Source organism: Paenibacillus sp. WC2504 (assembly GCF_052682475.1).
Window position 1 is genome coordinate 1,151,489 of record NZ_JBQZFH010000001.1, and the last position, 54,727, is coordinate 1,206,215.

General features: G+C 48.0%; 64 protein-coding genes and 1 other annotated feature (2 of these 65 cut by a window edge). Of the genes, 40 read left to right on the forward strand and 24 right to left on the reverse strand.

Annotated features, from left to right (window positions below):
• Window positions 1–427, reverse strand: the 5' portion of a protein-coding gene (locus ACUN27_RS05180) for an ImmA/IrrE family metallo-endopeptidase (RefSeq protein WP_315953891.1). It extends 119 nt beyond the left edge of the window; the window shows 427 of its 546 coding nt (coding positions 1–427); its start codon is at window positions 425–427; its stop codon lies off the left edge, out of view.
• 182 nt (window positions 428–609) lie between these two features.
• Window positions 610–1,014: a helix-turn-helix domain-containing protein gene (locus ACUN27_RS05185; RefSeq protein WP_315953892.1), complete on the reverse strand. Its 405-nt coding sequence runs from the start codon at window positions 1,012–1,014 to the stop codon at window positions 610–612.
• Window positions 1,015–1,167: 153 nt separating this feature from the next.
• Here ACUN27_RS05185 and ACUN27_RS05190 point away from each other — a divergent pair, with 153 nt between their 5' ends.
• The 18 genes from ACUN27_RS05190 to ACUN27_RS05275 all read left to right on the forward strand — a co-directional run bounded on the left by ACUN27_RS05190 (window position 1,168) and on the right by ACUN27_RS05275 (window position 15,813).
• Complete coding sequence (locus ACUN27_RS05190) at window positions 1,168–1,587, forward strand: ArpU family phage packaging/lysis transcriptional regulator (RefSeq protein ID WP_315953893.1); 420 nt, start codon at window positions 1,168–1,170, stop codon at window positions 1,585–1,587.
• Window positions 1,588–1,815: 228 nt separating this feature from the next.
• Entirely contained in the window at window positions 1,816–2,634 is an 819-nt protein-coding gene (locus tag ACUN27_RS05195; RefSeq protein WP_315953894.1) for a minor capsid protein, read from the forward strand.
• A 17-nt stretch (window positions 2,635–2,651) separates the two neighbouring features.
• Window positions 2,652–2,864: a hypothetical protein gene (locus ACUN27_RS05200; RefSeq protein WP_315953895.1), complete on the forward strand. Its 213-nt coding sequence runs from the start codon at window positions 2,652–2,654 to the stop codon at window positions 2,862–2,864.
• Complete coding sequence (locus tag ACUN27_RS05205; RefSeq protein ID WP_315953896.1) at window positions 2,864–4,327, forward strand: phage tail sheath subtilisin-like domain-containing protein; 1,464 nt, start codon at window positions 2,864–2,866, stop codon at window positions 4,325–4,327. The genes ACUN27_RS05200 and ACUN27_RS05205 overlap by 1 nt, the downstream gene beginning before the upstream one ends.
• A 12-nt stretch (window positions 4,328–4,339) precedes the next feature.
• Window positions 4,340–4,750 (forward strand): phage tail tube protein, encoded by a 411-nt coding sequence (locus tag ACUN27_RS05210; RefSeq protein WP_127455468.1) that lies wholly within the window; start codon window positions 4,340–4,342, stop codon window positions 4,748–4,750.
• A gap of 27 nt (window positions 4,751–4,777) precedes the next feature.
• Window positions 4,778–5,170, forward strand: a complete 393-nt coding sequence (locus ACUN27_RS05215; protein WP_161407761.1) for a phage tail assembly chaperone — start codon at window positions 4,778–4,780, stop codon at window positions 5,168–5,170.
• A 41-nt stretch (window positions 5,171–5,211) separates the two neighbouring features.
• A complete protein-coding gene (locus ACUN27_RS05220) occupies window positions 5,212–5,346 on the forward strand; it encodes a hypothetical protein (RefSeq protein WP_445558511.1) in 135 nt (44 codons plus the stop codon).
• A gap of 4 nt (window positions 5,347–5,350) precedes the next feature.
• Window positions 5,351–6,760, forward strand: coding sequence for a hypothetical protein (locus ACUN27_RS05225; RefSeq protein ID WP_445558512.1), 1,410 nt, complete (start codon window positions 5,351–5,353; stop codon window positions 6,758–6,760).
• Window positions 6,750–7,400 (forward strand): LysM peptidoglycan-binding domain-containing protein, encoded by a 651-nt coding sequence (locus ACUN27_RS05230; RefSeq protein WP_445558513.1) that lies wholly within the window; start codon window positions 6,750–6,752, stop codon window positions 7,398–7,400. The genes ACUN27_RS05225 and ACUN27_RS05230 overlap by 11 nt, the downstream gene beginning before the upstream one ends.
• The gene (locus tag ACUN27_RS05235) at window positions 7,397–8,413 is read left to right on the forward strand and encodes an XkdQ/YqbQ family protein (RefSeq protein ID WP_445558514.1); all 1,017 of its coding nucleotides are present in this window, start codon (window positions 7,397–7,399) and stop codon (window positions 8,411–8,413) included. Before ACUN27_RS05230 ends, ACUN27_RS05235 begins: the two co-directional genes overlap by 4 nt.
• Window positions 8,400–8,789 carry a hypothetical protein gene (locus ACUN27_RS05240; protein ID WP_445558515.1) on the forward strand — a complete coding sequence of 130 codons (390 nt, stop codon included), beginning with the start codon at window positions 8,400–8,402 and terminating at the stop codon, window positions 8,787–8,789. Before ACUN27_RS05235 ends, ACUN27_RS05240 begins: the two co-directional genes overlap by 14 nt.
• On the forward strand, window positions 8,790–9,254 hold the full coding sequence (locus tag ACUN27_RS05245) for a DUF2634 domain-containing protein (RefSeq protein WP_445558516.1): 465 nt from the start codon (window positions 8,790–8,792) through the stop codon (window positions 9,252–9,254). It begins immediately after the preceding gene.
• A 1-nt stretch (window position 9,255) separates the two neighbouring features.
• Window positions 9,256–10,365 (forward strand): baseplate J/gp47 family protein, encoded by a 1,110-nt coding sequence (locus ACUN27_RS05250; RefSeq protein WP_445558517.1) that lies wholly within the window; start codon window positions 9,256–9,258, stop codon window positions 10,363–10,365.
• The gene (locus tag ACUN27_RS05255; RefSeq protein ID WP_445558518.1) at window positions 10,362–10,931 is read left to right on the forward strand and encodes a putative phage tail protein; all 570 of its coding nucleotides are present in this window, start codon (window positions 10,362–10,364) and stop codon (window positions 10,929–10,931) included. The genes ACUN27_RS05250 and ACUN27_RS05255 overlap by 4 nt, the downstream gene beginning before the upstream one ends.
• A gap of 15 nt (window positions 10,932–10,946) precedes the next feature.
• Entirely contained in the window at window positions 10,947–14,234 is a 3,288-nt protein-coding gene (locus ACUN27_RS05260) for a right-handed parallel beta-helix repeat-containing protein (RefSeq protein ID WP_315953904.1), read from the forward strand.
• 9 nt (window positions 14,235–14,243) lie between these two features.
• Window positions 14,244–14,780, forward strand: a complete 537-nt coding sequence (locus ACUN27_RS05265; protein WP_315953905.1) for an XkdW family protein — start codon at window positions 14,244–14,246, stop codon at window positions 14,778–14,780.
• A gap of 56 nt (window positions 14,781–14,836) precedes the next feature.
• Entirely contained in the window at window positions 14,837–15,235 is a 399-nt protein-coding gene (locus tag ACUN27_RS05270) for a phage holin family protein (RefSeq protein WP_127455478.1), read from the forward strand.
• Window positions 15,232–15,813, forward strand: a complete 582-nt coding sequence (locus ACUN27_RS05275; protein ID WP_315953906.1) for a glycoside hydrolase family 73 protein — start codon at window positions 15,232–15,234, stop codon at window positions 15,811–15,813. Before ACUN27_RS05270 ends, ACUN27_RS05275 begins: the two co-directional genes overlap by 4 nt.
• A gap of 239 nt (window positions 15,814–16,052) precedes the next feature.
• Here ACUN27_RS05275 and ACUN27_RS05280 read toward each other — a convergent pair whose 3' ends face one another.
• Window positions 16,053–17,336, reverse strand: a complete 1,284-nt coding sequence (locus tag ACUN27_RS05280) for an NAD(P)-binding domain-containing protein (protein ID WP_315953907.1) — start codon at window positions 17,334–17,336, stop codon at window positions 16,053–16,055.
• Between the two features lie 126 nt (window positions 17,337–17,462).
• Between ACUN27_RS05280 and ACUN27_RS05285 the strand changes: the two genes are divergently transcribed.
• From ACUN27_RS05285 to ACUN27_RS05315, 7 genes are all read left to right on the forward strand, one after another.
• Window positions 17,463–18,818 carry a glucose-6-phosphate isomerase gene (locus ACUN27_RS05285; protein WP_127455481.1) on the forward strand — a complete coding sequence of 452 codons (1,356 nt, stop codon included), beginning with the start codon at window positions 17,463–17,465 and terminating at the stop codon, window positions 18,816–18,818.
• A 168-nt stretch (window positions 18,819–18,986) separates the two neighbouring features.
• Window positions 18,987–19,628 (forward strand): YigZ family protein, encoded by a 642-nt coding sequence (locus ACUN27_RS05290; protein WP_315953908.1) that lies wholly within the window; start codon window positions 18,987–18,989, stop codon window positions 19,626–19,628.
• Window positions 19,629–19,681: 53 nt separating this feature from the next.
• Complete coding sequence (locus tag ACUN27_RS05295) at window positions 19,682–20,338, forward strand: TetR/AcrR family transcriptional regulator (protein WP_315953909.1); 657 nt, start codon at window positions 19,682–19,684, stop codon at window positions 20,336–20,338.
• Window positions 20,339–20,463: 125 nt separating this feature from the next.
• Entirely contained in the window at window positions 20,464–20,688 is a 225-nt protein-coding gene (locus ACUN27_RS05300; RefSeq protein ID WP_157317980.1) for a DUF1128 domain-containing protein, read from the forward strand.
• 175 nt (window positions 20,689–20,863) lie between these two features.
• Window positions 20,864–21,187, forward strand: coding sequence for a hypothetical protein (locus ACUN27_RS05305; RefSeq protein WP_315953910.1), 324 nt, complete (start codon window positions 20,864–20,866; stop codon window positions 21,185–21,187).
• 181 nt (window positions 21,188–21,368) lie between these two features.
• Entirely contained in the window at window positions 21,369–21,611 is a 243-nt protein-coding gene (locus ACUN27_RS05310; protein ID WP_157317981.1) for a spore germination protein, read from the forward strand.
• Window positions 21,612–21,629: 18 nt separating this feature from the next.
• Window positions 21,630–21,899, forward strand: a complete 270-nt coding sequence (locus tag ACUN27_RS05315) for a hypothetical protein (protein WP_315953911.1) — start codon at window positions 21,630–21,632, stop codon at window positions 21,897–21,899.
• Window positions 21,900–21,919: 20 nt separating this feature from the next.
• Here ACUN27_RS05315 and ACUN27_RS05320 read toward each other — a convergent pair whose 3' ends face one another.
• The 9 genes from ACUN27_RS05320 to ACUN27_RS05360 form a co-directional block, all read right to left on the reverse strand.
• Complete coding sequence (locus ACUN27_RS05320; protein WP_127455554.1) at window positions 21,920–22,255, reverse strand: hypothetical protein; 336 nt, start codon at window positions 22,253–22,255, stop codon at window positions 21,920–21,922.
• 23 nt (window positions 22,256–22,278) lie between these two features.
• Entirely contained in the window at window positions 22,279–22,815 is a 537-nt protein-coding gene (locus tag ACUN27_RS05325; protein ID WP_326059292.1) for a hypothetical protein, read from the reverse strand.
• Window positions 22,816–22,824: 9 nt separating this feature from the next.
• Window positions 22,825–23,043, reverse strand: coding sequence for a hypothetical protein (locus ACUN27_RS05330; protein ID WP_315953913.1), 219 nt, complete (start codon window positions 23,041–23,043; stop codon window positions 22,825–22,827).
• A 166-nt stretch (window positions 23,044–23,209) separates the two neighbouring features.
• Window positions 23,210–23,653 (reverse strand): Hsp20/alpha crystallin family protein, encoded by a 444-nt coding sequence (locus tag ACUN27_RS05335; protein WP_127455490.1) that lies wholly within the window; start codon window positions 23,651–23,653, stop codon window positions 23,210–23,212.
• A gap of 103 nt (window positions 23,654–23,756) precedes the next feature.
• Window positions 23,757–24,047 carry a small, acid-soluble spore protein, alpha/beta type gene (locus ACUN27_RS05340; protein WP_445558519.1) on the reverse strand — a complete coding sequence of 97 codons (291 nt, stop codon included), beginning with the start codon at window positions 24,045–24,047 and terminating at the stop codon, window positions 23,757–23,759.
• A gap of 20 nt (window positions 24,048–24,067) precedes the next feature.
• Window positions 24,068–24,520, reverse strand: coding sequence for a GtrA family protein (locus ACUN27_RS05345; RefSeq protein ID WP_315953915.1), 453 nt, complete (start codon window positions 24,518–24,520; stop codon window positions 24,068–24,070).
• Between the two features lies 1 nt (window position 24,521).
• Complete coding sequence (locus tag ACUN27_RS05350; RefSeq protein WP_315953916.1) at window positions 24,522–25,538, reverse strand: glycosyltransferase family 2 protein; 1,017 nt, start codon at window positions 25,536–25,538, stop codon at window positions 24,522–24,524.
• A 129-nt stretch (window positions 25,539–25,667) separates the two neighbouring features.
• Complete coding sequence (locus ACUN27_RS05355) at window positions 25,668–25,769, reverse strand: YjcZ family sporulation protein (RefSeq protein ID WP_127455494.1); 102 nt, start codon at window positions 25,767–25,769, stop codon at window positions 25,668–25,670.
• A gap of 122 nt (window positions 25,770–25,891) precedes the next feature.
• On the reverse strand, window positions 25,892–26,497 hold the full coding sequence (locus tag ACUN27_RS05360) for a DUF2087 domain-containing protein (RefSeq protein WP_315953917.1): 606 nt from the start codon (window positions 26,495–26,497) through the stop codon (window positions 25,892–25,894).
• A 186-nt stretch (window positions 26,498–26,683) separates the two neighbouring features.
• On the opposite strand from ACUN27_RS05360, the gene ACUN27_RS05365 reads away from it, so the two are divergent.
• Both ACUN27_RS05365 and ACUN27_RS05370 read left to right on the forward strand, forming a co-directional pair.
• The gene (locus ACUN27_RS05365; RefSeq protein ID WP_445558520.1) at window positions 26,684–27,322 is read left to right on the forward strand and encodes a futalosine hydrolase; all 639 of its coding nucleotides are present in this window, start codon (window positions 26,684–26,686) and stop codon (window positions 27,320–27,322) included.
• Window position 27,323: 1 nt separating this feature from the next.
• Window positions 27,324–28,163, forward strand: a complete 840-nt coding sequence (locus ACUN27_RS05370; RefSeq protein WP_445558521.1) for a 1,4-dihydroxy-6-naphthoate synthase — start codon at window positions 27,324–27,326, stop codon at window positions 28,161–28,163.
• A 289-nt stretch (window positions 28,164–28,452) separates the two neighbouring features.
• On the opposite strand, the gene ACUN27_RS05375 is transcribed toward ACUN27_RS05370, so the two are convergent.
• Together ACUN27_RS05375 and ACUN27_RS05380 are read right to left on the reverse strand one after the other, a co-directional pair.
• Entirely contained in the window at window positions 28,453–29,409 is a 957-nt protein-coding gene (locus ACUN27_RS05375; RefSeq protein WP_445558522.1) for a D-2-hydroxyacid dehydrogenase, read from the reverse strand.
• 19 nt (window positions 29,410–29,428) lie between these two features.
• The gene (locus tag ACUN27_RS05380) at window positions 29,429–30,439 is read right to left on the reverse strand and encodes an RluA family pseudouridine synthase (protein ID WP_445558523.1); all 1,011 of its coding nucleotides are present in this window, start codon (window positions 30,437–30,439) and stop codon (window positions 29,429–29,431) included.
• Between the two features lie 225 nt (window positions 30,440–30,664).
• Here ACUN27_RS05380 and ACUN27_RS05385 point away from each other — a divergent pair, with 225 nt between their 5' ends.
• Both ACUN27_RS05385 and ACUN27_RS05390 read left to right on the forward strand, forming a co-directional pair.
• The gene (locus ACUN27_RS05385; RefSeq protein WP_445558524.1) at window positions 30,665–31,636 is read left to right on the forward strand and encodes a hypothetical protein; all 972 of its coding nucleotides are present in this window, start codon (window positions 30,665–30,667) and stop codon (window positions 31,634–31,636) included.
• Window positions 31,637–31,750: 114 nt separating this feature from the next.
• The gene (locus ACUN27_RS05390) at window positions 31,751–33,277 is read left to right on the forward strand and encodes an alpha/beta fold hydrolase (RefSeq protein WP_445558525.1); all 1,527 of its coding nucleotides are present in this window, start codon (window positions 31,751–31,753) and stop codon (window positions 33,275–33,277) included.
• A 29-nt stretch (window positions 33,278–33,306) separates the two neighbouring features.
• Here the strand turns inward: ACUN27_RS05390 and ACUN27_RS05395 are convergent, their stop codons facing one another.
• Window positions 33,307–34,344, reverse strand: coding sequence for a LacI family DNA-binding transcriptional regulator (locus ACUN27_RS05395; RefSeq protein ID WP_445558526.1), 1,038 nt, complete (start codon window positions 34,342–34,344; stop codon window positions 33,307–33,309).
• 139 nt (window positions 34,345–34,483) lie between these two features.
• Here ACUN27_RS05395 and ACUN27_RS05400 point away from each other — a divergent pair, with 139 nt between their 5' ends.
• From ACUN27_RS05400 to ACUN27_RS05420, 5 genes are all read left to right on the forward strand, one after another.
• Window positions 34,484–35,827: an FAD-dependent oxidoreductase gene (locus ACUN27_RS05400; protein WP_326059304.1), complete on the forward strand. Its 1,344-nt coding sequence runs from the start codon at window positions 34,484–34,486 to the stop codon at window positions 35,825–35,827.
• Window positions 35,828–36,157: 330 nt separating this feature from the next.
• Complete coding sequence (locus tag ACUN27_RS05405) at window positions 36,158–36,382, forward strand: hypothetical protein (protein WP_127455504.1); 225 nt, start codon at window positions 36,158–36,160, stop codon at window positions 36,380–36,382.
• A gap of 102 nt (window positions 36,383–36,484) precedes the next feature.
• The gene (locus ACUN27_RS05410) at window positions 36,485–38,248 is read left to right on the forward strand and encodes a B12-binding domain-containing radical SAM protein (RefSeq protein ID WP_315953926.1); all 1,764 of its coding nucleotides are present in this window, start codon (window positions 36,485–36,487) and stop codon (window positions 38,246–38,248) included.
• Between the two features lie 141 nt (window positions 38,249–38,389).
• Window positions 38,390–38,812: a pyridoxamine 5'-phosphate oxidase family protein gene (locus tag ACUN27_RS05415; protein ID WP_315953927.1), complete on the forward strand. Its 423-nt coding sequence runs from the start codon at window positions 38,390–38,392 to the stop codon at window positions 38,810–38,812.
• Between the two features lie 96 nt (window positions 38,813–38,908).
• Window positions 38,909–40,408 (forward strand): IMP dehydrogenase, encoded by a 1,500-nt coding sequence (locus tag ACUN27_RS05420; RefSeq protein ID WP_315953928.1) that lies wholly within the window; start codon window positions 38,909–38,911, stop codon window positions 40,406–40,408.
• Between the two features lie 98 nt (window positions 40,409–40,506).
• On the opposite strand, the gene ACUN27_RS05425 is transcribed toward ACUN27_RS05420, so the two are convergent.
• The 4 genes from ACUN27_RS05425 to ACUN27_RS05440 form a co-directional block, all read right to left on the reverse strand.
• On the reverse strand, window positions 40,507–41,472 hold the full coding sequence (locus ACUN27_RS05425) for a type I phosphomannose isomerase catalytic subunit (RefSeq protein WP_315953929.1): 966 nt from the start codon (window positions 41,470–41,472) through the stop codon (window positions 40,507–40,509).
• A gap of 81 nt (window positions 41,473–41,553) precedes the next feature.
• Window positions 41,554–42,132 (reverse strand): class I SAM-dependent methyltransferase, encoded by a 579-nt coding sequence (locus ACUN27_RS05430; protein WP_445558527.1) that lies wholly within the window; start codon window positions 42,130–42,132, stop codon window positions 41,554–41,556.
• Between the two features lie 40 nt (window positions 42,133–42,172).
• Window positions 42,173–42,820, reverse strand: a complete 648-nt coding sequence (locus tag ACUN27_RS05435; protein ID WP_445558528.1) for a c-type cytochrome — start codon at window positions 42,818–42,820, stop codon at window positions 42,173–42,175.
• Window positions 42,821–42,902: 82 nt separating this feature from the next.
• Window positions 42,903–43,865: a TIGR01212 family radical SAM protein gene (locus ACUN27_RS05440; RefSeq protein WP_315953932.1), complete on the reverse strand. Its 963-nt coding sequence runs from the start codon at window positions 43,863–43,865 to the stop codon at window positions 42,903–42,905.
• Window positions 43,866–44,017: 152 nt separating this feature from the next.
• Between ACUN27_RS05440 and ACUN27_RS05445 the strand changes: the two genes are divergently transcribed.
• Window positions 44,018–44,623, forward strand: a complete 606-nt coding sequence (locus ACUN27_RS05445) for a WGxxGxxG-CTERM domain-containing protein (RefSeq protein ID WP_315953933.1) — start codon at window positions 44,018–44,020, stop codon at window positions 44,621–44,623.
• Between the two features lie 494 nt (window positions 44,624–45,117).
• The gene (gene trmB, locus ACUN27_RS05450) at window positions 45,118–45,849 is read left to right on the forward strand and encodes a tRNA (guanosine(46)-N7)-methyltransferase TrmB (protein ID WP_326059314.1); all 732 of its coding nucleotides are present in this window, start codon (window positions 45,118–45,120) and stop codon (window positions 45,847–45,849) included.
• Between the two features lie 95 nt (window positions 45,850–45,944).
• On the opposite strand, the gene ACUN27_RS05455 is transcribed toward trmB, so the two are convergent.
• Together ACUN27_RS05455 and ACUN27_RS05460 are read right to left on the reverse strand one after the other, a co-directional pair.
• Window positions 45,945–47,072 (reverse strand): MGDG synthase family glycosyltransferase, encoded by a 1,128-nt coding sequence (locus tag ACUN27_RS05455; RefSeq protein WP_315953935.1) that lies wholly within the window; start codon window positions 47,070–47,072, stop codon window positions 45,945–45,947.
• A 5-nt stretch (window positions 47,073–47,077) separates the two neighbouring features.
• Window positions 47,078–47,605, reverse strand: coding sequence for a phosphatase PAP2 family protein (locus ACUN27_RS05460; RefSeq protein WP_315953936.1), 528 nt, complete (start codon window positions 47,603–47,605; stop codon window positions 47,078–47,080).
• Window positions 47,606–48,415: 810 nt separating this feature from the next.
• On the opposite strand from ACUN27_RS05460, the gene ACUN27_RS05465 reads away from it, so the two are divergent.
• From ACUN27_RS05465 to rplT, 4 genes are all read left to right on the forward strand, one after another.
• Entirely contained in the window at window positions 48,416–49,651 is a 1,236-nt protein-coding gene (locus ACUN27_RS05465; protein WP_127455516.1) for a glycosyltransferase family 2 protein, read from the forward strand.
• A 30-nt stretch (window positions 49,652–49,681) separates the two neighbouring features.
• Window positions 49,682–49,827, forward strand: a sequence feature (ribosomal protein L20 leader region).
• 50 nt (window positions 49,828–49,877) lie between these two features.
• Complete coding sequence (gene infC, locus ACUN27_RS05470; protein ID WP_127455517.1) at window positions 49,878–50,378, forward strand: translation initiation factor IF-3; 501 nt, start codon at window positions 49,878–49,880, stop codon at window positions 50,376–50,378.
• 32 nt (window positions 50,379–50,410) lie between these two features.
• Entirely contained in the window at window positions 50,411–50,614 is a 204-nt protein-coding gene (gene rpmI / locus ACUN27_RS05475; RefSeq protein ID WP_145658092.1) for a 50S ribosomal protein L35, read from the forward strand.
• A 48-nt stretch (window positions 50,615–50,662) separates the two neighbouring features.
• Window positions 50,663–51,022: a 50S ribosomal protein L20 gene (rplT, locus tag ACUN27_RS05480; RefSeq protein ID WP_127455519.1), complete on the forward strand. Its 360-nt coding sequence runs from the start codon at window positions 50,663–50,665 to the stop codon at window positions 51,020–51,022.
• A 55-nt stretch (window positions 51,023–51,077) separates the two neighbouring features.
• Here rplT and ACUN27_RS05485 read toward each other — a convergent pair whose 3' ends face one another.
• The 3 genes in view from ACUN27_RS05485 to ACUN27_RS05495 are tightly spaced (at most 31 nt apart) and all read right to left on the reverse strand, a layout consistent with a single transcriptional unit that may run on beyond the window.
• Window positions 51,078–52,199: a GerAB/ArcD/ProY family transporter gene (locus tag ACUN27_RS05485; protein WP_445558529.1), complete on the reverse strand. Its 1,122-nt coding sequence runs from the start codon at window positions 52,197–52,199 to the stop codon at window positions 51,078–51,080.
• 31 nt (window positions 52,200–52,230) lie between these two features.
• On the reverse strand, window positions 52,231–53,454 hold the full coding sequence (locus ACUN27_RS05490) for a Ger(x)C family spore germination protein (RefSeq protein ID WP_315953938.1): 1,224 nt from the start codon (window positions 53,452–53,454) through the stop codon (window positions 52,231–52,233).
• Window positions 53,455–53,478: 24 nt separating this feature from the next.
• Window positions 53,479–54,727, reverse strand: partial view of a spore germination protein gene (locus tag ACUN27_RS05495; protein ID WP_315953939.1) — the 3' portion only. Its footprint extends 272 nt past the window's final position; only the last 1,249 of its 1,521 coding nucleotides appear in the window; the start codon falls outside the window, past its right edge; its stop codon occupies window positions 53,479–53,481.

Genomic DNA, 54,727 nt, shown 5'->3' on the forward strand with positions numbered 1-54,727 from the left:
TCTGATTTTGGGTATATTGTTGAAACTCGTAGTCCAGGGATCCCTGCAGGACACGCCTCTCAATTTGATCGATCCTAGCTTTGGCAAGTCGGTAAGTGACCTGGAATTCTTCAGAAAGATAGGCGATCAATTCATTTTTGTTCTCAGGCAGAGCGAGGTTTCTCAGCATGGAGAGGGGAAGCGCCGCGTAGAGTTGGAAAGCGGATGCGTCCTGTTCCTGCCAATTTACATAACGATCAGGCATTGCCATCTGGTTGCCGGAGTGCCGAAGAACATGGCAGAGTTCGTGCAAGAAATCTTCCCACTGCTCCTTGGGGGAGAGACGACGGTCAACATTAATGCTGAATTGCCCGTTACTTTCGATCGCCATACTGTTCATATCCATGGTATACACCCAAATGCGTAGCTTAGCAGCCAAATGCGTCATGCAAAGCTGAGAAGGTATTGTGATTTCATGCTGCTCATATAAAGCTTCGACCCATTGTTCCAGAGGGGTTGTTTGATAGTGAGTAAACAGGGAAAACACCTCGTTATGATTGAAATGAGAATATATGTTCGATTTATAGGGATAAAGAAAAGCCCAAGGGGCTTAACTTCCTATCATATGTACTATTGCTCGCTATCCGGCGTACGGTTAATCTGCTGCTCTTTGATGAAATGCCAGAACCGAAGCATTTCGTCCCGTCGTTCCTTAGGCGCACTTTGGAAGTCCTTGAAAAATAGGCTGACCTCAGGATCATCGATATCGCTAACCCCAGGTCCGGAAGGGGCATCCAGTGACTCTTCATCCGTCGGCGCAAAGCCTGCGAGCAGCAAGAGCTCGTCCTTGTCAGCGGAATTAAGCGCATCAGCTAACGCAATCACCGTTTCCCTAGATGGGTTAAAGCGGTTATTTTCTATGGAGTTAATAAATGAATAACTAACACCGGACCGCTCTCCAAGCTCTCTAAGGGTAAAATGGTTCATCTTGCGCAGCTGCCGGATTTGAAGGCCGAACTGGACCATATCTTTCATCGATTCATCACCTGTTCCTTATTGTAAATGGTTTGAGGTACAAAAAACAAGCGTTTTTTTCGTTTCTCAAAACTTTTGTGTTGAAATTATAAACAAGTTTAGCGTATGATTTGTTTATAATTTCAAAACGACAAATTTTGGGAGATGATGAGGATGTTGGAACAAATTTTACACATAGAGCAAGATCAGATAGACAAGCGGGCTACGCGGAAAAGGGTGGAGAGTCTGCTGGAGACCGTTCGTTTGCACCAGACGCTCGGAAGAGTTCGCAGAGATGGCGGGATGCATAATGTGAGTAAGGTGGCGGAAATGCCCGCTGAATATATCGTAGCATCTGCACCGGAAGAGCAAGCAGCGCTCTTACAAGCTGAAGTTGAGCAGGCGCTGTCGCGGCTGGACGAGCAGGAGGAAGCGATTATACGGAGACGTTATTTGCAGAAGGAGAAAGTGCTGGATTACTTGCTATGTTACGAGGTGAATATGAGCGAGCGTACTTATCGAAGGGTGAAGGCACGTGCGATGGAGAAACTGGCCTATATGCTTAGGGCGGAGGTGGTCCGGACACTTGGTTAATGTGGTTGCTTGTTGGCCGCTTGTTGGCAATGCATGAGAGTGGAGGCATGGTAAGATCAATGTGTAGACCAAGAAGGCGGTGATGCTGCTGAAGAAGAACGAAGTAATTAATCTCCTGAAACCTTTAAGCAAGGCTCATTGGGAGTAGATGAAAGGATGTGGTTGCGGTAAAGAAAAAAATGTTTTGAATTTCAAAACAAAAAAACAAGAGAAGAGGTGAGAGAATGAATGATTAACATGGCCAAACAATTGGCGCTGTTTTTACAAGCGAAAGGAGAGGGAACGATCGGCACGGACCTGTTCGTGGATAGCGAATCTCAGAACTCTAATGAGGCCATTATCCTATGCCATGTCGGAGGTAGCGCGGAATTCAAGCTGGACGCTCCTGGCAGTTGGCGCAAGCTGAGCCTGCTGGTTAGAAGCGCAACCGCTGAGGGTGCACAGGAGAGAATCTGGCGGCTCATTGGCCGTATGCTGGAGCCGGAGGAGGGCACCATTCAAGTGGACGGTGGACTGTATACGGCGCAAATTACATCGCTGCCGGCAGGACAGGCTCTTGATGCACAAGGCAGATCTTCTATGAAAGCCGTCTTTCTGCTAAAGCAGATCAAGCCTGTCGTCGAATCGTGGCTGGAGGCTATCTCACAATTCACCGAAACCGCACTTGGTGGGCAATGGCGTGTCTATCGAGGTTTCAATGGAACCTGCCGACCCGCAGTCTCATGGCAGTGTACAGGTTGGCATAGCGCAGCAGCCTCGCGAGGCGTTCAGCAGCTGTCCAAGCAATTCGTCGGCCATATTGCCGCTAGATCGGCAAGTGAATATCAGCTGGCAGCGCAAGTGCTGATGCTTGGCTTAGCTGAGCATGCCAAATTGCCTCTTGGCGGGTTAGGCGGCAGGTGGTTAACAGTCTTGGAAGCTCAGGCAACGATTCGCTCGGGTGATTTGTCTACAGGCGTACTGACAGTGACGTTGACGGGGGCTGCGGGGGTTACGCAAAGTTCGAATCCGTTGATAGCTGGTATCCACACGGAACCAAAAATTTAAGAATGAGGTGACTGAATTTGAAACAAGACAAAACGCAAACAAGCAGTATGACGAGTGATGAAATCGTACTGTATGACAAGGAAGAACTAATGGCAAATTCAAGAGCGCTCTTTGATTGTACTCCGGAAGTGATTGTTGGTGCCTTACAAGGAGATTCCGAAACGATGTATGAGATCGCATATGTCAATCAAGCCGTTCAAAACTTTTTACAAAGGAAGGTGCAGGAATAATGGCGGGTGGAGCTTGGAGTGAAACGGATCGACCGGTATTACCGGGATTTTATATGAATTTTGAGGCGGCGGCGCTAAGTGCGATCTTGCCGGGGAGTCAAGGTGTTGTTGCCGTGCCGGTTAAAGCAAATTGGGGAGCAGTGAGACAGTTTGTTGAAATAACGAGTGAGCAGGGCATCTATGATGCGTTCGGTCGCGATCAAAGCGGCTCGGCTTCCGCACAAGCGATTTTGAAGCTGGCCTTGCTGGGTAAGCCGAAGAAGGTGCTGGCATACCGAATTGCGGATACCACAGCAGCCAAAGCATCTTTAACGCTGAAAGACTCGGCTTCGGCCAATGTATTGAAATTAGAAGCTAAGTACGAAGGGACACGAGGTAACAGCTTCTCGATCATTATTCAGACGAATGCTGTGGATGCGTCGAAAAAGGATTTAAAGCTTCTTGAAGGCTCCTCTGTTCTGAAGACATTTACATTCACGGGCAGTACCGTTCAGGCTGCAGCAGATGTTTTAAATCAAGACAGCGGTAATCCTTGGCTGACAGCAACCGTTCTTGCCCCTGGCAATGGTACGTTAGCTGCCGTCTCAGGCAGTGCGCTAACTGGCGGCAGCTCGGGTATCAGCGGGATTGCCTCAGCCGACTACCTGAATGCTTTGAGCGCGCTGGAGACACAGGAATTCCATGTGCTTGCGCTGGATGGAGTTACAGATACAGGCATTCAAGCATCGGTAGCTGCTTGGACGAGTCGATTGCGCTCTGAAGGGAAAGGCATCATAACGGTGCTAGGCGGTTCTACTGCTGATGATACGGCTTCCGATGCAGCCAGTCGAGCAGCGGCACGCAGCGCGTTGTTTAATCATGAAGCGATTGTCAACGTCGGGACAGGAGCAATCCTCGCGGGTACAAGTTATAGCTCGTCATGGGTAGCAGCCTATGTAGCGGGGCTGATTGCGGGTCAAAAGCTGAGTGAATCTACGACTTACGCGGCTGCTCCGTTCAGTGACGTGACACGGAGATGGACGCGCAGCGAGCAGGAGAGTTCAGTGAAAAACGGCGTTTTCCTGCTGTATCATGACGGTCAGAGAGTGAAAACGCTGCGTGGAATGAATTCACTCGTTTCATTGCGCCAAGGCCAAAATGCAGCTTGGAAGAAAATCCGTACGATTCGTGTTATGGATGCCATCAATCAGGATCTTCTGCGAACGGCGGAAGAGGGATATATCGGAAAAGTAAATAACACGGAGGAAGGGCGTCTTGCTCTGGTGGAGTCAGCCAAGCAGTATATGCAGACATTGGCACAAGCCGGTGTCATTGAAGCAACGAGCTTTGATGTATATCTGGACCCGGCTTATTACGGAGAAAGCGCTGAACTGACACCAGAACCTGATCAAGTATATATCAAGTGGGATGCGCAGTTGACCGATGTGATGGAACAAATTTTTGGCACTTTTATCGTACATTAAGGGGGATTACGAATGAGTTTAGATGCGAGCAGAGTAATTTTAGGAACATATGGTTCGGTATTTATCGGTGGTGTATGGCAGACTAATTTCAATCATTTGGAAGCGAATGTGGAGATGCAGAAGAAAGAGCTCCAGCTTGCGGGAGACCCGTGGGTTCGGCATAAAAAAGGTGCTATGAAAGGCACCGGGACACTCAGCGGTTTCAAAGTTACGAGCGATATGATCGCCAGAGGATTTGACAAATTTAGTCTTGTATCCAAGTTGAATGATCCTGATGCATATGGTTTCGAGCGGATTACGCTCAACAATGTCATGCTGGATAAGCTTCAGTTGGCCAATTGGACAGCAGGGGAGGAAGTGAAGGAAGAAGTAGCATTTACATTTGAAGGCTACACGCTTAATGATCCTATCAGGGCTATTTAATCAGTTGAACTTAAGGAGGAATAAATGATGTTAACAGATGAACAAATTTTGCAAAAGCTGCTTGAGGCTGATCAACTCCCGGAGAAAACCGTGACAATCGCTAGATTCGGTGTTCCCATTTTATTGCGAGGTCTGACTGGAAAGCAGGTGTTCACACTCCGTGAACGATGCACAGAACGCGCTGATCGTCGAGGTGTACAGACCGATAGGCTCGATGAAGAGCAGTTCAACGTCGCTCTAATCTTCGCTGCAACCGTCTCCCCCAATTGGGGGGACCCTCGGCTGCTTGCGAAGTACCAGGCCAGCTCCGGTGAGGAAGTGATTAAGCGCATCTTGCTCGCAGGCGAACTGTCTGCGCTTGGCGATGAAGTGCTGGACTTGAGCGGATTTAATACAACGCTGGATGAAGTAAAAAACTAATTACCTCCGGGGGGCTGCCGGCAATGCTCCACGCGATATGGATGCGTCATCATCTGCGCCCCGGAGTATTCTGGACATTACCTCGCGGGGAGCAGCAGTTCCTGCTTGCCAGTATGGAATTAGAGCTGGAGCATGAACATGCGCTTGAGCGGGAGCGTGAACGCGCAAGGAGGTGAAGTGATGAGTGAAATCGTGACGATTAATAATTTGGCACGAGTCATGGCTGCGCAAGAGCGATTGCGCAGTTTGGTAGAACGGACAGGAGCATCAACGCAGCGGCTGATGGGCTTATTTAACAAAGCGGCTGAGGCCGGAACCAAGCTGAGTCAGATTACGGCAAGACCTGCGATTGCTGGTCGGGATTACTTTTCTTTTGTCATAGACCGCATGCTGTTACAGCTGGCGGACTTGGGACATACGAAGGTTGATGTGAAACTAATGATCAACGATCAAATTATTCGGACGGCGAAGCAGCTTCGAGAGTTGCTGCAAGGTCTTGGCGGCGAGTTTTCCGGAAGTTTGGAAGGAAAGGCGAAAGCTTCGGCGTCCGCTTCAGCAACTGCGGCTGTAATCATTGCTGCCCCACCTGAGAAAGGTCAGCTGGACAAGTGGCTTGACCGACTTTTGATCATGGCCGAGATTGTGAAGTTACTTGGTGAGGCCTTCGAGGCTTTTGGCAATGGATTTAAAAGCTTTGCACAGGGGCTCAAAATTCTAAAAGGCTTGTTTGCCGGAAACGGCGGTAAGAAAGAGAAATGCAAGGACCCTTGCAAGGATAATGTCGGTAAACGTACGAAATCTGATGCCGATTCGAAGACCAAATCCAAATCAGGTACCAAGACGAAGAACAAGACAGGCGCGAGGTCGAAGAATAAGGCGGGAGCCAGGACCAGAACACGGGCAGGTGACCGTTCAAATACGAGCCCAGGCGGCGGTAGGAACAAATCGAGGGTTAGAACGAGAAACGGCGGACAGGACCTAGGTCGTCAAATCGATCAAAGCGATAGAGGAGGACATCCGGCTGAGCCAAGAACGTCTAACCGGTTAGGTAAGTTTAGCCGAGCCTCCAAGCTGCTCAGAACGACAGGTAAAGTGCTCAAACCATTAGGTATCGGGTTGTCTGCACTGGATATTCTGACCTCGGACAATAAAGTAGGCGCTGCGATCCAAGCAGGCGCCGGTGTGGCTGGAGCTGCTCTGGGTGCATTCGCCGGTTCAATTGTTCCTGGCGCCGGTACGGCTGTTGGGGGCATTATCGGTGGCTGGTTGGGGGATAAAGCAGGAGAGTTGATCGTCAATAAATGGTTTTCGGGGAAAGAAAAAGAACCTCCGAAAGAGGCACGAACTGAGCTGTTGCCCGCAGGGCGCGAGACTATTTTGATGTCCGCTTCTGCAGCGAGTGCTGGAGTGAGTGAAGGCGTTGCTTCGAACAATTACAACATTTCTGTGGCTGGAGTTACGGTTAATATGCCGAAGGAGAAAGTGGATATGGAGGAACTGGCGATTACCATCGGTCACCAGATTGTTATGCAAATTGGAGCAGCTATCCAAAATCGTGCGGAGAACGGAGGCCGAGCCTATGGATACTAAAGAAATGAATTTTACATTGGAGGATCCAAACGGCATTTCCCTATGGTTTCCGGTAAATCCGTCCGAAGTTAATATTCGACGCGACAAGAGCTTTGAAACCATCACTATAATCCGTGGCGGTGAGTTGGATGTTCCGCAAGGTGTAAAAGTGAAGGAGATTGCTTTCTCATCCTTTTTCCCGGCGGTGTACGATGCGAGTTATTGCAAATATAAGCAGCTGCCTGATCCCCAAACGGCGATGAATCAGCTTAATACGTGGATGGAGGGGCGAGATCCGCTTCGGCTTATCATCACTGGCACAGATGTCAACGTACTTGTAATGCTGTCTGCTCATAATAGCAGCTTCAAGGGCGGGGAGCCTGGCGATGTGTATTTTGATCTCATTTTTCGTACATGGAAAGAATACAAAATTAGAACACTGGATGAGCGCAGCGGCAGTTCGGGTGGACAGACAAGGCCTGATATTAAGCCGGTTTCTGCTACTTATCAGGTACAGCCGGGTGATTCACTTTGGTCTATTGCGAAAATGAAGCTCGGTTCAGGCAGCCGCTGGCGTGACCTCTACGAAGGGAATCGTACGCTTATCGGCGACGATCCTGATCTGATTTTACCTGGGCAGGAGTTGGTGATGCCGGTATGACAAATAACCTTTCGGATGGATCTTATGATATTTGGCTGGATGGGTCCTATGCGCTTCGAGACTTCATTTATGAGCTGACACTTGAAGAGGCGCTTGATGAAATTTCATACAGGGCACAGGCTACAATCGTCGTCACTCCGGATTTTCCAGGTATGAAACCAGGTCAGGATGTACGAGTCATAGGAGTACCCTACGGTAGTTCGAAGCAAGAAGATTTACTCCATCCCGCCGTTGTCTGGCAGTGCGAGAATAGCTATGAACGGGCGGATCGGCTGACGGTGACGATGTATGATCGTACGATTTATTTGGCTAAGTCGGAGGATGAATTTGTGTTTCCGGCAGGAATGACGGCAAGTGAACGCATACGCCGTTATGCCACGGGCTGGAATATTAATGTGGGGGATTTGCCGGACACGAAAGTTAAGTTGGCGAAGTCCATCTATCGTGCAGAGACGATTTACAACATGATTATGAAAGATTTGAAAGAAACCGCTCGAAAAGGCGGACCCATGTATCGGCCACGAATGACAGTAAACGGTCTTGAGCTAGTGGAAATTGGCTCTAACTCTGTCGTATGGTCGCTGGAGCCGAGTGAAAATGTGATGAACATCATGCAAAAACGAACGCTGGAAGGTGCAGTAACCAAAGTGAAAGTACTCGGGACCAAAGATGCAGGAGATGAGGGCGCAGCCCAAGTTTTAGTTATCGAAGAAGGCGAGTATGCCGAACTGGGTACACTGCAGAAAATCGTGCAGGACAGCAGCTATCGATCCATTAGCGAAGCCAAAGAAGCGGCGAAAGCCATGCTTTCCGGCATACAGGAAACAATTAGCGTAACATCGCTCGATATTAACACAATTCGTGCTGGTGATAAGGTCGATCTGGCTGGAAGCGGGATGGAGTTGATTGCCATGACGGTCAGACACGAGCTTGGGGATCCCGGCAAAATGGTGCTGGAACTGGGCAGCCCTGAGTTGGTTCGAAGGAGGTTTTATATGAATGAATCCGTATAACAAGCTGGCAGCTGCACTAGACAACCGCATGTCTGTCCATGCGAGCTCGGCTGTAGCAGGAATGCCCGCTGAGCTAGGGACAATCACAGCAGGCGGGTTGAAACTTGATGGTTTCAAACATGAGATTTCTGACTACTATGTGGCGGATTGGATGACCAAGCTGTTTCTGCCGTCTTTTACGATCAGCGGTACGGTTACGGGCTTAACCAGTGGTAATGTGCCGGTAACCGGGCAAGGAAGATTCGCTTTTTCCGAATCAGAGGTTGAAGAAGTACGGATTGCGTTTCAATCCGGCTTGAAGGTGGGGGACCGTGTGCTGGTCATACCTGTGAATGATGGGAATGATGCCGTAATTTTGTGCAAGGTGGTGAAATAGATGCCGAATTTATTTCCGCTCGCGGTTACAGAAAAGAGTGAGCTGCCATTGCTGGGAACAGGTACAGGAAGGGGAACAGTTGGATTTGGACGTAGTCCGAAGTTTGATTATGCCCTTGGGGAGTTCGTGTTGACGCAGACTGGACGAATAGCCGAATGCAGAGACACGGAGGCTTGGTTGCAATGGTGTCAGAAAGCTCTGCTCACCCAGCGCTATACTTATCTGGCCTATTCACGGGCTTATGGTCAGGAGTTTGATGATTTGATAGCCAGACAATTGTCCAAACCAGCGAATGAAATGGAAATTGCCCGTATTACGAAAGAGACCCTGATGGTTGATCCGCGTACGGCGAGTGTAGGGCCTTTTACATGGACGTGGAATCAAAGCGAGTGTTCGTTTCAATGTCAAATTACGAATGTGCGAGGCGATAAGAAAAATATTCAAGGAAGTGTTGTGATTAATTAATATGATCATTATACCGAATTATCTGTCTGAACAAACCGAAGAAGCGATTCGGGGCCGAATGCTGGGCAGTTTGCCTTCTGATTTGGATAAATCAGAAGGTTCCTACATGTGGGATGCATTGGCTCCGGCCTCTATTGAGCTAGCGCTGGCGGCGATTCAATCGCAGGAAGTCTTGCGGCGGGGATTTGCCGGAACGACTTACGGTCCTTATCTGGACCTGCGTTGTGCGGAGCACGGAGTAATGCGTAAGGCTGCGGTGAAGGCCGCCGGGACCTTACGGTTTACGGGTTCGCCGGGTACGGTGGTTCCACTAGGCACTCGTATCGGCACATTGGCGGATGCCGTGCAGGGGACGGCTTCCTTGCTTTTTGAAACGATGGTCCCCGCTGTTATCGACAGCTCGGGCAGCGTGACATTGGAAGCTCAGGCTGTATTAGGAGGTTTGGGCAGTAATGTTCCGAGTGAGTCCATTGTCTTCGTTGTAGCGCCGGTCGCCGGAATCACCAGCGTGACGAATGTCACCCCGATGGTCGGCGGTGAAGATACTGAAAGCGATAGCTCGCTGCTGAACCGTTATTATGCCAAAGTACGCTCCCCAGGTACAAGCGGTAATCGAGCTGACTATCTCAACTGGGCGCTTGATATTGCCGGCGTTGGAGCTGCTCAGGTGCAGCCGCTATGGAACGGCCCCGGGACGGTGAAGGTTGTCATCATCGGCACGGATAAAAGAAGCGCGTCCCCTTCCACCGTGGCTGCCGTGCAGCAGTATATTTACCCGGCTCCGCCACTGACGGGCAAAGCACCGATCGGTGCGATCGTTACCGTCGAGCCGGCTTCTGAAATTGCCATCGCTCTGCAGGCCAATCTTTCCTTGAATGGCACAAGAACGCTCGATCAGGTGAAACAAGATTTCGCCGTGGCTGTTCGTAACTATTTATCCGAACTGGCGTTCTCTTCTGATCCCAACGTACGTTACGTTCGTATTGGTTCTCTGCTGCTCGATACACAGGGGGTGCAAGATTACAGCAATCTGCTGGTGAATGGTATGAGCGCCAACGTTGTGGTAGGTGCAGGTCGCGTTGCTGTCTTGGGGGAGGTGACGCTCACATGAGTTTCGTCACTTCCCCAAGCGGAAGGCGCATGAAGGGCTACTTGCCCGACTATTACGAAACGTCGCGGGTCATGGACTCTATCCTGCAAGCGCAGGGCGCGGAGCTGGATCAATTGCGTGTCTCCCTGGAGGAGACACTGCAGCAGTTCTTTGTCAGCTCCGCTACGTGGGGGCTGGATGCCTGGGAGGCTGAGCTCGGCATCGCGACGGTGCCGGGCAAGCCTGACGATCAGCGCCGGGCGGTGATCCATGCGAAGCTGCGCGGTGTCGGCACCGTCACCGTTGAGCTGCTGCATAGCGTGGCCAGCGCGTATGAACGTGGTGCCGTCGAGGTCAAGCAGCAGCCGGAGTTGTATCAGTTCACCGTGCGCTTCGTCGACACGTTGGGTACGCCGCCGAACTTGGGTGACCTGCAGGCGGCCATTGAGGAAATTAAGCCGGCCCATTTGCAGGTCGTGTACCAGTACAAATATTTTCTGCTTAACCAACTTCATCAGACGATGACTATAAAAGACTTGCAAACGAGGAAGATGACCGACTTCGCGCCATTTATTCCCGTTTCATAAGGAGGGAGCAAGCTTATGCCTAGTACGACCACGAACTTGGGACTTTATAAGAAAAACCCGTCTACGGACGGGAATGATACCTTTGATATTAATACGATGCTCAACGATAACTGGGATAAAGTTGATGCACAGCTCGGCGCACAGTTCGCCGACGCGGCTCCGACCCCCGTGAATTTAGTGAACGGGCTGCAGGTGGTTGATGTACCACAGACGGCACCGTTGGAAAATTTACGGATAACGGGGCGGACGTTGGTTAATTTGTTGGGTCGGGATGGGAATTGTGAGGATGTGGGGAGGTGGGTGCAGTATTTCGGAGCGACTCTGTCTTTGGATGGTGCAAATCAAAAATACGGAAACAACGCTATTAAATTTACTTGTACATCAGCATCAAACCCTACAGGCTTTTATAGGGAAATAACTAATTTGATTGTTCCTGGACGATATTATCTTGCAGTGGCGGATGTGAAAAATGGAAACGCAGTTAACGGTGTAGCTATACAAATCAATCTTAATAATAATACATCTGCTTCCACATACAACATTACTTCGACATATCAACCAAAAGCGATTAGATTTCAAGCACCTGCATCTGGGTTATCTTATGTGTACGCAATTGCAAACACTGGCACAGCAGTAGGTCAATTTGGTTATGCTGATGGTTTTAGGCTTTATGAAGTGACGCAAGCTGAATATAACGCCTTAGCAACAATTACAGATGCACAAGTAGCAGCTAAATACCCATACGTAGATGATGTAAAACATGTAAACGCACCTTATGTAATTAAGTATGGTGAAAATCTAACGGCAACATTTAATGAATGGATTGTGTATGCTGGGAGTCCACAAATATTAGAACCGTACAAAGTAAACGTTTCATTAAATGATAAATTAGTGTACGGTCACAAAGTTGTTCTTGGACAAGCTTATAGCATATCCGTTATCTTCTCAGATGCGAACGGTAGGATCAATGTGTCGTTTTCTGACGCAGCAGGAGCAACAATTGGGTCAGCAATAGATGCAGTAGGTACAGGCTTACAAAAAGTTGAAAACTTAATAGCACCTACAAATGCAGTTAGTTTAGACGTTAGACTGCTAGGAACAAACACTGCAATGACAACCGCAAGCAATCCAGTCGTAAGCCTTGGAGGAACAGTAAAGCCATTCAAACCACGTAACGATGATCAATTACTATTCCCTAACGTGCAACTTGCTTCAAGCGTGGATGGTAAAGTATATGACACGTTGTTTAAACGTGAAGGAAAATACTTTGTTGAGAAGCGTTTTAAGGATGTTTTGCTGGATGGTAGTTTGGCGTGGCTTGCTAATGATTTTTCTGGTGTCAAACAAGTCAGGGTTCCTCAATCATTGTTAGGTGGAGATGGTTTAGCGGGTAGTGGCGTAGTAATAAAGCAGGACGGAAGAATTATTCCGCAAGGCGTATCATCCGTAGCTGATTTTAATGCTGTTTCCGCTGATGGTAACTTTTATTTAGGAATTGCCGACACAGACAGCGGTTGGGGAGAAACATACACACCTACAACACAAGAGATACAAGCGTATTTCTATGGGTGGATTATGTATGATGGGACAAATTCTACACCTTATACGACAGGCACTAAGTATTGGAGAAAATCGACAGTTTCTTTAGGTAATGCTACTGTAACAGATGGTTCGGCAGTAATGACAAATGTCCCTAACTATTCAGTCGGAGCAGGATATATGCCTTACAAACTCACTTATCAACTAGCAACACCAACCTTTGAAGAAGTCCAAGTTGATGCAGGAATGACGTTGCACGAAGGATTGAATCAGATTGAAGTAGGCCAGGGTGTTATTGTAAGAGAGAAGGCGTTTCCATCATATTCTGTAGGTGCTTATCGCATTTCTGATGTCGCATTCTCATCTTCAAATCTTAGATACAGAAACAGTATGATTATGGGCATTTTTAAAAGTAATATATTAGATAAAAAGTGGATAATTGATCAAAATAGCAGCTATGGGAACTATCGAATGTATATTATAAATTCATCGGATTTCGACCCAGCAGCAACGTACGAAGTAACCTATATCGCGTTAGATCAACATTCATTATCTGCGCCTGTAAATACTGTAAATGGTGATGTAGCCAGTAACATTAAAAAAGTGGTTGATGTTCTGTGTATGAATCAATCAGATATCGAAGTACGGACAAGTGAAACTGAGAGATTGGTCAAGCAGTTTTATAACGTACCGCAAAAGACTACAACGGATATGACTGTATATGTTGATGCTACAAATGGAGCAGATAATAATGACGGGAGCAAAGGAAAACCGTTTAAGACAATTAATAAAGCTATATCCATAGTTCCTCAAATTGTAAATCATACTGTACGCGTAAACGTGGCAACGGGAACATATGCGGAGACTGCGGTGTTATACGGGTTTAATGGTTCGGGTGTGGTTCAATTAGTTGCATCTGGTGTGGTTTCTTTAAATGCTATATCTGTAATTCGTTGTCAAACCACAGTAGTAGAAGGATTCACATGTACTTCCACGACAGGCAACGGGTTCTATACGGAATACGGAAGGATGACAATCTTTAATAATTGCAAAACAATCAGTGCATCTTCATTTGCAGGCTTTAGCGTAGTTTCCCAAAATGGGCAAATACTCAATTGCACAATTAGTAATAAGGACAATGCTGTTGCTGCACAATATGGTTCTAGCGTACTTGTTTCAAATTGTACTGGAACTTCAAATAATTATGTTTTAGTTGCAGCAGATGGAGCCACTTTAACATACAGTGGTTCGGTCCCAAGTGGAAACATTCTATTTGGAACGTATAACGTTGGTATGATCAATAAAGGATTTGTTGTTAATCCTTGGGGAGATAACACATTCGGCACACGTCCCGCATCTCGTGCTATGGGCAGTGTCAGCAGTGGACAAGCCATATCAGCATCAGTATGGACTAAAGTACAGTTTCCAGTTGAGAATTTCGATAATTTAGGAAGCTATGATAATGCTACTTTATATAGATTCACAGCACCTAGTACGGGTATCTACCATATAGATACCAATGTACTTCTGACTGCGATTGCTGCAAATACTACTTTGCAATTATCGATTTATTTAAATGGTACTCATTATCGGAGACTTGATTATTTTTTAAATGTTAATAGTGCTTCTGCATATGAGTTAAAAGGAAATGCAAGTATCTACTTAGGTGTGGGTGATTATATAGAAATCTATTTAAACTCCTCTACCGCCATTACACTTGCATACGCTAATGATATTAATTTTGAAGTTATACGTATCGCATAGGAGGAAACCATGAACATACCACAAACAATCATATCTCTATTCCCACATGCACAGCCACTAACCGACTTCATCGTCCAAGACGATTCAGACGGCAACGGGCCATATATCGCGCAATGGAACCTAGAGGAACCGCAACCGACGGAAAAAGAACTACAAGCCGCATGGGAAGCCATTCAGCCAACACCCGAGTCCCAAATCGCCAACGCTAAACTCTCAAAAACGGCCGAACTCAACGCAGCCTGCAACGCAGAAATACTATCAGGTTTCACCTCCAATGTCTTAGGCACAAACCACACCTACGACTTCGACTACGAAGCACAAACGAATCTCAACACGATGCTCAACGCAATCATAGCTGATCTAGTCTCTGAACCTATCATTTGGAAAGCTAGCAACGAGCTTCAGCCACATACGATTGATCAATTTAAGACATTGTTCACAGACAGTCTCACCCACAAAACGACCAACATCAACAAGTATTGGGAGTTAAAAATGACTGTCGAATCAGCGAACAGCATGGAGGGTGTGGCATCTATCTCATGGTAAATATTTTGAAAACACAACCATTCTTCCTCCCATCTCAAAAGAAAGGAGCGAAACCGATGAACCAAGTTATGTTCAGCTCGATTTTGGCTGCGCTTAGCGCATGTGTGACTTATGCCTTCGGCGGGTTGAGTGAATTACTGGGACTCTTCCTTATGACAATCGCCGTAGACTATGTCACAGGTATTGCGGCCTCCATGAAGGAACAGCGCGGTCTGAACAGCCAAGTTGGTTTCTGGGGGCTTACCCGTAAAGGAATGATGCTGCTTGTCATTATGCTGGCTCACCGCATGGACCTACTACTTGACACGAATATCATGATGACGGGGGCAATCTATTTTTACTTGGCTAATGAGTTTATCTCGATCACTGAAAATTATGGACGGTTAGGGCTGCCGCTGCCCAGCTTTTTGAAACAAATGATTCAAGTGCTTCGCAACAAGAGTGAAGGTCTATGAACAAAGATCGTTTTATCGAGCAAGTGGCACCTGCTGCCCAAGCAAATATGCGGGAGTTCGGTATTTTGGCTAGCGTGACGATAGCTCAAACAATTTTGGAAAGTGGCTGGGGCAATCATGCGTCAGGCAACAATTTGTTTGGCATCAAGGGGAGCGGGCAACAGTTAGTTACTCAGGAGTTTATTAACGGCAGATGGCTGCAAATTGTAGATGGCTTCTGTGTTTATGACAGTTGGTATGAAAGCATTCGTGACCATTCCTATTTTCTTACCCAGAATCCCAGGTATGCCAATGTCTTGCATGAACTGGACTATCGATTGGCCTGCCAGAAGCTGCAGCAAGCAGGTTACGCAACCGATCCGCTCTATGCGGACAAACTGATTCGTATTATTGAAGGGAGCGATCTCACGAGATTTGATCAGATTGAAGGGAAAGGGGAGTATATGATGAGTTGTGAAGATGCGGATAAAATAATTATGTTTCTGTCCGCCGCTTGGACAATCACTGAAGATGCAGAAGCTAGAGCGGAGTTTCATCGCTTGGCAGACGAGCTCCGGAAAGCATCCGGGCAGCTGTGATGAGCTTGTAAGAATAAGAGTCTTTACCGACTCTTATTCTTGCATTTAAGCTAATATGTATCAAAATAGAAGCCTCAAAAGTCTCTTATTTGTTCCAAAGCTTCCGTGCCTCCAAATAAAATAAACCGCCTCTCCCAATAGGAAAGACGGTGTTCTTCACATCAATGAGTTTACATGTAGTTATGTTTTCATAGTTTCATATTTTTTTCAATTATTCATGTTTCAAGTACTTTTAACCTCTACAAAGCATAAGCAATATGCTCTTCAATATATTTCTCCAGCTTAATCCGCACATAAGGCGGCAGGCCGGAAAGCATACAGCCATAGCGGAATTTATCGCCATCGGTCTCGATCCGAATCACGCGAGCGGTGATTGGTGGGAGCTCCGCTTCCTGCGGGAAGTGGATAACGATGAACATATCCGGTGCAAGTGGCGCAGCGGTAGTGATTTGCAGTCCGCTTTCCGATAAGTCGAACAGCGTACCGTCAATGTTTTGCCCGGAGAAGGAGCCCTCCTGCTCCCATTGATAGATGGACAACTTCAAGTTGATGTCCAGCTTCACACGTGTGTTCCGACGGCGTTCACGGCCAGAAAGCGGAGATGCCGACTTTTCTTGGGCAGCAGCAGGTTCGCTAGGTTTAGCGATTTGCTGCCCCATCCAGTCTTCGTAACATTGGATGATGGAGCTCAAATCTTCATCGCCGAGGCCCTTGCTTAATCCCATTTGGAATAAGCCCGCCGTTGTTTGCAGCAGTGGAACCGGTAATTGGAAGTTACTAGCGAGTCCTTGAGCAAGCAAGAGATCCTTGAGCATCAGCTTCAAGGAGAATTGATTGCTGAAATCGCGATTTAATATTTTATCGCCTTTGAGGTCGACTATTCTGCTGTTTGCGCCGCCAGAGCGGACAATTTCTAGAAATTTCTCGAGGTTAACCCCTGCTTTGGATGCAATAGACAAGCCTTCCGCAAAACCAAGCAGGTTAATACCCACCATAGTATTGTTGGCAAGCTTGGCATAGGAACCGGAGCCGGAGGGACCTAGATAAAGGGCTTTACGGCCCATCGCAAGGAATAATTGCTCATGTTCTTCAAACACTTCCTGGCTGCCGCCGACCATGAACGCGAGTGAACCCTCTTCGGCAGCAGGTTTACTGCCTGTGACAGGCGCATCGAGAAAATCGACGAAATGGGCGGCAAGCTCCTCGGCCAGCTTTTGGCTTGTTTGTGGGGAAACGGTACTGGAATCAATAATCGTAAGAGCCGGATGAATACCGCTTAGTACGCCTTCTTCGCTGTAGAATATATCCAACAAAGCAGCGTCATTGCTAAGCATGGTAATCAGTACATCTGAATGACGGGCGGCATCGGCGGGTGTTGCAGCCACTTCAGCGCCAAGACGAGCCAGCTCGTCCGCTTTTTCGGGAGTACGATTATAAACGGTTACCATAAAACCTTTTTGAATAAGATTAGCAGCCATGGGTTTGCCCATTGTGCCAAGTCCGATAAAGCCGATACGTTTCATGATCATTCACCTCTGGAATCATTTTATCATGGGAAATCTAACCTGTGAATGCCTTCTTTACTTGCTTTTGTACAAGCAAATAAGTATGCTAGGAAAAGGAAAAAAATAGAGATGGAGGCGAGCATATTGAGCTCTAAGCTACAATTTGACTACAGCAAGGCATTGTCCTTTTTATCCCAACATGAGGTTGATTATTTGTCTGGACAGGTAGAACTGGCACATGATCAGCTGCATAACAAAACAGGTGCCGGCTCTGATTATTTAGGATGGGTGGATCTGCCTGAGAAATATGACCGTGAGGAATTTGCTCGCATTCAAGCGGCTGCTAAACAAATTCAATCCGATTCCGAAGCGCTTGTCGTCATTGGGATTGGCGGTTCTTATTTGGGAGCACGCGCTGCGCTTGAAATGCTTTCTCATTCGTTCTATAACATTTTGCCTAAAGATAAAAGAAAAACGCCTGAGATTTATTTCGTTGGAAATAACATCTCCTCTACATATGTAACACACCTTCTTCAATTGTTGGAAGGCAAGGACTTCTCCGTTAACGTGATTTCGAAATCCGGTACGACAACAGAACCGGCGATTGCTTTCCGCATTTTCCGTGAACTTTTGGAGAAGAAATATGGCAAAGAAGCCGCTCGCAAACGTATCTACGCAACAACAGATCAAGCGAGAGGCGCTTTGAAAACGCTGGCCAATGAAGAAGGCTACGAATCTTTCGTCATCCCGGATGATGTAGGCGGACGTTACTCCGTTCTGACGGCTGTTGGCTTGCTGCCAATCGCGACAGCTGGTATTGATGTAGAAGCGATCATGAAAGGTGCTGCGGATGCTCAACGCGAGTTCGCGAATCCGAAGCTTAGCGAGAACCAAGCGTATCAATACGCTGCTGTTCGTAACGCGCTTTACCGCAAAGGCAAAACGATCGAAATTCTCGTTAACTATGAGCCGTCCTTGCATTTCGTTTCGGAGTGGTGGAAGCAGCTGTTCGGCGAAAGCGAAGGGAAAGACTACAAGGGTATCTACCCGGCTTCTGTTGACTTCTCGACAGATCTTCACTCCATGGGCCAATTCGTTCAAGACGGCAATCGCATTTTGTTTGAAACCGTGATTCAAGTCGACCAAGTGGCTGATCATATTACCATCGGTACAGATGCTGACGATTTGGACGGTCTCAACTTCCTGAGCGGAAAAACGATGGATTTCGTGAACAAAAAGGCGTTCCAAGGAACCATGCTTGCTCACACGGACGGACACGTACCGAACCTGATCGTTACGCTGCCGGATATGACGCCTTACTCCTTCGGGTATATGGTGTACTTCTTTGAAAAAGCATGCGGCATCAGCGGTTACCTGATGGGCGTGAATCCTTTTGACCAACCAGGCGTTGAAGCTTACAAGAAGAACATGTTTGCGCTTTTGGGTAAACCTGGTTATGAGAAAGAAAAAGCGGAGCTGGAAGCACGTTTACAGAAGTAAATGACGAATGTAATGAACCAAACGATCCATCCAATCGGATAGGTCGTTTTTTTTCATAGAAAATTACCATTATTTATGTGGTAAATTTTCTTACAATATTGTCGAAGTCAAAAGATGTGTGTAGAATGTAATGAAACAGTTGTTTCCTTCTACCAAGAAAGGTCGGCTATGCTAGCAAATTTCAAAACAATCCAATCGTACGGATCGTCGGAAATCATCATCAAGAAGTCGCGTTTCATCGGTCATGCCAAGCCTGTGGAGTCAGAAGAAGAAGCTATCCACTTTATTGAAGCGATCAAGAAGGAACACAAAACGGCTACACATAACTGCAGCGCGTATGTCATCGGAGACAGGGACCAGATTCAGAAGCAGTCTGATGACGGAGAACCGAGCGGCACGGCAGGTAAGCCGATTCTGGAAGTGATTAAGCATCAAGGGCTCAAGAATATCGCAATCGTCGTAACCCGTTATTACGGCGGCATCATGCTCGGCGCGGGCGGACTCATTCGGGCTTATACGGATGGAGCCGTGGTGGGCATTGAAGCTGCACAACCGATTTACAAAGTGAATCATCAGAGGGTGATGATTGAGGTTGATTATACGTGGTATGGCAAAATCGAGAATGAACTGAGAAATCAGGGAATGCTCCTCGGGGATATCGATTTTACTGACAAGGTAACAGTAACTTGCTATCCTTTGGCAGCGGCAGCGGATGCTTTTATCAACTGGGCAACAGATTTTACGCAAGGTCAAGGTGTTATTATCGCTGGAGAGAACGAGTACATCGTTCACAAGAACCTGCCCGAATAGGCAGGTTCAAGACTAAACAAAATTAAATAGGCTAAGGATGCGGAGGGATAGGAATGGCTAGGAAAGCAGTCGCGCAAGAGCTTAGCAGAGAACGAATACTTACCGAGGCGCGGGATTTATTCGCCACTTTTGGCTATCGCGCTTTAACGATGCGCAGCATCGCAAAAGCAATGGGTTACAGTCATGGTGCGTTATATTATCACTTCACTGAGAAAGCGGAACTGTTTTACGCGTTAATTAAAGACGATTTCTCCATGCTGATGCAGCGTCAACGAGAAATGATCGTGCGTGAACATGGATTTAGCGTGAATTTGCTTCAAAAGTTAATGATGGAGTTCGTCTGGTTTGGACTTAGCAATCCGAACCACTATGAAATGATGTTCATGCTGAATGAACCTGAACTTCAGCAGTATTCCCGTACCGAACAAGCGCAATGCCTCGAAATGTTCTCCATCGTCGTTCGTCAGGTTGTCACGGACCAACCTGGTTTCGAAAGCAAAAAGTTTACTCTTCCTTGGAATTTGTTTATGTCTTTACACGGCCTCATATCGTATTGCATCCAGTTTAAAATTACTTATGAAGAAGCTCGCAAGCTGGCTGATGAGCACATTCGTCTAATTTGCGTAAGCTTGGACCTAGATTCTTATGAGCAGCAGCGGCCGCTTGTCAAAATGGTGGGTCCGCATTTGCCGATCACCAATGCCATATAATTAGTTAAGGAAGAGAGACGGGGGTCTTTCTTCTTTTTTTTGCCTGTGTGAAGCTTGTATTTTACATTAGCCCCCATGTGCATTAATATAGGGAAAAGAACAGCTGGGAAGGATGAGGGTCTAACATGGATTTAAATCAGTGGTCGGAAGAGAACGTGGAATTTATGTTTGAAGAAATAAAGAGGAAGCTGCGCATGGCTACGGGAGGTTCCATTAAGGCTTCTAACGTGAAAGCGGAAGTGTATGAGGATCTGAAAGATCTGTACGACATGGTCGCAAGTAAGGATAGATTCAGTATCAGCGAGATCGACGCTATAACAACTGAGCTTGGAAAGATTCGTAAGGGATAAGCAATTATTGATAAAATGCTGTTTTTCCAGGTGTATGGCCTGGAAAAGTGGCATTTTTTTATAGACAAACGACTATTTTTCCGAGTGGGTGGACAGCTATCCAAGCGATGTTACCTGCACAGGAGTACACTGTAGAGCAATGTATCCCTGGTGGCTAAAAGGAGGTGGACGTTTCGTGGCATCCCAAATTCGTAAAGAAGACGTTCGTAAATTGGTCGGCAAACAAATTGTGGCTCTTAAGAAAGACGGAACAAGCGTGTCCGGTAAATTGGTAAGAATCAGTGGAAACACGTTGATCGTAGCTCCACAAAAAGGTAAAAAAGTTCAAGTTAAAGCGATTATCCCTTTGGTACTATTTGATCTGTTAGCAATTGGTACTTCACCTTTTGCATTCGGTGGTGGCTTTGGCCCAGGCTTCGGTTTTGGTGGCTTTGGCCCAGGCTTCGGCTTTGGTGGTTTTGGCCCGGGCTTTGGCCCAGGCTTCGGTGGCTTCTGGTAGTAAAGTAAAAGATGAGGGCTGTGCCAACATGGTGCAGCCCTTTTTGTCTTTATCAAGACCGAGTGGACTCCTCGCACTTACGACCTGCAGGTTATTCGTACACCAATTGGTTGATGAATGAATAGGCTAGCATACAGGATTTATCCCATAGCCTTGTCAACCCATGATAGGAGTGAGCACTATGCCGAGTTCCATCGTTTTTAACATGATCAATATCAACAATCAGAATACCAATGCCACCATCGGGATCGGTGAGAATGCACAGTCGAGCTGGGATTCCCACAGTAAGAACAATTACGGAACCGGTGAATTCATCGGGAATTCGATATCCGCCAACATCGTGAATTTGATTTTTGATAATGACTTTATTGATGCTCCAATTAATGATCAAGACTTCAAACCGGCTGTCACGAATCAAGCCTAATCGAGTGAGGTGAGTCGCATGCAGAGAACAGCTCTTTCAGCCATTCCGCTAGATCCGCCGCTCATTCAGTTTGACGCCATTCATGTGAATGCGATATCGGATGCTTCCGGTATTTTTATCGGGACGAATACACAAGTATATTGGACAACAAGCGGCAAAGCGAATTCCGGCTTAGGCGAGGTAAGCGGCGAGAACAATTATGTCGTGAATAATATTAACACGGTTCATGATAATGATATTATCGACGCGCCTTACACCAAAGGGGATCTTGTTATTGGCCGGGTATAAAAGGCAGCTTCCATTCACCTTTAGTCAGGCGTTTGTGTCGTGCTGATGACTTCTTCCGGCTTTTTGGCTCCTGGCGTTGGGGTAAAGCCGGAAGCTTCCGCTTGCGCAGTAATCATCTCCTGAAGCCAATCAGGTGTTTCATTATCGCCGACATTGAGCATGTCGAGGAAGTCGGAGTCATTGAGCATGGAACGTGTTCCGACTAACTGATTGTTGTCACCTTCTACAGCGCCAAAACCTTGTACAGTCTTCTGGTTGCTCTGGAAATCGGTTGGCCAATTGTTGCCCATATTGATACAGGATGCACTTTCAACCGATCCGATTCGGATCGAGCCGATGATAAACGTCGGTGACATGAAGGAGGACAAAGGGAAACACCTCATTTCGTTTTGGATTGCGGCGTGTACTTGTATCCGGTGGCGGTACGCTCTGTCGTTGATGCCGCGCCGTCGCTGCCAGGCTCCGCTGAAGCGGAGGACTGTCCCTTAGCAGGGGGAGAGGCTGGCCTTGAAGCGCCCGCGGGCGGCTCTTTTGTCACTTGAGCACGTGTCAAAGCCTCATCGTGAGGGCCTTTTTTCTCATTGGGCTTAGCTCCGAAGTTGTTACCCAAATTTAAGGAGCCACTCAGTTCCTTGATGTCCAAATGATCCAGACGAAAGGTTAGATTTTCTAAGACAGGCTGATGAACATGCAGAGTATCTATATGAATCTGCGGATGCTTAGCAGTCAGGTTGGATAATTCTTCTTCTAATTTCTTCAGGCGCTTTTCTAATTGCTGAACGGTAAGGGAAGACGCAGTAGTAGAAGCAGGCTCGGGTACTGTAGGTACGGTCGCGCCGGCCGGTGATGGCGGTGGTGCCGCATTTCTGGCTCCTTGCGGTTTGGGAGGCGGCGATTTTTTCTTCTGAAACCACATGGTTGTTTCTCAGCTCTTTCGGATAAATGGTTGAAAATCAAAGCGGTCCCCATCGCTAACGACATGTTTGCCGCCGATCACGACATTGCCCTCGCCATCCACTTCTCCAAGTCCCTGGTTGGTCTTCACAGAGTGCCGCCTGCCGACGATCCGATTCGTTCCCTTGTTCACACTGGATGATGCCGCGAGGCTGTCGATATGAATTGATTGAAATTGGATGCGTACCACAATAATCCCCTCCATATCCGCTTTTCCGAATGTTCTCTTTTTAATTATATGGGGACAAACGAAGATTCATTTCTCTTTTCCAAAAATCCCAAAACAAATAACGCTCAACCTTGGTCCTATTTGCGTGCAGGTGACAGCGTCTCCGGCGGCATAAGGCGGTTGAACGTTAGGTGAACTGAATAGGAATAACCTTTTCCCCGTCGGGTGGTGACAAAGGAATGCGAATGATGAGCAGACCGTTATGATACTGCGCCCGCATTTGCTCGGTCAAAGCTCTTCCGGGTAAGCGGATGGTCCGCTCAAAAGCTCCGAAGAAACGTTCGGACAGCCTCATTTGCTCATCAAGCACCTGATAAGGCCGGACAAGATGTCCGCGGATTAACAGCGATTGATCGCGGAAAGATAGTTGAATCTGCTCCGGGGCGGACAATCCGGGAACCTCCGCGACAACGACTAGCTCCTGCGGTGTTTCATACATATCGATTCTTGGCCCGGTTAACGGGATGATACTGGCAATGTCCTGCCAGAATTCAGGGCCCAGCACATCGCCGGCTTGCGCCGTGAGCCCTTTCCAATCGGGCTTTGGCGGACGGTTGCCTGGAGGATTCATCGACCATCATCACCTGACTTTTGCATAGAAAATAGCGCTGCAAGCAGCTTGCTATTAGTTTATGTGCAGCCGCGGCGGATTATGGCATCTCTTGGGAAGCGGATCAATGCGGGGGGCGCTGCTCCGCTAATTTCTGCTGCGCCATGCGCACGAGCTCCTTGACCATTGCCCCGCCAATGGGACCGCCAACCCTGCCCGCGTCTTCCGAGCTTAATTGGCCGTTGTACCCTTGCTGCAGGGGAACTCCCAACGTTCGGGCGACCTCATATTTGACCAAATCAGGCCGCTCTGGATTCACGTTATAGCCTTGATTTCGCATGACTTGTGCTTTAAGAATTCCCAGTCCATGTTCGGATCCGGGCACGATGGCCCGGTTGCTTCTTCTACGTGCCATTAGGCATCACCTCTTGGTGATTAGGATACCCCGCTGCGGGTGGGACCATTAGCCCGAAATGTAAAATATTTATGTCCCAAATAATTACCAATGGTGTATAAGCCATTTCCAACCAAAATAGCAGCATTGTGCAGCCAATCTGCCCGCAACTCAGGCCACAGTACGCCTGCGGCTTCAGCCAAAAGCAGACCGCAGCTATAAGACAAGCCATAACAGCTTAAAATAACGATCGCAAATTTCCACCAGCTGCTGCCCACACTGGCATTGGAGCGGAAAGTAAACGTGCGATTTAGCGTGTAGCTGACGATAGCACCTAACGTATTTCCCGCGAATGTCGAAAGCCAATAGTTCAGATGGAGCACATTAAAAAAAGCGAAGCTGGCAGATAGACCAACCAAAGTATTAAAAACGCCGACAAGTAAAAATCGTAAGAAGCTTCCTGATAACAATGCCAATAATCGTTGTTGTATCATGTTATCGGCGGTTTGAAGCAGCCGGGATGGATGGAGGGGTTACAGACAATTCCTCTTGTTCCTGAGCGCTCCCTTTCAATACTTTTTCAATGACAAAAAGCGGTCTTTGCTTTACTTCTTTATATATTTTTCCTATGTATTCGCCAATTAGACCAAGCGCCAGCAGCTGCACGCCGCCAATGAACCATACGGACAAGACCAATGAAGTCCAGCCAGTTACGTTCGCTCCCAGCAGTTTGCCGATAATAGCATATAAGGCGGCAACGACACTAAGAAGGAACAGGACGAACCCCATCAATGTAACGAAGCGGATCGGAGTTACGCTGAAAGACGTGATGCCGTCGAAAGCGAAGGCAAGCATTTTGCGCAACGGATATTTGGATTCTCCGGCGAAACGTTCTTTCCGGGTGTAATACACTTGAGTGGACGGGAAACCAAGCAACGGCACCATGCCACGCAGGAATAAATTTACCTCTTGGAATTTCTCCAAATTATCGAGAGTACGCTTGCTCATTAAGCGAAAATCCGCATGATTGTAATGTATTTTTACCCCTAGGGAAGTCATTAGCTTATAAAAACCTTGCGCGGTTGCCCGTTTGAAAAAGGTATCTGCAGACCGGTCCTGCCGGATACCGTATACGATATCGAAGCCCTCGCGGAATTTGAGGACGAATTCTCGGATAACATCCGTGTCATCCTGCAGATCCGCATCAATGGATACGACACAATCGGAATAAGACTTGGCGTGCATGAGACCGGAAAGCAAGGCGCTTTGATGCCCCGCATTTCGCGCCAGTTTTAGCCCGGTAACAAAGGAGTTTGAGGCGTGAAAGCGTTCGATCAGCGACCACGTTGCGTCTTTGCTGCCATCATCAACCAAGAGCATGGTGCTTGTGCTTGCGACCAGATTATCTGTAATGAGGGCGTCGATGACACTGCTAAGCCGGAATACCGTTTCCGGAAGAACTTCTTCTTCGTTATAACAAGGGACCACAATGGTTAAAATCGGAGTAGCCACAATACCTCGTCTCCATCCTGAGTAGGTCATATAGGTAAAGAATGATACAGGCTTTCATTATAACGTAAAAGCTCATAAAAAAGTAAGCGGCCGAGACGAATTTATCGTCCCAGCCGCTTGTAATCGTCATTACCAACCAAATCCGAAGGTACTTAATACGATAACCAAGAGGATGAATAAAACGAGGACTACAGCAGCTCCATTATAGGTTGTTCCGCATCCATAACTCATGTCTATCCCTCCCTTCACAAAATTACTATATGTCATTCATCTAAATGATGTATGGATGAATGTCCATAGTGCTTCATTTTATTTGGGGACGTGTCCGCTTGACGTTGCGACGCAGAGGCCGATCAAGATAAAGTTTCCCATTTGGCCCACATTTCGGGCGGATTCAGCTCATAAATTTCGTTTTCCCGGAACATAAACTGATGCATAATAAACTCCCGGCGAATCGTTGCAAAATCGGGATGATACTGCTTAATCCACTCGTTAAGTTCTTTCTCCGTATAGGTGCGCCCCTTGTCGAGCTGGTCAATGAGATGCCCCAGAACGATTAGCTTCTTTTTAAGTTGAGAAGGGATGTGCTTAAGCTTGCCGTCTTGCGTGAAAAAGTTGCGAATGATGGATTGCTTCAGGTTCTGACGGGTGTCTTCGGTCTGCATGGTGCTGGCTTCTCCTTTCTGATTTTTGAAAATGAGATCGGCTGTCGCGCTGGCGTTGCTGCGGATAAAATACTCATTTAACGCGAAATAAATCGTATTCTTGTCTCGCCGTTCGTGAATGAGGCTGGCTTCACGCAGCTTAGCAGCATGATGCGTAATTGTAGCGGGTGTAACGCCTAGTTTCTCCGCAAGCACTTGACCGTTCAGTTCCCCATCTCTCAGCAAAATGAGCATGCGAATTCGCGTCGCGTCAGACAGTGCTTTATGGTAGGTAATAATTTTATCTAACTGCATTATGGGCACCTTCTTCATAAAAAACTAATTTGCCATACATCTAATTAGATAATAATTAAATTAGTCATTCAAGTCAAGAAGGCGGGAGCGGAAGTGCTCAAAAGTTTCTTATTTAGTTCTAGTCATGTAAAATAATAGACAGAGAATTCATCATGGTTTTTGATTAAAAAGGGGATTGGCCTAATAATGCGTGTACTTATGATGACGGCAGTAGCGCCTGAAAGGGATGCTGTGCAGCGGGGGCTTGGCCATGACAGCAGGTTTGAATTCGCTTTGGCCGGCGTAGGACTTGCGGCAGCAGCCGTTAATGGTGCCATGGTGCTGGCCGCAGCACAATATGATTTGATTGTTATCGCCGGTATTGCCGGCGGATTTCCCGGGCAAGCGGAGATCGGATCGCTTGTGGTCGCGAGCGAAATCATCGCCGCGGATCTTGGCGTGGAGCTGCTGGACGGCTTCAGCTCCCTCGACGACCTCGGCTTCGGCACAACGCGCATCAGCGTTGCAGCCGACATAGCCGAGCGACTGACGGCGGCGCTCACAGCCGCCGGCCTTAGCGCGCGCACAGCACCGGTGCTCACGGTAGCGACAGCTACCGGGACGGCCGCTACCGCCGCTCAGCTCGCAGCGCGAGTGCCTGGAGCCGCCGCCGAAGCCATGGAAGGCTTCGGCATTGCCACGGCCGCTGCATTGCGCGGCGTGCCTGTCATTGAAATCCGCGCGATTTCCAACGCGGTTGGTCCACGCGACCGCGATGCCTGGCGCATCGGGGACGCTCTACAAGCTTTAGAAGCAGCAAGTTCAGTCTTAGCGGAGGTGCTTTAAAATGAAAATTGCGTATTCACCTTGTCCCAATGATACTTTTGTGTTCCATGCTTGGGCGCACGGCTTAATCCCCGGCGCTCCAGAGCTGGATGTCTTATATGCCGACATCGACATTACGAATAAGCTGGCTGCCGACGGCACCGGACCCGACGTGCTCAAAATCTCTTACGCCGCACTCCCATGGGTGCTGAAGGAGTACGCCCTGCTGCCCTGCGGCGGCGCCTTGGGCAGAGGCTGCGGCCCGCTCGTGCTGACGCAGTCCGGCGGAACAAACCCTGACCCGGCTCAGCTAAGCGGCCGTCGGGTCGCCGTGCCAAGCGAGCGCTCGACCGCGTACTTGCTGTTCCGCCTCTGGGCGGAACAGAACGTTCCCGGCGGCGTCGGCGAAATCGTGGTCATGCCGTTCCACGAGATCATGCCAGCCGTGCGGGACGGCCAGATTGACGCCGGCCTCGTGATTCATGAAGCGCGCTTTACTTACCCGTCGTACGGGTTAGCGCTTCTCAAAGATTTGGGCAGTTGGTGGGAAGAAGACACCAACTTGCCGATCCCGCTCGGCGCCATTGTAGCGCGGCGCTCGATGGATCTTGATGCGCTTGCGGGCTGGGCCCGCGCCTCGGTGGAGTACGCGTGGGCGCATCCGGAAGCTTCGCGCGACTACGTCATGCAGCACGCGCAGGAGATGGACCCGCAGGTCGCTCAGGCGCACATCGACCTGTACGTGAACGAGTTCACCGCGAATCTTGGTGATGACGGGTATGGCGCTGTTTTGACGCTGCTTCAGCGCGCAGCAGAGGCTGGCATTGTGCCGCAGATGGATTATGCGGCACTGTTGAGGTAGGTAGGGGAACTACAGTCCCCTATTTAGTGTTAAAACCACCGTGCCCGGCAGCAAAGGGAACTGAAGTCCGCTATTCTCCCAATACTCGGAGAAAAGCACTCTTTTGGGTTGAAATAGCGCCCTGTAGTTCCGCCAAATCAGCTATTTCCCACTATTCACACCAAATAGCGCCCTATACTTCCGTAAGGACACGCAGGTAGCACTATCAACAAAAAGAGGACCGAAATCCCAACCCTGTTGGAATCTCGGCCCTCTTTTCATTTCTGTTGCATCGTTATCCTCGCGAGTATCACCCGATCAAATTCTGTGGCTGCCCTTCAAGGAAGGCACGCACATTGCTAACGGCAGTCGTCATCAGCCTGGCGCGCGCTTCTTTCGTTGCCCAAGCAATATGCGGCGTGATGAGCACATTTCGCGCATGCAGCAAGGGATTATCCGGCGTCGGCGGCTCTACCGTCAATACGTCGAGACCGGCGCCTGCCAGACGCCCATGGTTCAAGGCCTGCGCAACATCGGCCTCATTCAGAAGGCCGCCTCTAGCCGTGTTGATGAGAAAAGCCGTAGGTTTCATAAGGGCAATTCGGTCTGCATCAATAAGCTCTTTGGTCTCCGGGGTTAATGGACAGTGGAGCGAGATGACATCGGACTGCTGCAGAAGCTCATCCAGCGAAACCCAAGTTAGACCTTCGACAGCCTCAGGCGTACGTCTACCGCTGCCTGTTGCTACTACGTTCATGCCCAAGGCCTTGGCGATGAGCGCCACTTGCTTGCCGATTTGGCCTAAGCCGATGAGACCGATCGTTTTGCCGCTTAACTCGGTCAGTGGAGATACCGTGTAGCAGAAGTCGATTGATCTGGACCAACCTCCATTTACAACGCTGTCGCTATGCTGCTGTACTCGGTTGCAAAACTCCAGCAATAGAGCAAAAACCAATTGAGCAACCGATTGCGTACCGTATGCAGGTACATTGGTCACAAGAATGTTATGCTCCTTAGCTGCTTGTAAGTCAATGATGTTATAGCCAGTCGCAAGGACGCCAATGTAGCGAAGTTTAGGAAGCTGCTGTAACGTGGCTCCGGAAAGCGGCGTCTTGTTCGTTAACACGATGTCAGCGTCAGCTGCACGATCAACAATCTGTGAAGCAGCGGTGCGTTCATAGACAATCACTTCTCCGAGAGCGTGTAGACCTTCCCAGTCCAAATCGCCGGGATTTAACGTATAACCGTCAAGCACAACAATTCGCATTGTAATTACTCCTACTGGCTTATTTTTTTGCAGGTAATTCACGGAAAGGGTTCATGAACACCTTCGGAATATTCGTTTCAAAACGCAGCAGCTCCCCCGTTGTCGGATGCAAAAAGGCAAGTACGCGCGCATGAAGTCCGAGGCGGCCAATTTCTTTTGTTTTCGAACCATATTTCTTATCGCCGACGACAGGGTGTCCGATGTCCTGCATGTGGACGCGTATTTGATTCTTACGTCCGGTTTCCAGATTAACTTCAAGCAGGGAGAAGCTCCGGTTCGCTTGTAGCGTTTTGTAATGCGTTACGGCGTGCTGGCCGTCATTTGGATAAGGTGTCGAGTACATTTTGAGAGATTTGGGATGCTCCTTCAGCCAGGAAGTAACGGTGCCTTCAGTTTTTTTGACCAACCCTTCCACTAGGGCTACGTATGTACGCTCTTTCACACTATCCTGCCAGGTGTTTTGCAGATGCTGCTGAGCTTTTTCGTTTTTGGCGAACATCATGACACCTGAAGTATCCCGGTCAAGTCTATGCACAACGAAAATTCGGGCTTTCGGATCATGGTTACGCACATGTGCCGTCAGCTGGCGGTAGGCGGTAATTTGGTTTTCCTCTGGATTGGTCGCGATCGATAGAAGCCCGGAATCCTTTTGAATGACGATAACATCCTCATCTTCGTGCAGAATGGACATCCCGGCGAGCGGAATATTTTCTAAGATTTTCTCTTTGCTGATGGTTACCGTTTGCTCAGGCTGCAGGGGGTGATTGTAAGCGGTGACGGCTTTTCCATTCACAGAAACCTGTCCGCGTGCCAGGGTGGCTTTCACGGAATTTCGGCCTACGCCAGAGAGCTTTTCCAATAAAAAGGGCAGCAGTTCCGTTGCTTCCTTAACCGTATACTGGCGCGTGTTCGCCTCCGTAATGGCCTTGGTTGAAACAGGTTTATGCGTTTGGCTCTTGCTGATTTTGAGCTTGGGGTTGTGATTTTGATTTTTGCCAGGGCTTTGATGCTTGCCTTGCTTTTTTGGCATAAAATGACCTCCTTTTCAATACATACGCACGCCGATCTAATCGTGTATGTCTAACAATATATCATGTTCACAAAAACAATAGAAACGTTAACAGGGAATTTCATGTGTGCAGAAGCGGAAAACTCAGCGCCTGTAACTTTTGTGTAACCTCCGAAAGCGTATAGTAAGAACATATCTAAAGAAATATTGCTCCTTACATAGATGAAAGGGCGGGTACTTTTCAAAATGGGAAAATCGACCGATTTCTTAACGTTCCGGCAAGCACGCAGGATCTTCATGCAAGGGATTCAATTTTTGTATAGAACGAGTGCAATCACGTATGTTCGGGAGCAAACGAACGAAACGCCGCATTTTCTTACAGAGGCAAGTCACCCAGACGCCAATCAGGGCATTCTTGCGGTGACGAACCATTATATCGCATTCTTTGACCGAAATAAAAAAACGATGGAAAGGTTCCCGCTGCTGCAAACAACCAGCTTGGGTTTTGATACGATCGATTCTCAGCCTGTTGTCTGGATCGAGGGAGCTTTTGAGCAGGGTACTGGTCGTTATTATTGGTACGTAACGAAGCAGAGACCTTTCATAGAGGCTGTGAAGGAGCAGATGGAAAAAGGCGTTGTCGCCCAAGAAATTGCAGCCATCAAGCGGAATCAAGCGAAGCTGGACTCCTATATGGCAACTGTGAATACGCGATTAAATGAGAACCGTGAAACGATTTTGTGCAACACGAAAGCGGCGATCGACGACCGTGCGGACACGCTCTTGCAGAATATGCAAGTTATGCTGGAAACCATGTGGGAGGTTTTCCTGACGGGTGCAGCGCCGCAATTGAAGATTTTGAATCCGGAAGAAATGCAGCTTTTTAGAGACAACATTATTTGTTATGCAGCAATTAAAGGTAATCGGATTGCCAAACTTGTTCTGGAAGCCAGGGGCTACAACCTTCCTACGGAAGATGTATTTATAGAAAGCGATGCTTTTATTGATGAGTACTATAACACGGTGTTACCTCCGTTTGAAGTTTTGGAGTTGGTATATGAGGATGTTCGCACCGTTTACCAAAAGTTTTTTCCCGCAACCGCTTTGCATCATGAGCAAGTTGTCATGATTATTTCTGAGGCTGTTAATCTGGGGTATAGAGTGACCATCGCGAACGCCATGGTTATTGTGAAAACGCCACTGCGCATTGCGAATTAAATAGAAAGCTTTGGAAGGTGCACTCTGCGGATTGCGCTTTTTTTGTTGGAAAGGTGGAAACCTCCAAAGATTTTTGTACAGCTAGTCATATTGTTTAAATGCCCCGTTCCTTATATGATAGAACCTAACATAGAACGGAATGGTGGTGCATCGGTGTCTTTTGCGCAAGTCAATGGCGTTAGCCTTTACTACGAATTTATTACATCCACGCGCGACTCCGAAGAAACGATCGTTTTTTTTCATGGAAACGGTTTTGACTCCTCACGATGGGGACACTTGATTGACGGCTTAAAAGAGGATTATCATCTTCTGCTTGTTGATCTGCGTGGATGTGGAAAAAGTGAACCAACCTTAGGCGAGATCTCATGGGACCTATTTGTCCATGATATTTATACGCTGATCGGGCACTTGAATCTACAAACTTTTCATCTGATAGGACATAGTTTTGGAGGGTCCTTGGCTATTTTCTTCGCCATCCGGTACCCTAAGTTAGTGAAATGTCTCGTCCTTATCTCGATTAACGTGCTGTTTCCAGAGACGAGTGGGAGCACTGTCATTAAGAACTATATGGATTTGATTGAAAAATACGGTATGGGCTATATGCTCCAACATTTTCTTCTCCCTTCGTTAACGGTCTATCCGTTTCGGCATGAGGAAGCTCAGCGTTTGTACAATATGTATGCAGATGTGCCCGTTGAAAGTTACATGAAACTATTTAAGTTGCACATTGAGCAACGACCTGTTAGTGAATTATCATGGATTCAAAGTCCCACTCTGCTGCTTGCTGGGGAATGTGATACAGTTTATCCTTCTTCTTTCCAAAATATGACGGCCGAGCTTATTCCGGACGCTACGTTTTACATCGTTCCAAATGCGGCGAATGCCATATTTATCGATCAGCCTGATGTAACCGTCGAGTGGATCAAGGACTTTATTCAAAGGAAGAGGAATCGTCCAGTAGAAACTGAAGGTGTGGAGCCGTCGGAAATGGCAAGTTCCATTCAACACATGTGGGATTCTTACCTGCAAACGTTGATCCCTAGCAGACAAAATCCGGTACCCGTCGTGAAAGTGGAACTTTTATTCGGATTTCGGGTGAGCGTGAACGGACAAGAAATTTTGGATGGCTGGAACAAACGGTATGCCCAAAACATCTTCGTCTATTTGGTTTTACACCCGTCTTCAACCAGAGAAGATCTGTGTGATGCGATATTTCCATCGCTGCCATTGCCTATTGCCCTGAAAAATTTAAAGGTCTATCTTAACTATTTGAAAAAGTTGCTTACCTATGATCAAGATCAAAACTCAATTTTGAAAACGGATCGTAAGCATTTATATTTGCAATGCAAGATTGAGTGCGATCTACTTGATTTTTTTGAACATATCAAACAGACTTTGCATCATGAGGATAACGAAGCGGAGATGTATGAAAGCTGTAAAAGATTGTTTCGTTTTATGCGCAATAAGGAAATTATGCCAGGTATTTTTGACCAATGGTTCATTGAGAAAAAAGCAAGAGCAGAATTCAGGCTGGGCGTTCTTGCCGCTTGGATGTCCGGACAGGAGAAGAAGAGGGGCAATGTCATGAAAGCAGCCGAATTTAAGAAGCTTGCTAATTATTATACCAGTGAAGAAGAGTAAGAGGGAGCTTGGTCAAGCTGCCCTCTTTTTTATTCGTTATACTTATGCACAGATAGTGTGCTCCCCATGAAAAACTCCCCCTGCAGCCGCACATGTTCGAAGGGTAAATGCGGGTTGGCAATCCGCCAGAGCATGCGGTCTGCGGCGCGATACCCCGATTCCCGGATGGGCAGCTGCGGGCGTGAGCACAGCGGCAGCGTGTCGGTTTGCTCGTTGAGCAGCGCGACGAATGAGCATTGCTGCGGAATTTGGGCGCCCATTCGGCGCAGGGTATAGTAAACCGGCGCCGCCTCTTCGTCGATGCCGCAAATAACAGCTGTAGGCTTGCGCTGTTGATAGAGCTGCTCCACATCTTGCAGCCACTTGTCTGTGCCATCGCGTTTGGTCACGTGTTCCCGCATATCGACTGCATAGCCGGCTTCCTTCATGGCTTCGCAAAACGCTTGCCATCGAATAACGAACCCCCGCTGATCTTGCGTATCTCCCACGTACAGAATATTCCGATGTCCCATTCGAACTAACCTGCGTACGGCCTGGAACATCGCTTCGTATACATCCCAAATGACACTATCCACTTTTGATTCCGGTGGGGGGAAATTGAGCAGAATCCGTGGCAGCGGCAGCTCCAGCAGCTTCTGCTCCAATAGATCGTGATTCATTCTCGGCGCTATGAAAATTCCTTCTGCATATAGCAGTTCCTGATCTTCCGCCCAGCTTTGAAATTGTGAAGGCTTCAGATCGGGCGGGATAAGCAGCGGCTGGACGGTATGTCCAAATTCCATGAACCGTTCATGGAGGCCTTGCAGCAGCAAGCGATTGAAATTCAATGACATCTTGTTTTGAACGAGTACAAATCTGCGCTGAACGACAGGGTACGGAGAGATATGATCGAGCTGCAGCGTTTGCTTCTGGTCTTTGGTCATATAACCAAGCTCGCGCGCAAGCTTAAATACTTCACTGCGTGTTTGTTCAGACATGCCAGGCAATCCGCGAAGTGCCTTGGACACCGTTTGAATCGTTAAGCCAAGCTGAGCGGCGAGATCATGGAGTGTTATTCTTTTGCGCATAAGTTCCGGAGTCCCCTTGTACAAGTATGTAGTAATTTTAAACTAATTTTAAACTAAATTGAAAGTTAAATTTCATCTATACTTGGGAAAAGCGAGAAAACAGCCTGAATTCAGAATTCGATACAAGGGAGAGATTGAAATGAACAAAATCATAGAAGCGGATATTGTTGTAGTTGGGGGCGGTCCGGCAGGGGTTAATGCAGCCATTGCTGCAGGGCGGAGCGGGGCTAAGACGGTTTTAATCGAAAAGTATGGGTTTATTGGCGGGATGTCCACGGCTGCCCTTGTATATCCCTGGATGACCTTTCATACGACGGACGGCAAGCAGGTGATCAAAGGACTTGCGCAGGAGATTATCGATCGTCTTATGGCGATGAATGCTTCCCCGGGGCATCTCCGAGACACCGTTGGCTTCGTGAACACCATAACGCCGTATCACCCTGAGATTTACAAAGTACTGGCGGTGGATATGCTCAAGGAAGCGGGGGTTAAGCTGCTATTCCACAGCTTTGTCGATCAAGTGGAGACCGCGAATAACCGTATTCAAACGGTGCAGCTTACGTCCAAGTCCGGCAGAATCGATGTGCGTGGTAAAGTATTTATCGACACGACGGGGGATGCCGATCTGGCTTACTTGTCTGGCGCTCCGTGCCTGCAAGGCCGTGACGGGGATAAGCTGACACAGCCGATGACGATGAAATTCCGTATGCGCGGCGTGGACTTGGCCGGCGTGAAGCAGTACATGCTCGATCATCCGGATGAGTTTTATAAAAAAACACCGTTCTCCGAACTGGCTGAGCTGCCATTGTCCGGTGTTCTGGGTTACTTCAAGCACTGGAAGGAAGCGAATTTGCCGATTAATCGCGATCAGGTGCTCTTCTTCACTGGACCTGAAGCCGACGAAGTGCTGGTCAATACTACCCGTGTACAAGGGCTTGACGGTACTAACGTGGAGGATTTGACCGAAGCGGAAGAGCTTGGACGCAAGCAGGTGTTGATGGTGGCGGAGTTCATGAAAAATAACTTGCCTGGCTTCGAAAAAGCGTCGATCTCATCGGTTGGCGCCCAGATCGGCATTCGAGAAACGCGCCGCATCGACGGCCAGTACGCTTTGCAGGTGGACGATGTCGTGCAAGGCCGCCATTTTGAGGATGTCATCGCGCGAAGCGGGTATCCGATCGACATCCACGATCCTTCCGGCAAAGGTGTGACGGCAGCCTGGGTCAAAGGCGATGGCGCCTATGACATCCCTTACCGCTGTCTGCTCCCGCAAAAGATCGAGAATCTGCTCACCGCAGGCCGCTGTATCTCGACGACGCATGAAGCGTTAGCCACGACGCGCCTGACTCCGAGCTGCATGGCAACGGGGCAAGCGGCCGGTTCGGCTGCCGGCCTTGCCGTTAAGCACGGGGTACTGCCGGGCCAGATCGATATTGCTGAGCTGCAGGCTTTGCTTGTGCAGGATGGAGCGTTGCTCTCGTAGGATCAGCTTAACCACCTCAACTGGGATAGATGGAAAAATTATCGTTAATCTGCGTTGTTCTGCCGCATGGAGTGCAGTAGTGGTAGAAGCTCCAGCTAATTCATCGGTAACTACGCGAAATCTGCGAGATATGGTGAAATTAGCGGTGGAAAATCCAATTAATTGTTAGAAAGCGGTTAGGAGTCTGGCAATTAGCAGGAGTAATCGGCGTTACTCAATGGCAGCGAAGCCAGCTCGCGGGCTGAGGCGACGTTTTGCCATCGGTATGCGCACCCACGTCATAGGGAATACTTATACTTACTCAATGTGTGAGAAAAGGTGGTATCCCCTATGCTTTTATATCAATTAACCCAGTGGTTTGAAGAACGCACATCTCTGCAGCAGGCGCTGCAAAGCGGCACGGCAGAGAGCAGCAGCGATCTGCAACAAAGGATTCAAGACGTCGAACAGCAGCTGCAGTCTCATGCCGAAAGATGGAAAAATGCGATCCAAGAAGCCTCATATCTGCAGTTTCCCTATGAAAATCCGCAGCTCGACGATGATATGGTGTTATAACCGTTGCGAAGCGTGCATCTTTCACTGCTCCTTTGTATTTCCTCGGTTTTCGTGTAGAATTAGAGAGAACGATAAACGAGAATAGAACGAGGTCTTTTTACAATGAAAGTACTAGTAACGACGCTGAATGCCAAATTCATTCATACATCCTTGGCGCTGCGCTATTTGAAAGCGTTCTGCGAGAAGGATTTTGATGTTGAAATTACCGAATATACGATCAAGGACCCAGTGATGAACGTTGTCTCCGACCTGTACCAGAAGGCGCCGGACGTGCTGGGCTTTTCCTGTTACATTTGGAACATTGAAGAGACGATTCATATTATTAAAATGATTAAGAAAATCAGGCCCGAAATCCTCATCGTGCTCGGCGGCCCTGAAGTATCTTACGATACGGACTACTGGATGGAGCGCATTCCAGAGGTGGATTTCATCGTTATGGGCGAAGGCGAAGAGACCTTCCACCAATTGCTGACGGAAATTTCGACGACGCGCAAATATCACTTCGTGTACGGGCTTGCGTACCGCAAAGGCGAAGAAGTCGTGCTCATGCCGGGCAGACCGAAGCTCAAACTCGATGACATCCCGTCACCGCATCGGTTCAAAGAAGATTTGCCGAGTTTAGCGAACCGCGTCGTCTATTTCGAAACGAGCCGCGGCTGCCCGTTCTCTTGCCAATTCTGTCTTTCCAGTATTGAAGTGGGTGTGCGTTACTTTGATATGGAACGGACGAAGTCGGATCTTCTGTACTTAATCGATTCAGGTGCGAAGCTGATTAAATTCGTTGACCGGACGTTTAATATCAAACGGGACTACGCGATGGAAATTTTCGAATTTCTGATTGCCAATCACCGCGGCGTCGTGTTCCAATTCGAGATTACGGCGGATATCATGCGGCCGGAGGTTCTCGATTATTTGGCTGAAAATGCGCCACCGGGCACGTTCCGTTTTGAAATCGGCGTACAGTCGACCAATGATACCACGAATGAGCTGGTGCAGCGCAGACAAAACTTCATGAAACTGAGCCGAACCGTCTCCAAAGTGAAAAACAGTTTCAAAATCGATCAACATCTCGATCTGATCGCTGGTCTTCCTGAAGAGGACTACCAATCGTTCCGTAAGACGTTTAATGATGTTTTTGAGCTAGGACCGGAAGAGCTGCAGCTTGGGTTCCTCAAAATGTTGCGCGGCACCGGGATGCGCAAAGACGCGCATAAATATGGCTACGTGTATATGGATCATGCTCCGTATGAAATTCTGGGCAATGACATCCTCCCGTTCACGGATCTAATTCGCATCAAGCGGGTAGAGGACGTGCTCGAGAAATATTGGAATGCACACCGCATGGACCATACGGTCAAATATTTGATTGCTCATGAATTTGCGTCGGCCTTCGATTTCTTCCAAGAGTTCGGAGACTTCTGGGAAGGCCGAGGCTGGCAGAAAATCGGGCATCAGCTCGAGGATCTATTTACCCGCCTGCGCGAGTTCCTCCTTCAACGCGAAGCGAAGAACATGCCTGTAATCGAAGGTCTCATGAAGCTGGATTATTTCCTGGGGCATAAGTATAAGCCACGTAAAATCTGGTGGGATTTCACATTGGAGAAATCCGAGCAGAACGCTTACCTCAAGCTTCTGGCCGAGCAGCCGGAGCTTGCAAGCGGCGATTTCCATCTGCTGCGCATCAATGAAAAAGATCTCCACAAGCATGCGATGCTTGAGGTACTGCCTTTCGCTTTGCAGACTTATCTGCAAACGGGTGAGATCGACAGCTCCAGTCAGGAGCTGCTTATCGTACACTTCCCGCCGGATGCCCAGCTCCCGGCTAGCTGCTACAGTATGCCGTTGCACCAGACGGCGACTGTCTAGAAAAAAGCCCCACGCCCGTCGTCATGATGATGGGAAGGGGCTTTTTTTCGCATAAAAATAGGCCTTTTCAGGGTAATCTAGGGGAGTTGACCCATAAGCTGCTTGCTAAACTAGCACCTGATCTGAAAGGAGTTTTGCTGAATGAACGAGACAAAGAATAAACTGGAAGAGCAGATTGAACAAGTTCTCGACGCTAATAAAATTTGTTCGTTTGCCACGGTTGAAGGAACGAAGCCGAAAGTCCGTTATATGGCGCTGCATCATGAAGGGCTGACCCTGTATCTAACTACGAATCGGAAGACGGATAAAGTGGACGAGGTGAAGGACAATCCCAATGTCCATATCCTGGTCGGATATGATGGGAGGAAGTCCTCTGACATTTTGCAGATTCAAGGGACAGCGACGATAAGCAAGGATAATACGCTGCGTGAAAAGCTGTGGACAGACGAGATGGCAAAGTGGTTTGACGGTCCGCAGGATCCCAACTACGTCGTCCTCGACATCACGCCTTCGTACATGGAATATATGAATGGTGAGGCTGAAACGCAGATCTGGAAGGGGTAAATATACGTTTTCCTGAAAAAACCATTGACCACAGGTGAGGTTCAATGATACGATTGAAAAAATTTACCTATGGATCGATGAGGAGGAAATTGTAAAGTGGCTACGTATTACTTGGAACCATCCCGCACATTCAGCGAGTTTCTGTTAATTCCTAACCTGACAACAAAGGCTTGTACACCGGCGAATGTTAAGCTCAAAACACCGCTTGTCAAGTTCAATAAAGGCGAGGAGCCTGCAATCTCGCTCAATATCCCGTTTTCATCTGCTGTCATGCAAGCCGTATCCGATCATGGAATGGCGATTGCTTTGGCGCGTTGTGGCGGGATTTCATTTATTTTTGGCTCGCAGTCGATCGAAGAGGAAGCACAGATGGTACGGAAAGTGAAAGGGTATAAGGCTGGCTTCGTCGTAAGCCGCTCTAACTTGACGCCCGATCATACATTAAGCGATGTGCTGGCATTGAAAGAAGAGACGGGCCATTCCACAGTAGCGATTACGGACGACGGTACAGCGAACGGCTTGCTGCTGGGTATTGTAACAGGTCGTGATTACCGCAAAAGCCGTGACCCGCTGGATCGTCCGATTCGTGAGTTCATGACGCCTTTTGATAAGCTGATTTACGGAAAATCGGGAATTACTTTATCGGAAGCGAACAATTTAATTTGGGATCACAAGCTGAACTGCTTGCCGATTGTCGATGAGCAATTGAAGCTTGAAACGCTTGTTTTCCGCAAAGATTATGATGAGCACAAAGAAAATCCGATGGAACTTCTTGATGCTAACAAAAGTTATATTGTTGGTGCGGGAATCAATACCAAGGATTATAAAGAAAGAGTTCCTGCTCTCGTTGAGGCGGGAGTAGACATTCTGGTCATCGATTCCTCTGATGGCTACAGTGAATATCAGCGTGAAACGGTTCAGTACGTGAAAGAAAATTTCAATGTGAAAATCGGGGCCGGCAACGTTGTCGACCGTGAGGGCTTCCTCTACCTCGTGGAGTCTGGTGCAGATTTCGTGAAAGTAGGAATCGGTGGCGGTTCGATTTGTATCACACGGGAACAAAAAGGGATTGGCCGCGGTCAAGCTTCCGCCATCATGGAAGTCGTCGAAGCCAGAGACGAGTATTTCAGAGAAACAGGGACGTACATTCCGATCTGTTCCGATGGTGGTATTGTGCATGACTACCACGTTACACTAGCCTTAGCTATGGGCGCTGATTTCGTGATGCTTGGCAGATATTTCGCCCGTTTCGATGAAAGTCCAACCAGAAAGCTGAAGGTAGGCAACAACTTCGTGAAAGAGTATTGGGGCGAAGGCTCCAATCGTGCCCGCAACTGGCAGCGTTATGACACAGGCGGCAAAAGCAAGCTTTTATTCGAAGAGGGCGTGGATTCCTATGTCCCTTATGCGGGTAGCCTCCAAGAGAACTTGGATAAAACTCTTGGCAAAATTAAATCCACCATGTGCAACTGCGGATCACTTACTTTGGATGAGCTGAAAAGCAAAGCGAGAATTGCGCTTGTTTCGGCAACCAGCTTAGTAGAGGGCGGCGCACACGACGTTATTTTAAAAGAAAGCTCCCTGTCGGAAGAATAGACGGTATTCCTAAATAAAAAGCGCTCCACCACATCGATTGGATGTCGGTTGGAGCGCTTTTTGTATGCCATTTACGGCTGGCTGTTGCTTGATGGGTATTAAGGCAAGTAGCTGCGAATTACCGTCATGTTTCCTTCTAACGCATAGCTGCCCAGGTCAGCCGGAAGCAGGAAGCAGTCGCCTGGCTTGGTGGAAATGGTGCCATCTTCCCATTGAAGCGTGCCATTTCCGTCAGCAATGACGAGAATCACGAAGCTTTCAGGTGATGTGCTAAGCTCCCACTTAGGTCCTACCAAACCTTTTTCCACGATGAAAAATGGAGACTTGGCTAACGTTAACCATGTGCCGGTTTCGCTCAGGTTTGTTTTCATGCGCGTGGAGCCTGAACCTTCATAAGCAATGACGTTCAGTGAATCTTCAATATGAAGATCGCGCGGTTTGCCATCCAGTCCCGGACGGTTGTAGTCATACAGACGGTAAGTCGTATCGGAGTTTTGCTGAATCTCCGCCACCAATACGCCAGCGCCAAGCGCATGAACAGTACCGGCAGGGATGTAGAAGGAATCGCCGGCTTCTACAGGAACTTCCTGCAGGCAGTCCAAAATACGATTCTCGCTAATGGCTTGCGCTAAACTTTCACGTGTAACGCCTTCCTTCATGCCATATATAATTTTGGCGCCGGGTTTGGCGTCTAGGATGTACCACATTTCGGTTTTGCCTAACTCTCCCGCGGCCAAATGTTCGTAGTGATCATTGGGGTGAACTTGAACGGACAGATCGTCTTCACAATCCAAAAGTTTAATCAGGAGTGGAAAACGTCCGTTTTTTTCGGAAAAGCCTTTAGTGCCGAATAACGTTTTACCGTATTTTTGGCGGATTTCGTCCAACCCAAGACCTTCGAGCTCTCCGTTAATAACTTTCGTTGTTCCGTTCGGGTGATCGCCGATCATCCAGCCTTCGCCAATTGCGCCTTCCGGCAGCTGAAATCCAAACTTCTCCAGGGCTCTGCCTCCCCAGACGCGTTCTTTCATTTCAGGTTGAAATTGAAGCGGGTATGATTTCACTGCTATCCCTACTTTCTCTCTATGTATTTAATAGGTAGTAAAGGAGTAAACCTACTACTCTCCTAGCATTATACCATGGGTCTATCTTTTTTCTAGAGCCAAGAGATAGGGGGCATGCGCACTAGTATTCATAAATTGGTAGCGAAGCACCTGATAAGCTGCAAGCGGCAGCTGCTGTGCCCAAGCTTCGACGGCTGCAGCTTCTTCGGATCCGCCGTCGTGCCCGCTATAGAGCACGATGGTTACAATGCCGCCTTTGCGAAGCAGGCGGAGCGCGGCTTCCAAAGCAGGAAGCGTCGATTCCTGCTTCGTGATCGTTGCCGGATCGGCGCCAGGGAGGTAGCCGAGGTTGAAGGTGACCGCGGCCACCTTGCCGTGGCGGTCCTCCGGCACAGCCGTCTCCATGAGCGCATGGCTGCATAAGCTCATGTGCACAGAAGAAGATGCGTCCGGAAGTTCTTTCTCCAGACGCATCTTCGTTTGATCCAGCGCTTGCTGCTGGATGTCAAAGCCGTACACGCGGCCGCGGCGTCCCACCAGCTTCGCAAGGAAGACGGTGTCAACGCCGTTGCCGAGTGTCGCGTCAATGGCGGTATCGCCTGGTTGAACATGCTGGCCGATTAGTTGATGAGCATAACCTAAAACAGAAACAAAACCCATATGAAGAAAGCCTCCATGCTGTTGTGCTGGTGAGCGACAGTTATTTTTTGGCTGCCAGCCATGAGGCCAGCGTTTCGATCTCTTCAGCCTTTAAGGCTTTCTGGAAAGGTGGCATATCGCCACTGCCCTTGATGATTTGCTGCACAATCTCATCTTTGGTTTTACGCGAACCGACCTTCGTCAGGTTCGGCCCGAAGTCTCCTTCAAGGCCAGCCCCGTGGCAGGCCATGCAGTTGTTCTTGAACAGCGCTTCAGCCTGCGCTGCGCTTGTAACACCGGCATCCGCCGTAGCCTGCGGCTTCGGGGATGGCGGAGGCGCCTCGCTTGCAGGCGCAGGCGTTGGTGTTGACACCGGCGTCGGCTTCGCCGTAGCCGACGCCACTGGCGGCACAGCGGTTGCTGCCGCTGCGCTAGGTGTCGCAGCCGCTGCGCTAGGTGTCGCAGCCGCTGCGCTAGGCTGCTGCGTGCTGCTTGCCGCCGGCACTGGCGTGGCCGGCGTTGTTGATGCAGCCGCTGGCGTGGCGGCGGCTGTTGGTGTCGCCGCCTGCGCCGCGGAGGCAGGCGTGGCACTTGCCGTCACGGACGGTGACGGCGATACAGAAACCGGCGCCGCTGTTTCGGGCGCCGCTCCGCATCCTGACAGGATTAGCATGAACCCAACAAAAGCTGCTCCAACCCTTTTCTTCATCGCACCCATCTCCTTCATATAAGCTCTCACTATATAATAGGAAACGGTTCAAAATCGAAATGGGTTTGATCCCAGCCGCTATTTATTTGTTGGACTTGCCTTTCCAATACTTGCCTTGCCATGTATTTCTTTCTGCTAATAGTTTATCGAAGCTATTTAGCACTTCCCACTTCTTAAGGCTCCACATTGGCCCTATCAGCAAATCGCGAGGAGCATCTCCGGTTAGCCGATGAACGATCATTTCCGGTGGCAGAAACTCGAGTGTATCGACAATGAGCTTCACATACTCGTCTTTTTCAAGAAATTGGAGCAGTCCGGCTTCATATTGTTTCACCATAGGTGTTTTACGCATTAAATGAAGCAAATGGATTTTGATGCCTTGCACATCCATTTGAGCGACTGCTCTGCCGGTGTCCAGCATCATGTCATGGGTTTCCCCAGGCAATCCGTAAATAATGTGCGCACACGTGCGGATATTATGCTTCCTGAGTTTAGCCACAGCATCCAAATAACACTGAGTGTCATGTGCGCGGTTGATCAGCTGGGACGTTGATTCATGAACGGTCTGCAAGCCCATTTCGACCCAAAGATAGGTTCGCTGGTTCAGCTCGGCCAAGTATTCAATGACATCATCCGGCAAGCAGTCGGGCCGCGTTGCAATGGATAAGCCTACTACGCCTGGCTGCTGTAAAATGACTTCATAATACTCGCGCAGTTGCTCCACAGGTGCATACGTATTCGTATAAGCTTGGAAGTAACCGATATATTGGGCATCCGGCCACTTTTGATGTTGGAGATCTCTGATCTTGTTAAACTGCGTAACGAGATCGTCGCGGCGGCTTCCGGCGAAATCGCCGGAGCCTCGGGCACTGCAAAACGTGCAGCCGCCGGTTGCAATATTGCCGTCGCGATTCGGACAAGTGAAGCCTGCGTCGAGCATGACTTTAAACACTTTGCCGCCGAACGCTTCGCGCATTTCATAATTCCATGTATGGAAACGTTTATCCCCCCAGAGCTGAGGCGATTCTTGTATGATTGTAGACATCAGATTAGAACTCCTTTCCTTCCACCCTATTGTAGCGAAAAATAAACATGAAAGCGACCCCTGCCTTTCCACCAACTTCCCATTTAAAAGAGGGCTTATCGGAGCATGATAACTTTGCATGACGATCATATGCCGAGAGGGGAAATGAAAAAGTGAAAAAGTTTCGTACAGTGACATTGGCGGTAGCTTTAACGACAGCATTGAGCTTTGGGGCAGTTGGGGCGCACGCTAACATGAGTACACCGACAATGAACGCTCATACGGGTACTTCAGGGACTATGGGGACGGGGACTACGACAACATCGGGCTATTCGGGCAGTACTTATGACGCTACGACGGGGACTAGCGTCGGAACAGGCTTGTTGAACGGAACGGGGACGATGACCAACACGAATACGTACAACGGAGTTACAACTCCAATTACAAGTCCAAATGCTGTGGCTCCAACTACTAATCCACACAGATATGATGGCTTGTACAGACCAGACGGAACAACGACTAACACGTATACGGGAAAAAGCACGGGTACTGGCGTGTTAGGTCAAATCAATGGCTATGGCAATAATCTCATGGACCGGATGAGCACAACAAGCACAACAGGAACGAATCGCGGCAATTATGATACGTCATCTTATCGCGCTTATGCGACCACGTCATCTGACAAGAGCATGAACTGGGGATGGCTTGGATTGATAGGGTTAATAGGGTTAGCAGGATTAAGAGGTGGCAATAGAAACAGAGATGAGAGTTACAAATAACGAATGAACAATGGACGCCTTCCTGATGGAGGGCGTTTTTGTTGTGTAGGCGAAGTTTACCCATAATAGGGCCAGGGCTACATTGCATTATATACAACAAAAATGCTTGATTTGACGGCGAATGTTGTCTTTCGTTGCACAAAATACATCGATTTGTTGCGAAAAGGTGAGATATAAGCAGTTTAGTGCTTATATCGTTGTATGAAGTACAACATAAGGGCGGGCTAAGGCCCAATTACAGCTAAATGATTGTAAAAAATACAACATAGAACGCTGCTAACGGAATCTGGCATGAGTCTGAATAAGCTTTTTTATGTTATTCTCATGATCTGCCATTCATAAAGCTATCTCTTTAAACCGAAACTACTTTATCGAGAGACACCTTGTCTGTTGAACTTACTTACTGTGAAGAAGTTCAATTCCCTTTGATTTTTTCCCAAGAATGGTCTATGATTTGTATTCGATAGCTTGTACGTGTAGGAGGCAAATAATAGATGCGGTTACGGGGAAGAAAAGGAATTCGAGAAGATATTGAACGCCAGAAAGAACTCGTTGTTCTTAATGCCAAAGATTATAAGGGCAAATGGGCGGAGTTATTTGGCAATAATAACCCTATTCATGCTGAGCTTGGGATGGGGAAAGGGCGTTTCATCAGTGAAATGAGCAAGAAATACCCCGATATTAATTTCATTGGCGTCGATATGTATGATGAGCTGATCCGCAAAGCGAGTGAGAAAGCGAAGATCGCTCATGAGATTAATACCGAGGAAGAATCAGAATCAGTGAATAACATCCCGAATTTGAAGCTGATGCTGTTCAATATCGAACATATTGAAGAAGCTTTTGCTGAAGGTGAACTGGAGCGGGTGTATTTGAACTTCAGTGACCCGTGGCCGAAGAAAAAGCATGCCCGGAGACGTCTGACACATCCAGGTTTTGTGGCTAAATATCAGCAAATTTTGAACGCAAACGGCGAGATTCATTTGAAAACAGATTCGCAGTCACTATTTGAATTCTCGTTGAATTCTTTTGCCGATATGGGTTTAAGAATGCGCAATATTTCTTTGAACCTACATGCTGAGGGGTTCCACCCGGATCATGTCATGACGGAATACGAAACCAAATTCGCCACAAAGGGTATGAACATCCATCGTTGTGAAGTGGTGATTGGTCAGGACGTGCTGGCCGCTCATCTCGATCAATTGAACAAGGCGAAAGCTGAATAAACTCATCGTTATCTCGCCATAAAAAACCAAAAAAGAGGCTCCCCTTCGTCATTTGATGACTTTAGGGGCAGCCTCTTTGTACATTTAATGATAGGTTAGCCCATCACTTGCAGAATAACCTCTGAACAATCCGCTGAAGGCGTGTTCATTCGTTGACGGTAATTCCATACGCGTCTGGCCTGGACATCCGTATAGCGGCTGACGAGCATCGACAACCAGTTCGAGATCGTATCGGCGGACCGGATAGGTTCACCGAATCCTTTTTCGGTAAAGTAGTGCACATTCTCTTCCTCTTGTCCCGGGATCGGATCGTAGAACAGCATCGGAATGGACTTAGCAAGACCTTCTGAACAGGTCATTCCACCTGGCTTGGTAACCAACAAGTCCGAAACTTCCATTAATTTGTCAATGTCTGGCGTAAATCCGAGCAGGCGGATGTTCGGGTGCTGATACCGTTCGTCCGCGGAGAGTTTCGCTAATATTTTGGCGTTATTTCCTAGGCAAAAGATGAACTGCACGCGGTCTCTCCAGGCAACGAGATGCTCGCTGAGCGAATCGCCCCCTATTAGACCCCAACCGCCGCCCATGACGAGTACTGTTGGCATCGCGGCTAATTGGAACTGCTGTCGGATGATGGCTTTATCGTGCGCTACACGGAAACTTGGGTGGACAGGGATCCCTGTAATTTCGACCTGAGCCGCGGGGATTCCCCGACCAAGCAGCTTATTTTTGACATCCTCTGTCGAGACCATATACTTATTCACTTCACGACTGACCCATGTTCCGTGTACGTCATAATCCGTAATGACGGTGCACAGCGGAATGGCAAGGCCGGCTCGTTTGAGCCGAGACACGACGACGCTGGGAAAAGGGTGCGTGCAGACGATTGCTTGGGGAGCCCAGTTCTGGATAATCTCCGCGGTCTGTGCGTAGAAAATGCGGTGCAGTGCTAATTGCGTCAACGGATTTAACGATTTCTTGTACTGAGAGCGGTATAATCGACCATAAAGTTTGGGATTTGTGGTCAGCGTCTTTTTGTAAGCCTGGATAATCCATGGCGCAATAGTCGGATGCAGGAAAGACCCCAGTTCTAATACACGTGTTTCAATCGTTGTGCATCGCTTTTCTAAGCTTACTGCGAGCGCATAAGCTGCTTGCGTATGACCTGCTCCGAAACCTTCGGAGAGGATGAGAACCCGCTTTTTACCCTGCCCAGCATCCATTCATTTTACCCCCATAGAGCTACAGTTGTTAGTGCTGCTGCCGTACCGATCAAACTGCCGACGAAACAATCGGAAGGATAATGCAGCCCAAGATAGATACGTGATAGACCAACGATAAATGCAAGCGGCAAAAGAATGATTCCCAGGATAGGCATGGCTGCTATAAACGGAATGATGATCGAGAAAATAGCGGTTGTATGTCCGGACGGAAAAGAATGATCCGTTAATGGATTTTTATACGTAATCGTTTGAGGATGTACGAGATAAGGGCGGAGCCGCGGATATTTCTTTTTAATGATAGCAACTGGTATATGGCTGATGGTTAAGGCGATTAGAGCTTGAATACCAGCGGTTTGCAGTGCTCCTTGCCCAAATAAAGCACAGCAAAGTGAAATCACGATCGTCGCCGTAGCTCCTCCTAAATGCGTAATTCTAGAAAAGAAATGATCGAGGAAGAAGTGCTGAATACGTTGATTCACAAAGTGGAACATGCGTGTTTCATGATGCTGAAGCCAGTTCACGACTCTGCTCATGAGTAGTAGCCTCCTTCGAAACTTGAGATATCTGTTATTTCAAATTATATAGATCATTTATTAAAAGGAGATTAACGCAGTAATAAATTTTTAGAAATATACGTTTACACTTTTAAGGTCGGGTAAAAAGAAGTAATGATGGAAATAATGGTAGAGTATTCCTTTTATTTTACCCTAAATGTCGAAGTGCTATCCCGTTCCATTGGGCCTAGAACGATTGTTTTGTAACCCCTTTCAAATTGGGATTTATTGGATTTGATGTCGACGTTGCGCGGTTCAGGCTGAAAATGCCCGAAAGAAAGTCAGTGCTTAGGTCGTATGGCATCGACGTTGCGAAGTCCGTTATGCTGTAAGTCGGGCGTTATGGTGCTTGTGAATGAGTTTTTCCGATGACGGACTCTCTGCGTGGAAACCCAGCGAATGTTATGAAGGATACCTCTGAAAAGCTCACAGGAACCGTTGCTTGATTGAACCCGGCAAAAGTTGTCAGGGGAAGCTCGGGTGAATTATAATAAACCCGAAACACATGAGGGGTTGCTGGTTGGTCTAAATGGTGAACTTTTTGTACACAATAAAATGAAAAACGTTGAAAACAGGACTTTAACGATCTGATTTCAAGCACATACGGCAAAGTATGTGTCCGTTCCCCTTAAATCTCTGAGAACTGGCTATTTTTCGGTTTTTGTAGACTTTGACAAATAGGGGGAAAGAGAGGAAAATCAAGAACGGTTAATTCACCTGTACATAATTGCGCACTATGCGTATAAAAAGATAGCTTGTGTGCATAAACAAAAAGGGGGACTTTGCTTCATGCTTGACAAGATTGTGCTTACGTTTCAGATTGGCTTGGCGCTCGTCGGTGCGTATCAGTTTTTTTTAACATTCTTCGGATGGTACCGTCCAAGAAACAAACAGAAATTTGCGCCGCAAAAATCGTTTGCTGTCCTGGTTGCAGCTCATAACGAGGAGCAAGTCGTTGGCGCATTGATCGAGAATCTGAAGTCTTTGGATTACCCCAAAGAGCTCTATGACATCTTCGTGATTTGTGATAACTGTACGGATAACACGGCTGCAATTACGCGCAGTCATGGCGTTTATGCCATGGAGCGTCACAACCCGAATCTACGAGGCAAAGGTTATGCGATTGAATGGATGCTGAAGGAGCTTTGGAAGCGCGAACGCCAGTATGACGCGGTGGTCATGTTCGATGCCGACAATCTCGCCAGCCCGGACTACCTGATTCACATGAACAATGATCTTTGTTCCGGCTCCAGAGTTATTCAGGCTTATTTAGATAGCAAGAACCCGAACGATTCTTGGGTTACTGGCTCCTACGCAATTTCGTATTATTTTGCAAACCGTTTCTGGCAGATGCCCCGCACGAACTTGGGCCTTGCCAACTATTTAGGCGGTACGGGCATGTGTTTTGAGTCCAAGCTGTTAAAGCAGATTGGATGGGGAGCTACCAGCCTGGTTGAGGATTTGGAGTTCTCGATGCGTTGTATCAAAATGGGAATTAGACCGACTTACAATTACGAAGCGTTCGTTTACGATGAGAAGCCGCTTACGTTCAGAGCATCTGCCAAACAGCGTCTGCGCTGGATGCAAGGACACTTTGACGTGGCCAAGCGTTACTTCTTCCCGCTATTGTGGCAAGGTATCAAAGAAGGCAGTTGGACGAAGATTGACGCGGCTATTTACTCCGCTAACGTATATAACTTCTTCTTCGGAGCGATTATCACCGTGCTGCTGTGGATCAAATCCATAACGCCGGGCTGGTCCGAAACACCGATGCTTGCTGATATCAATCCGGTTTTCTTTAACTCTGTGAGTTTTGCCATTTTCGTGCTGCTGCCAATCTCTATGATGATTGAGAAGGCGCCGCGCCAAGTGTATAAATATTTAATCTTATATCCTGTGTTTATGGTCTCTTGGTGGCCGATTACGTTCTTTGCGTTCTTTACGCAAAACAACAAGCAATGGAGCCACACGGAGCATACACGCGTCATTCGCCTGGATGAAATGAAAAGTAAACAAGTCAGTTGACTTTTCTTCACCGAGATGATATTATACTTCAAGTAAAAGCAGAAGCGCCCGCTTCTCACCTGACCAACTACGCTGTTGGCTGGTTTGAATGAATCATCATGAATGCTCAATAGGTTGCTTAAACCTGTTATTGATGAAGATGTGGGCCGTTACCGTGCCCACATCTTTTTTATATTGGATAGAGGTACATACTTTCTGGAGGTGGAACACTATTAGCAAAGACCATATGATTAATGATGAGATTCGTGTGAAGGAAGTACGCCTGATTGGGGCGGACGGAGAACAACTTGGCATTACGCCGATTCGCGAAGCTCTTCAAATCGCACAAGACGCGAACCTGGATTTGGTAAATGTGGCACCAACGGCGAAGCCGCCGGTATGCCGCATTATGGATTACGGTAAATTCCGTTACGAAACACAGAAGAAAGAGAAAGAAGCTCGTAAGAACCAGAAGATCGTGGATATCAAAGAGATTCGCTTAAGCGCGACAATTGATGAGCATGACTTCCAAACGAAGCTTCGCAATGCGATTAAGTTCCTTGGCGATGGCGATAAAGTGAAAGCCAGCGTCAGGTTCCGCGGGCGCGAAATAGCGCACTCGGAGATTGGTCGCAGAGTGCTTGAACGTCTGGCTACTGAAACAGCCGACATTTCCTCACAGGAGCGCGCTCCTAAGCTTGAGGGAAGAAGCATGATCATGATCTTAACGCCAAAGGCAACAACCTAGGCGGTATACTAAATTAGGAGGAACAACACACCATGCCGAAAATGAAAACACACAGCAGCCTGAAAGGCCGTTTCAAAATTACTGGCACAGGCAAAGTGATGAGATACAAACAAGGTAAGAACCACTTGCTTTCCGGTAAATCATCCAAGCAAAAACGCGTTTTGTCCACGAACCCAGTAATGGCTCCTGGCGATGTACGTCGTTTGCAACAACAACTGACACTAATCAAAGGTTAATTCTTTAGCATTCGAACATTATTTATACATCCCAGGAGGTAGTTAACAATGGCAAGAGTCAAGGGCGGATTTATTCGCGCTCATCGTCGTAAGAAAATTTTGAAATTGGCAAAAGGTTATTTCGGTTCCAAACACCGTTTATTTAAAACAGCTAAAGAGCAAGTAATGAAATCTTTAGTGTATGCTTACCGTGACCGTCGCCAAACGAAACGTAATTTCCGCAGACTGTGGATCACTCGTATCAATGCAGGCGCTCGTCAAAACGGCTTGAGCTACAGCAAATTGATGCACGGCCTGAAATTGGCTGGTATCGACATCAACCGCAAAATCTTGGCTGATTTGGCTGTAAATGATGCTAAAGCGTTCAACGATTTGGCAACAGCTGCAAAAGCAAAAGTAAACGCGTAAGCTTGGCTTCGCGTACAGGAAGCTTGTCCCCGCAAGGGGGCAAGCTTTTTTTATTTTAACACGCATTCTCGCGGGGGGCTGGGGTGTCCTCTGAAGGTGGATTTTTCTTGAGCTTGCGGAATAAAATGGCGATGAACATAGCGAGAGGGAGCAGAATTTGAAAGATGGGGAACAGCTTAACGCTCACGGCAAGACCTAACCAGATGTGATAGGTGTAGTTAGGTTCAAGAAAGGAAGAGGCGAATATGACAGAGCCGACTATGCAGATAGAAACCTTGGCTCTGCAGCCTGTGAGCTGGGAAACCCCATAAGAGGCCGCCCAAAAGAACGCTGTGAGTTTCACGAATAAGCCGAGAAAAAGCAGCAGGGTCACGAAGACGTCCAGCCGTTCAAAAATATCGCCAACCTGAATTAACTGCACGGTCTGCAAAAAGGGCAAGGTGCTGTTGCCAATTAAGGAAGGGCCAAGCACCAACACATTTATCATATTCATCCCAACGAGAAATACCGCTACTCCAAGATAGGTGAAAATGCTGATGCGTTTCACTTTATTGCTGTCTGCCATAAGGTGCCAAAACATCAGAAACACGACCATTTGGCCAAAGGGGAAAGAGACCAGGTCGGGAAAAGCCGCCGTTAGGATTGGCTTGAAGCCCTTTTCCATAATGGGTTGTATACGCTCAAGCTTGACTAATTTGGAACCAAAAATGAGGAGACAAAGGATGCTATAGCTAAAAACTATCGGCAATATTAAACTTTCGGCAACGCGGCAAAAGGTTTCAATGCCCATAATTATCGTATAGGCGGCCAGCAGGATGACGAGCAGCATGACGACAAATTTGGGTGTTCGCGTGAGCAGGGTGACGCTTGTGATTTCGCCGAAGTCGCGCACGTTTCTCATGGATTCATAAGCAAAGTAAATAAGAAAGCAGCAGCTTAGCATGCCGCCTGCTATTTTGCCGAAGCACATCCGCATTAAGAAGATGAGAGACTGATCCGGCGCGATGCTTTGGATATAGAGGAACATTCGCAGCAGGATTAAGCCAATGATTGCCGCGACGATCATAGCAACCCATGAATCCTGTTTCGCTTTACTGCCAATGGCAAATAAAGGCGTGCTGCCGATTTGGAAAAGAATAATCATAACGGCAATTTGGTAGTTGCTGATTCGTTCCATGCGGTTAGACTCCTTCTTCTTCCGAGTGCCATTAGCGATTGTCGATCTCAATAAGCTGCTTAACGGACTTGCTGTTCATGCCGATGTTCTCAATGTCGATTTGGAAAGATGACTCCATCTGGATTTGGGCAAAATATTCTTCCCAGTCTGGCTTTAACTTCTCCCACGCTTTCGGATCCTTTCGATGGATAAGACCTGCAAATCCAAGAACATCTGCTTTCATGCTTTGGGCTTTACGTAAGGAAGTCGACATAAGCTCCGAGATTGTTTCTCCGATGAGCTTCTCCATCTCACGACTGCCTTCCGGCTTTGAGGCATCAATCACACACCCATTTTCAAGCAGTTGTCCGCTAGCTTTTACCGCAGCTTGGATGATCCACTTGCCTTGGATATTCACGGGGGTCAGTTTGGTTGAAGCCTTGGTAATACGTATGGCGGAGCGAGATTTCTCACTTTTCTCCGAGCACCCGAAAAATAAGGTGGACTGATTGATCTCTCCTTTAAGCCAGCTGAGTCCGTAACCTTCATGTCCAGTCATCCAGCCGACGAGCTTATCTTTTTGAAAAACGCCAATGCGCCCCATTTTGAGCTTGGTATCGAAATTGGTGCTCTTTAAATTTTCAATCGAGGTCGATTCGATACCCTTGCCTGAGATAAACACTTCAGGGATGGTGGAGTAGCCGGAATCGCTAGCCATCCTCATCGCGAGCTGATAAAGCATGACTTGTTTAAGGTTGCCATCGGTTTTGTCCTCGTTAAGCACCATGTTTCTTAACGCTGCGCCTGGAATTTTTTCAAGCGGTAAAATTTGCTCCAGGATTTTTCGTCCTTCGTCTCTGCTCACGAGCAAGCTTACGGTTTCCCTGGAATTCGCGCTTCTTAAATAAACGTCGATGATGGGAGAAATGCCTTTCCGAGCTGCACTTTCGCCAATGACCACGACTCGGTTATGAGCGAAGAACATCGTACGAGGCATCTCTAAACTGGCTCTTTGAACGGCAGATTGGATGGAATCTCCGTTCGTTGAGAACACCAGTACAGGAGCCTGCTGAATCGCCATTCCACCTGTGCTGGAAATGGACTGAGGGATGACGACTTGATAAGAGACCTTCCAGTGATCATTCTCCCAATCGACGGCGGTTGCTGCGGTGATGGCGATCTTATTTAGTTCAGTCCGGTCCCAACAGCTCGTGCATAAGCAGCAAATAACGAAAGAGATCAGGCTTGTCAACACCACTCGGCGCTTGGTTCGCATGCATCCAGTCTCCTCCGTGCGCAGTTATTTTTTCTTTGGATTTTTTGCTGTTGGACGCTGTCTATAAACGTTCTTGGTCAGTACCAACGGCCTCGTGATTAACTTCCACCATGGAAGACGAATGAAGATATCTTTCACATTGGATGGAATAAACGGAGAAATTGGTGCCATATAAGGAAGTCCGAACGATTTAATTGAACACATGTGAATAAGAATGAACATACAGCCGAATAAAATCCCAAACAATCCGAGTAGACCGGCAAGCAGCATAAGCATGAAGCGGATCAGCCTTGCTGCTACAGCCAAGTTAATCGCGGGCGTGACAAAATTGGAGATGGCTGTAAATGACACGACGATCACCATCGCTGCAGACACGAGACCGGCTTGTACGGCAGCTTGCCCGAGGACAAGCGCGCCTACAATGGAGATGGCGGGCCCGACAACGCGGGGCATCCTCACCCCTGCTTCCCGTAGCACCTCGAATGTGATCTCCATCAGGAACGCTTCTACAAGCGCGGGGAAAGGCACGCCTTCCCTTTGCGCAGCGAGGCTGATGAGCAGTGTTGTGGGCAGCATCTCCTGATGGAACGTGGTAATCGCGATATAGAGAGACGGGAGCAGCATGGAGACGAAAAAAGATGCGTAGCGGATCAGACGCACGAAGGATGCGATATCATATCGTTGGTAGTAGTCCTCACTGGATTGCAGGAACTTAAAGAACGATACGGGAGCCATTAAAGCGAAAGGAGTACCATCGACCATAATGATGATTTGTCCTTCAAGCAAACCGGCTGCTGCAGTGTCAGGTCTTTCTGTGTTTAACATGGTGGGAAAAGGCGTATAACCCTTATCCTCGATAAATTCCTCGATATACGCACTCTCCAGAATGCTGTCCGTATCAATAAGCTTAAGCCGTCTGCGTGCTTCATTCAGCACTTTTTCATTGGAGACGCCATCGAGATAGGCCAAGATGATCTCAGTCCGGGTGTAACGGCCAATCTTCATGCTCTCAAAGCGAAGATCAGCCGACTTGATTTTTCTGCGGAGCAGAGTCAAGTTTGTTCGAATATCCTCCGTGAAGCTTTCCTTCGGTCCCCGAATCACGGTTTGCGATTGGGGTTCTTCGATCGCTCGTTTCTCCCAGCCGTTCGTGCAGGCGAAAAAGGCTTCGTCGAATCCATCAATCAAAATAACCGTGCTGCCCTCTAAAATGGCATTCAGCAGCTCACTGTCATATTTGGCTTCATAGATCTCGCCAACGGAAATGGTTTGC

What these genes read in the sequence shown, in the direction of transcription:
- ACUN27_RS05185 (WP_315953892.1), bottom strand. Translation starts at nt 1,014, where the DNA reads ATGAAAGATATGGTCCAGTTCGGCCTTCAAATCCGGCAGCTGCGCAAG.
- ACUN27_RS05190 (WP_315953893.1), top strand. Translation starts at nt 1,168, where the DNA reads ATGTTGGAACAAATTTTACACATAGAGCAAGATCAGATAGACAAGCGG.
- ACUN27_RS05195 (WP_315953894.1), top strand. Translation starts at nt 1,816, where the DNA reads ATGATTAACATGGCCAAACAATTGGCGCTGTTTTTACAAGCGAAAGGA.
- ACUN27_RS05205 (WP_315953896.1), top strand. Translation starts at nt 2,864, where the DNA reads ATGGCGGGTGGAGCTTGGAGTGAAACGGATCGACCGGTATTACCGGGA.
- ACUN27_RS05210 (WP_127455468.1), top strand. Translation starts at nt 4,340, where the DNA reads ATGAGTTTAGATGCGAGCAGAGTAATTTTAGGAACATATGGTTCGGTA.
- ACUN27_RS05215 (WP_161407761.1), top strand. Translation starts at nt 4,778, where the DNA reads ATGTTAACAGATGAACAAATTTTGCAAAAGCTGCTTGAGGCTGATCAA.
- ACUN27_RS05220 (WP_445558511.1), top strand. Translation starts at nt 5,212, where the DNA reads ATGCGTCATCATCTGCGCCCCGGAGTATTCTGGACATTACCTCGCGGG.
- ACUN27_RS05225 (WP_445558512.1), top strand. Translation starts at nt 5,351, where the DNA reads ATGAGTGAAATCGTGACGATTAATAATTTGGCACGAGTCATGGCTGCG.
- ACUN27_RS05230 (WP_445558513.1), top strand. Translation starts at nt 6,750, where the DNA reads ATGGATACTAAAGAAATGAATTTTACATTGGAGGATCCAAACGGCATT.
- ACUN27_RS05235 (WP_445558514.1), top strand. Translation starts at nt 7,397, where the DNA reads ATGACAAATAACCTTTCGGATGGATCTTATGATATTTGGCTGGATGGG.
- ACUN27_RS05240 (WP_445558515.1), top strand. Translation starts at nt 8,400, where the DNA reads ATGAATCCGTATAACAAGCTGGCAGCTGCACTAGACAACCGCATGTCT.
- ACUN27_RS05245 (WP_445558516.1), top strand. Translation starts at nt 8,790, where the DNA reads ATGCCGAATTTATTTCCGCTCGCGGTTACAGAAAAGAGTGAGCTGCCA.
- ACUN27_RS05250 (WP_445558517.1), top strand. Translation starts at nt 9,256, where the DNA reads ATGATCATTATACCGAATTATCTGTCTGAACAAACCGAAGAAGCGATT.
- ACUN27_RS05255 (WP_445558518.1), top strand. Translation starts at nt 10,362, where the DNA reads ATGAGTTTCGTCACTTCCCCAAGCGGAAGGCGCATGAAGGGCTACTTG.
- ACUN27_RS05260 (WP_315953904.1), top strand. Translation starts at nt 10,947, where the DNA reads ATGCCTAGTACGACCACGAACTTGGGACTTTATAAGAAAAACCCGTCT.
- ACUN27_RS05265 (WP_315953905.1), top strand. Translation starts at nt 14,244, where the DNA reads ATGAACATACCACAAACAATCATATCTCTATTCCCACATGCACAGCCA.
- ACUN27_RS05270 (WP_127455478.1), top strand. Translation starts at nt 14,837, where the DNA reads ATGAACCAAGTTATGTTCAGCTCGATTTTGGCTGCGCTTAGCGCATGT.
- ACUN27_RS05275 (WP_315953906.1), top strand. Translation starts at nt 15,232, where the DNA reads ATGAACAAAGATCGTTTTATCGAGCAAGTGGCACCTGCTGCCCAAGCA.
- ACUN27_RS05280 (WP_315953907.1), bottom strand. Translation starts at nt 17,336, where the DNA reads ATGAAACGTATCGGCTTTATCGGACTTGGCACAATGGGCAAACCCATG.
- ACUN27_RS05290 (WP_315953908.1), top strand. Translation starts at nt 18,987, where the DNA reads ATGCTAGCAAATTTCAAAACAATCCAATCGTACGGATCGTCGGAAATC.
- ACUN27_RS05295 (WP_315953909.1), top strand. Translation starts at nt 19,682, where the DNA reads ATGGCTAGGAAAGCAGTCGCGCAAGAGCTTAGCAGAGAACGAATACTT.
- ACUN27_RS05300 (WP_157317980.1), top strand. Translation starts at nt 20,464, where the DNA reads ATGGATTTAAATCAGTGGTCGGAAGAGAACGTGGAATTTATGTTTGAA.
- ACUN27_RS05310 (WP_157317981.1), top strand. Translation starts at nt 21,369, where the DNA reads ATGCCGAGTTCCATCGTTTTTAACATGATCAATATCAACAATCAGAAT.
- ACUN27_RS05315 (WP_315953911.1), top strand. Translation starts at nt 21,630, where the DNA reads ATGCAGAGAACAGCTCTTTCAGCCATTCCGCTAGATCCGCCGCTCATT.
- ACUN27_RS05320 (WP_127455554.1), bottom strand. Translation starts at nt 22,255, where the DNA reads ATGTCACCGACGTTTATCATCGGCTCGATCCGAATCGGATCGGTTGAA.
- ACUN27_RS05325 (WP_326059292.1), bottom strand. Translation starts at nt 22,815, where the DNA reads ATGTGGTTTCAGAAGAAAAAATCGCCGCCTCCCAAACCGCAAGGAGCC.
- ACUN27_RS05335 (WP_127455490.1), bottom strand. Translation starts at nt 23,653, where the DNA reads ATGAATCCTCCAGGCAACCGTCCGCCAAAGCCCGATTGGAAAGGGCTC.
- ACUN27_RS05340 (WP_445558519.1), bottom strand. Translation starts at nt 24,047, where the DNA reads ATGGCACGTAGAAGAAGCAACCGGGCCATCGTGCCCGGATCCGAACAT.
- ACUN27_RS05345 (WP_315953915.1), bottom strand. Translation starts at nt 24,520, where the DNA reads ATGATACAACAACGATTATTGGCATTGTTATCAGGAAGCTTCTTACGA.
- ACUN27_RS05355 (WP_127455494.1), bottom strand. Translation starts at nt 25,769, where the DNA reads ATGAGTTATGGATGCGGAACAACCTATAATGGAGCTGCTGTAGTCCTC.
- ACUN27_RS05360 (WP_315953917.1), bottom strand. Translation starts at nt 26,497, where the DNA reads ATGCAGTTAGATAAAATTATTACCTACCATAAAGCACTGTCTGACGCG.
- ACUN27_RS05365 (WP_445558520.1), top strand. Translation starts at nt 26,684, where the DNA reads ATGCGTGTACTTATGATGACGGCAGTAGCGCCTGAAAGGGATGCTGTG.
- ACUN27_RS05370 (WP_445558521.1), top strand. Translation starts at nt 27,324, where the DNA reads ATGAAAATTGCGTATTCACCTTGTCCCAATGATACTTTTGTGTTCCAT.
- ACUN27_RS05375 (WP_445558522.1), bottom strand. Translation starts at nt 29,409, where the DNA reads ATGCGAATTGTTGTGCTTGACGGTTATACGTTAAATCCCGGCGATTTG.
- ACUN27_RS05380 (WP_445558523.1), bottom strand. Translation starts at nt 30,439, where the DNA reads ATGCCAAAAAAGCAAGGCAAGCATCAAAGCCCTGGCAAAAATCAAAAT.
- ACUN27_RS05385 (WP_445558524.1), top strand. Translation starts at nt 30,665, where the DNA reads ATGGGAAAATCGACCGATTTCTTAACGTTCCGGCAAGCACGCAGGATC.
- ACUN27_RS05390 (WP_445558525.1), top strand. Translation starts at nt 31,751, where the DNA reads ATGATAGAACCTAACATAGAACGGAATGGTGGTGCATCGGTGTCTTTT.
- ACUN27_RS05395 (WP_445558526.1), bottom strand. Translation starts at nt 34,344, where the DNA reads ATGCGCAAAAGAATAACACTCCATGATCTCGCCGCTCAGCTTGGCTTA.
- ACUN27_RS05400 (WP_326059304.1), top strand. Translation starts at nt 34,484, where the DNA reads ATGAACAAAATCATAGAAGCGGATATTGTTGTAGTTGGGGGCGGTCCG.
- ACUN27_RS05405 (WP_127455504.1), top strand. Translation starts at nt 36,158, where the DNA reads ATGCTTTTATATCAATTAACCCAGTGGTTTGAAGAACGCACATCTCTG.
- ACUN27_RS05410 (WP_315953926.1), top strand. Translation starts at nt 36,485, where the DNA reads ATGAAAGTACTAGTAACGACGCTGAATGCCAAATTCATTCATACATCC.
- ACUN27_RS05415 (WP_315953927.1), top strand. Translation starts at nt 38,390, where the DNA reads ATGAACGAGACAAAGAATAAACTGGAAGAGCAGATTGAACAAGTTCTC.
- ACUN27_RS05430 (WP_445558527.1), bottom strand. Translation starts at nt 42,132, where the DNA reads ATGGGTTTTGTTTCTGTTTTAGGTTATGCTCATCAACTAATCGGCCAG.
- ACUN27_RS05435 (WP_445558528.1), bottom strand. Translation starts at nt 42,820, where the DNA reads ATGAAGAAAAGGGTTGGAGCAGCTTTTGTTGGGTTCATGCTAATCCTG.
- ACUN27_RS05440 (WP_315953932.1), bottom strand. Translation starts at nt 43,865, where the DNA reads ATGTCTACAATCATACAAGAATCGCCTCAGCTCTGGGGGGATAAACGT.
- trmB (WP_326059314.1), top strand. Translation starts at nt 45,118, where the DNA reads ATGCGGTTACGGGGAAGAAAAGGAATTCGAGAAGATATTGAACGCCAG.
- ACUN27_RS05455 (WP_315953935.1), bottom strand. Translation starts at nt 47,072, where the DNA reads ATGGATGCTGGGCAGGGTAAAAAGCGGGTTCTCATCCTCTCCGAAGGT.
- ACUN27_RS05460 (WP_315953936.1), bottom strand. Translation starts at nt 47,605, where the DNA reads ATGAGCAGAGTCGTGAACTGGCTTCAGCATCATGAAACACGCATGTTC.
- ACUN27_RS05465 (WP_127455516.1), top strand. Translation starts at nt 48,416, where the DNA reads ATGCTTGACAAGATTGTGCTTACGTTTCAGATTGGCTTGGCGCTCGTC.
- infC (WP_127455517.1), top strand. Translation starts at nt 49,878, where the DNA reads ATGATTAATGATGAGATTCGTGTGAAGGAAGTACGCCTGATTGGGGCG.
- rpmI (WP_145658092.1), top strand. Translation starts at nt 50,411, where the DNA reads ATGCCGAAAATGAAAACACACAGCAGCCTGAAAGGCCGTTTCAAAATT.
- rplT (WP_127455519.1), top strand. Translation starts at nt 50,663, where the DNA reads ATGGCAAGAGTCAAGGGCGGATTTATTCGCGCTCATCGTCGTAAGAAA.
- ACUN27_RS05485 (WP_445558529.1), bottom strand. Translation starts at nt 52,199, where the DNA reads ATGGAACGAATCAGCAACTACCAAATTGCCGTTATGATTATTCTTTTC.
- ACUN27_RS05490 (WP_315953938.1), bottom strand. Translation starts at nt 53,454, where the DNA reads ATGCGAACCAAGCGCCGAGTGGTGTTGACAAGCCTGATCTCTTTCGTT.